The sequence below is a fragment of the Shigella sp. SIG3 genome (assembly GCF_053555855.1).
Genome location: NZ_JBQZXE010000005.1, coordinates 1 through 55,560, shown reverse-complemented (window position 1 = coordinate 55,560; position 55,560 = coordinate 1). Strand labels below are relative to the sequence as shown.

Here is a 55,560-nt window from a genome sequence, read left to right as displayed (position 1 = left end):
CAGGTAGCTACGGTTGTTGGTTTCCAGCATAGGTAACCATAGCTCAAGATAGCTTCGCGTCTGGTAGATAAAATTGTGTACTTCTGTGTGGCGGTCGAGGAACGCGGCGACAGGTTTATCAAGACCTGTCATTGGACGCAGTTTCGGATCCCAGTGCGGGTTCGGCAAGAAGCGCACGTCAAAGACGTAATCTGCATCGATAGGGATACCGTGTTTGAAGCCGAAAGACTCAAAGACCATGGTCAGTTCGCGTTCACGTTTACCCAGCAGACGGGTACGCAGCATTTCAGCCAGCTCGTGAACGGACATTTCTGAGGTATCGACAATCAGATCCGCTCGCGAACGCAGAGGCTCCAGCAAATCGCTTTCTTTGTCGATAGCACTTTCCAGCGACAGGTTTTTGCTGGAAAGCGGATGCAGTCGGCGCGTGTCACTGTAACGACGAATTAAGGTATTACGGTCGGCATCCAGGAACAGTAGTTGCGGTGAGAAAGCGTCAGGCAGGTTACTCATCGCCTGTTCGAATATTTCTGGTGACTCCGGCATATTACGAACATCAATGCTGACGGCGGCAGAAATCTCGCGATCGGCCAGAGTTCGAGCCAGATCGGGTAACAACACTACGGGAAGGTTATCCACGCAGTAAAAACCCATATCTTCCAGCGCACGCAGGGCGACAGATTTACCTGAACCTGAACGTCCGCTGACGATCATCAGTACCATGTACTGTTTCTCCTCACAACGTCTAAAAGAGACATTACCGAATAACTACGCTTCATCCGGAGTACCTTCGGTATCCGTAATGATTTGATACAGCTCTTCATCGCTCTGGGCTGCGCGTAAACGGCGGCAGATGGTTTTGTCCGCCAGACGTTTCGCCACCAGCGACAGAGTATGCAGGTGCGTTTTAGTTTGGTCTGCCGGCACCAGCAGGGCAAAAAGTAAGTCCACCGGTTGGTTGTCGATGGCATCGAAAGCTATAGGCGTTTCGAGCTGAACGAAAACGCCAACGGCACGCAGAGTATCTTCTTCAAGTTTGCCATGCGGAATGGCAATACCATTGCCGATACCGGTACTGCCCATTTTTTCCCGCGTCAGGATAGCTTCAAAAACCACCTGAGGCGGTAGGCTAAGTTGTTTCGCCGCCAGCTCGCTGATGATTTCCAGGGCGCGTTTTTTGCTCTGACAGTGGACGCGGCTTCGCGTACATTCCCTGTTAAGAACACTGCTAAGCTGTAGAGTTGTATCATTATTTGTCATAATTTCACCTAAGAACCTGCCCACTCAAACAGTGGAACAGGCTCGGAGCATTAACCGTACAAATGGCCCGTTGTGCCGCACAACAGGCCGCCATGCACATGCTAATTGCCCGGACAATTAGTGTTGTTTCAGTTTATCTTTATGTTTGGTCAACTGGCGTGCCAGCTTATCAATTAAGCCATCAATGGCAGCGTACATGTCCTGACCTTCCGCGCTGGCATGAATTTCACCACCGTTTACATGCAGTGTTGCATCTGAGGTGTGGGTGACTTTCTCCACTTTCAGAACAACATAGACCTGGTTGATTCGGTCAAAATATTGCTCAAGTTTGGCAAATTTAGCTGTAACAAATTCGCGCAGTGCCTCGGTGATCTCGACGTTATTTCCGGTAATGTTGAGCTGCATAGTGTCTTCCTTATCGGTTGGGTCAAACGAGCTGTTTACGCTGGTTTGACGGCGGAATGGATAAAGACTCTCGGTACTTCGCAACAGTGCGGCGTGCCACCATGATACCTTGTTCCGACAGCAAAGAGGTTAACTTGCTGTCGCTCAACGGTTTCGCTGGGTTTTCCGCCGCGATTAATTTCTTCACCAGTGCACGAATCGCCGTGGAGGAAGCTTCGCCGCCGCCCTCGGTATTGACGTGACTGGAAAAGAAATACTTCAGTTCAAAAATGCCTCGTGGACTATGCAGGTATTTTTGCGTGGTCACGCGAGATATCGTCGATTCATGCATTTCGACAGCCTGGGCGATATCGGCCAGTACCATCGGTTTCATATATTCTTCACCTTGCTCAAAGAAGGCTTGCTGCTGTTCAACGATACAGCGACTCACGCGCAGTAGCGTATCGTTACGGCTTTCCAGACTCTTGATCAACCATTTGGCATCCTGCAGATTGCTGCGGATAAACTGGCTGTCACCATCGTTGCGCGCGTTATTGCACATCGAGGCGTAGTGCTGGTTGATTTGCAGACGCGGAATGCTGTCACTGTTGAGTTCTACCGTCCAGTGACCGTTATGCTTACGCACCAGCACATCTGGAATGACATACTCAGGTTCGCCAGTCTGGATCGACTGCCCGGGGCGCGGATCGAGCGACTGGATCAGATTGACGGCTTCTTTCAGCACATCTTCTTTCAGACGCGTGACGCGCATTAAAGTGCGGAAGTCGTGATTGGCTAACAGATCGAGATGATCGCTAATGATCAATCTGGCCTCTTCCAGCCACGGCGTGGTCTTATCGAATTGGGAGAGTTGGATTAGCAGGCAGTCACGCAGATCTTTTGCCGCTACACCGACCGGATCAAACCGTTGGATCCGCTTAAGGACGGCTTCAACCTCGTCGATGTCGATCTCTTCATCGCCCATACTTTCGAGAATATCTTCCAGCGGGACAGTCAGATAACCGGTTTCATCAACGGCATCGACGATAGAGGTAGCAATAGCGCGGTCAGTGTCGGAAAACGGTGTCAGCTCGACCTGCCACATCAGGTAATCCTGCAAGGTCTGCGTCGTTTCGCCCTGGTAGACCGGCAGCTCGTCGTCAATGTAGTCACCGCTGGTGCCGGATGGTGTACCAGCGGTGTAAATGGTGTCCCAACTGGCATCGAGCGGCAGCTCTTCCGGCATCTCTTTTTGTTCGAGCGCGTCGGCGGTGTCCAGCGTTTCACTGTCTTGCGTTTCGCGGGTGTCGATTTCTTCATGAGTGTCGATTTGCTCAAGCAGCGGATTACTCTCCAGCGCCTGCTGTAGCTCCTGCTGAAGTTCCAGCGTCGACAACTGCAACAGACGAATTGCCTGTTGGAGCTGTGGCGTCATCGCCAGTTGTTGGCTAAGCCTGAGTTGCAAACCTTGCTTCATGTTCAGAATCGTACTCTCCTGCTAAAACGTCGCAAACTTCTACCCTATCAGAGTCTGAAGTCTTCCCCAAGGTATACACGCTTAACGTGTTCGTCTTGTAAGATTTCTGTAGGCGTGCCGTGGGCGATCAAATGCCCCTGACTGACGATATAAGCGCGTTCACAAACCGCCAGTGTTTCACGCACGTTGTGGTCAGTGATCAGCACGCCCAGGCCGCTGTCGCGCAGGTGTTCAATGATGCGTTTAATATCGATAACCGAGATCGGGTCAACCCCGGCAAACGGTTCGTCGAGCAGAATAAATTTCGGATTCGCAGCCAGTGCGCGGGCAATTTCTACACGGCGACGTTCACCCCCGGAGAGTGACTGCCCCATGCTGTCACGCAGGTGCTCAATGTGAAACTCTTCCATCAGCTCGTTCGCGCGGTCTTCACGTTGTTCAGCAGACAAGTCGTCACGAATTTGCAGTACCGCCATCAGGTTATCGTAAACGCTGAGGCGACGGAAAATGGAGGCTTCCTGTGGCAGATAGCCGATACCGCGGCGCGCGCGTGCATGCAGAGGCAGCAGACTGATATCGTCATCATCAATAATGATGTTGCCCGCATCGCGCGGCACAATGCCTACAACCATGTAGAAAGTGGTGGTCTTACCGGCACCGTTTGGCCCCAGCAGACCGACAATTTCCCCGGAGTTGACGGTCAGGCTGACGTCTTCTACCACGCGACGGCCTTTATAGGCTTTTGCAAGGTTCTTTGCAGTTAATGTTGCCATAACGAATTAATTACCCTTCTTCTGTGCCGGGGTCTGGCCTTTGTTGTTTTTGTCCTGCAGCTGCGACGGCACCAGAACGGTGGTTACGCGCTTGCCTTTGTCGCTGAAAGCCTGCATTTTCTGCTCTTTCACCAGGTAAGTGATCTTATCGCCCTTAATGTTGCTATCGACCTGCTGCAGATAAGCATTACCCGTCAGAACGACAAAATCTTTTGCCAGTTCGTAGTGCATCTGGGAAGCGTGACCTTCAACGGGTTTACCGTTGTCCTGCATCTGGTAGAACGTTGCCGGTTTACCGTATCCGTCAATCACTTCTTTACCTTGTTCGCCGCCCGGACGGGTAACGACCACTTTGTCGGCATTAATTTTGATGGTGCCCTGGGTGACGATGACATTACCGGTAAAGGTAACCACGTTGCCTTGCATATCAAGAGATTGCTGGTCCGATTCAATGTGGATCGGCTGATCAGTGTCTCCGGTTACGGCAAATGCCGGAATGCTGGCGGCCAGAAGTGAGCTGGCAAGCACAAGATTAAGGCTGAGTTTGTTTGTTTTGAATTTCATAGGATGTTCTAACCTTTTCAATCAGCTCGGCGTTCTTGCTGCGTAAGTTGCCGCGCATTTTCAGACCGCTGGAGTTAAATGTTGTTCCGTATAACGTGACGAGGTCTTCAGAGGTAACATCCTGCGTCACCAGATTGATCTGCGCGTTATCCGTCGTGATTCTGCGAAGTTGAGAGTCTGGCACAAGTGCGTTGACTTCAACGTGTCCATATAAATAGAGCATCCGGTCATTGGTCAGCTTGGCTTTATCTGCTTTTACGGACCATGTCGGGATTTTATCCTTATCAAACGTGGTAAGTACCGGCTGCGTAAACCACGAAACGGCCTGATCGGAATAATATTCAACGTGTTGAGCAATCAATCGATAGCTTAGTGCCCCTTCTGGGTTATAGACGAGCGTGTCCGTATGCTCGCTTTTATAGGTGGGATCATTGTTGTTGACGACCACCTGGGCGGTATCGTCTTTTTCGGCCATATTAATGCCGATCATCACCAGAACCGCCAGTGATAGCACAATGATAACCCAACGTCTGGCTTTACTCATATCGATTGCCCTTTGGCTTCATCCAGTTTGCCCTGCGCCAGGAGTAATAAGTCGCAAACTTCGCGCACTGCGCCACGACCGCCAGCAATGCGCGTCACGTAATCGGCGCGCGGGATCAACAGTGGATGGGCATCGGCCACGGCGACGCTTAAACCCACTTTTTCCATTACCGGGCAGTCGATGAGATCATCGCCAACATAAGCCACATTTTCCGGGGCAATCGCCAATTTTTCCAGCAAATCGCTAAAGGCGATCAGTTTGTTTGACTGCCCCTGATACAAGTGAGTGATCCCCAATGTGGCACAACGATCTTCTACCAGTTTAGCCTTTCGCCCGGTAATGATAGCGACTTCAATATCAGAGGTGAGCGCACAACGAATGCCATAACCGTCACGAACATTGAACGCTTTCAGCTCTTCGCCGTTATTGCCCATATAAATCAGGCCATCTGACAGTACGCCATCAACGTCGAGGATCAGCAGACGAATGTTCTCTGCTTTTGCCATAACGTCGGCGCTGACAGGGCCGTAACAGGTCGCAAGCGACGCACCTGCTTTGCTCATTGTTGTTTATCCTTGAATCTTTACACTACGCCTGCACGCAGTAAATCATGCATATGTAACACACCGAGTAAATGGTCGCCATCGGCAACCATCACGGAGGTGATATGGCGGGACTGCATTAAGTTCAGTGCCTCAACGGCCAGAATGCCAGGGCGCACACGTATTCCCCCCGGCGTCATCACATCGGCAATACTTAACTGACGAACATCCACGCCCATATCGAAGACACGGCGTAAATCACCGTCGGTAAAGATGCCTTCAATCATCATATTGTCATCGCAAATGACAGTCATACCAAGATTTTTGCGGGTAACTTCCAGCAATGCGTCACGCAGACTGGCCGTTTTCTTAACATGCGGGATCTCATCGCCCGTATGCATAATATCGTTTACGCGCAGCAGAAGTTTACGACCCAGTGCGCCGCCTGGGTGTGAGAGCGCAAAATCTTCAGCAGTAAAGCCGCGTGCTTTTAACAGCGCGACAGCGAGGGCATCGCCCATAACCAGCGTGGCGGTGGTGCTGCTGGTCGGTGCCAGCCCTAACGGACAGGCTTCTTTCGCTACTTTAACACACAGATGCACATCTGCGGCGCGCGCCATGCTGCTCTCCGGGCGACCGGTGATGCAGATTAACGGTACGTGAAGACGCTTAAGCACTGGAATTAAGGCCGTGATTTCGCTGGATTCACCTGAGTTAGAGATAGCAATCACCACATCCTGTGGGGTGACCATGCCTAAATCACCATGCGCGGCTTCACTAGGATGGACGAAAAATGAAGGTGTACCGGTGCTGGCAAACGTTGCGGCCATTTTGCGCCCGATGTGCCCCGATTTCCCCATCCCCATGACGACAACTTTCCCTTTACACCAGAACATCTTTTCACAGGCAAGCGTGAAATTCTGATTGATGTATTGATCAAGCTCCGCCAGGCATTCACGTTCAATCGCCAGGACTTCTTTACCTGCTTGCTGAAAGTCAAAACCCGGTTGTAACTCTACGTGCGACATAATGCGTTTCCAGTTATTCAACGAGTATTGGCGATAACCAGTACAACATCGCCAGCCATATGATAAATCCGCCAGTTAATAATACCCCTACACCACGGCCCGGTTGCGGGGAGCGCCGCCAGCACAGCAACGCAAAAATAATGCTCACCAGCAACATCACGCTGTAGTCACGACTGTACGCCAGTGGATCAATCTCTCCTGGCGTTATCAGCGCGGGTAAACCCAACACGATGACAATATTAAAAATGTTTGCGCCAATGATATTTCCGACAGCAATGTCGTTTTCACCTTTGCGAACCCCCGCTATTGCGGTTGCCAGTTCCGGCAGACTGGTTCCGATAGCAATTGCCGTCAGACCCATCGTCAACTCGCTGATGGCAAAGTAATTCGCCAGCACCGTGGCGTTATCAACCACCATCCGCGTGGCCACTGGCATGATGATAAGCGCAATGCCGAGCCATAAAAACGCGACGGGCAATCCGCCGTCACGCGGCAGCTCTGCAAGCTGCTCTCTGGTCAGGCTGTCAGTCCCCTGACGTGCAAGTTTAACAATGAACAGCAGCCATAGCACAGCCAGAAAGAGGAGAAAGATACCATCGCTTCGACTAAGTTGTCCGTCATAGAGTACGGAACCGGCCACCACGCTGACCAACAACATTAAGGGTAATTCACGGCGCAGAACATCGGAATGGACGGTAAAAGGACGAACCAGCGCAGCCAGACCGAGGATCAGCAATATATTGATAATGTTTGAGCCGAGGGCTGTACCAACGGCTAAATCGCGTTGTTCGTGCAGAGACGCGGCAAGCGAGACGATGATTTCTGGTAACGATGTACCAATACTGACCACCGTCATGCCGATGATCAGCGGCGGGATGCCAAAGGTTCGGCAAAGAATAGACGCGGCAAAAACCAGGCGGTCGGCACTGTAAACGACCAAAAGTAAACCAACAATTAACAGTGCCGTAGCTAAAAGCATCTAACGTCCTTTCTTCAGGTATACTCGCCGGTCCGCTGAAGATTTTCAGAAAGCCGTAACGGATTCTTAATTTTGACTTTATGCGGCTAAAAAGTAAAACAAATGCCAGCTTTCGCTAACCACGGCGGGTAATATTCTGTAAATATGTTGGGTTCAAGGTTAAATTGAGCGCCATGCTTAGAAAATCAACGCAAGACGAAGGGTGAATTATGGAGCAGTCTGTGGCGAATTTAGTCGATATGCGCGATGTCAGTTTTACGCGTGGCAATCGCTGCATCTTCGATAATATTTCCCTGACCGTGCCGCGAGGGAAGATCACGGCGATCATGGGGCCATCGGGCATCGGTAAAACGACGCTACTCCGTCTGATTGGCGGGCAAATCGCACCAGATCATGGTGAGATCCTTTTCGATGGTGAGAATATTCCGGCGATGTCTCGTTCGCGCCTGTATACAGTGCGTAAACGGATGAGCATGTTATTTCAGTCCGGGGCGTTGTTCACTGATATGAACGTATTTGACAACGTCGCCTATCCACTGCGCGAACATACCCAACTTCCCGCGCCATTGTTGCATAGTACGGTGATGATGAAGCTGGAGGCCGTGGGGCTGCGTGGAGCGGCTAAACTAATGCCTTCTGAACTTTCCGGTGGGATGGCGCGGCGTGCAGCGCTGGCGCGTGCGATTGCGCTGGAGCCGGATCTCATCATGTTTGATGAACCTTTTGTTGGGCAAGATCCCATCACCATGGGCGTACTGGTGAAGCTGATTTCTGAGCTGAACAGCGCGCTGGGCGTGACTTGTGTGGTGGTTTCTCACGATGTGCCGGAAGTGTTAAGTATTGCGGATCACGCCTGGATCCTGGCGGACAAAAAAATTGTCGCTCATGGCAGTGCCCAGGCGTTGCAGACGAATCCTGATCCGCGCGTACGTCAGTTTCTGGACGGGATAGCTGACGGGCCTGTTCCGTTCCGCTATCCTGCCGGCGATTATCACGCTGATCTTTTACCAGGGAGTTAAGCCACTCATGCTGTTAAATGCGCTGGCGTCGCTCGGACATAAAGGGATTAAAACCCTGAGAACGTTCGGGCGGGCCGGGTTAATGTTATTCAATGCGCTGGTCGGCAAACCGGAATTTCGCAAACATGCGCCGCTGCTGGTGCGCCAGCTCTATAATGTCGGCGTCCTGTCGATGCTGATTATTGTAGTTTCTGGCGTGTTCATCGGAATGGTGTTGGGGCTGCAAGGTTATCTGGTTCTGACCACTTATAGCGCGGAAACCAGTCTGGGTATGCTGGTGGCGTTATCGCTACTGCGTGAACTGGGGCCGGTGGTTGCCGCGCTGTTGTTTGCCGGGCGTGCTGGTTCGGCGTTAACCGCAGAAATCGGCCTGATGCGCGCTACAGAGCAACTCTCCAGTATGGAGATGATGGCGGTGGATCCGCTGCGTCGGGTTATTTCTCCCCGTTTCTGGGCTGGGGTTATTTCATTACCACTGTTGACGGTTATCTTCGTCGCCGTGGGGATCTGGGGCGGATCGCTGGTCGGCGTCAGTTGGAAAGGCATTGATAGCGGGTTCTTCTGGTCGGCAATGCAAAATGCCGTCGACTGGCGTATGGATCTGGTCAACTGTCTGATTAAGAGCGTGGTGTTCGCCATCACGGTGACGTGGATTTCGTTGTTTAACGGCTACGACGCCATCCCGACGTCTGCCGGGATTAGCCGGGCAACCACTCGCACCGTTGTCCACTCGTCTCTGGCTGTTCTGGGGCTGGATTTTGTGCTGACCGCATTGATGTTTGGGAATTGAGTTCATGCAAACGAAAAAAAATGAAATTTGGGTGGGTATCTTTTTATTAGCAGCACTGCTGGCGGCGCTGTTTGTTTGCCTGAAGGCGGCGAACGTGACGTCCATACGTACAGAATCGACCTACACGCTTTATGCGACGTTCGATAACATTGGCGGCCTGAAAGCGCGCTCTCCGGTCAGCATTGGTGGTGTTGTTGTGGGCCGGGTGGCGGATATTACGCTGGACCCGAAAACCTATCTGCCGCGCGTAACGCTGGAAATTGAACAACGTTATAACCACATTCCTGATACCAGTTCGCTGAGCATTCGTACTTCCGGCCTGCTGGGAGAACAATATCTGGCATTAAACGTCGGTTTTGAAGACCCGGAACTGGGGACTGCTATCCTGAAGGATGGCGATACAATTCAGGACACCAAGTCTGCGATGGTGCTGGAAGATCTCATTGGTCAGTTCCTTTACGGTAGTAAAGGCGATGACAATAAGAATAGTGGCGATGCGCCAGCTGCTGCGCCAGGTAATAATGAAACCACTGAACCTGTGGGTACAACGAAATAATTTCAGGAGAACCGACGCATGTTTAAACGTTTAATGATGGTCGCTTTGCTGGTGATTGCACCTCTGAGTGCGGCAACCGCGGCAGACCAGACCAATCCTTATAAGCTGATGGACGAGGCGGCGCAGAAAACGTTCGATCGCCTGAAGAATGAGCAACCGCAAATTCGGGCCAACCCGGATTATCTGCGTACCATTGTTGATCAGGAACTGCTGCCATACGTACAGGTGAAATACGCCGGTGCGCTGGTGCTGGGCCAGTATTACAAGAGTGCGACCCCTGCTCAACGTGAAGCCTACTTTGCCGCTTTCCGTGAGTACCTGAAGCAGGCTTACGGTCAGGCGCTGGCGATGTATCACGGTCAAACCTATCAGATTGCGCCAGAACAGCCGCTGGGCGATAAAACCATTGTGCCTATTCGCGTTACCATTATTGACCCGAATGGCCGTCCGCCGGTGCGTCTGGACTTCCAGTGGCGTAAAAACTCCCAGACGGGAAACTGGCAAGCTTACGACATGATTGCTGAAGGCGTCAGTATGATCACCACCAAACAAAACGAGTGGGGAACGCTGCTGCGTACCAAAGGTATCGACGGCCTGACTGCGCAACTGAAATCGATTTCTCAACAGAAAATCACTCTGGAAGAGAAAAAATAATGAGCGAGTCACTGAGCTGGATGCAGACGGGTGACACGCTGGCGTTATCCGGAGAGCTGGATCAGGACGTTCTGCTACCGCTTTGGGAAATGCGTGAGGAAGCGGTGAAGGGGATTACCTGCATCGATCTTAGCCGTGTGTCCCGCGTGGATACGGGGGGACTGGCACTGCTGCTCCATCTTATCGATCTGGCGAAAAAGCAGGGCAACAACGTGACGCTTCAGGGGGTAAACGACAAAGTGTATACCCTCGCGAAATTGTATAATTTGCCTGCTGATGTTCTGCCTCGTTAAATTTTTTCAGGCCGGATATGGCGTTAACCGCCTGTCCGGCAAACCTGCCTGCAAGTCGAGCCTTGTCTGATTTATCAGCGAGGCTTTTTGCTTATTTATGCCAGCGCAACTTTGCTCTAAGATGTTTCGCTGGTTTATTAACTGATGATTGAAGATCCCATGGAAAATAATGAAATTCAGAGCGTGTTGATGAACGCTCTCTCCCTCCAGGAAGTCCACGTTTCCGGCGATGGCAGTCACTTTCAGGTTATTGCCGTGGGTGAGTTGTTTGACGGTATGAGTCGGGTTAAAAAACAGCAGACGGTCTATGGCCCGCTGATGGAATATATTGCGGATAACCGCATTCATGCTGTGTCGATCAAAGCGTATACCCCTGCGGAGTGGGCGCGCGATCGCAAACTGAACGGCTTTTGAGCTATGGGCGATTCGCCGGTAGCGGATATGAATTGTTAACTGAGAACAAACTAAATGGATAAATTTCGTGTTCAGGGGCCAACGAAGCTCCAGGGCGAAGTCACAATTTCCGGCGCTAAAAATGCTGCTCTGCCTATTCTTTTTGCCGCACTACTGGCGGAAGAACCGGTAGAGATCCAGAACGTCCCGAAACTGAAAGACGTCGATACATCAATGAAACTGCTAAGCCAGCTGGGTGCGAAAGTAGAACGTAATGGTTCTGTGCATATTGATGCCCGCGACGTTAATGTATTCTGCGCACCTTACGATCTGGTTAAAACCATGCGTGCTTCTATCTGGGCGCTGGGGCCGCTGGTAGCGCGCTTTGGTCAGGGGCAAGTTTCACTACCTGGCGGTTGTACGATCGGTGCTCGTCCGGTTGATCTACACATTTCTGGCCTCGAACAATTAGGCGCGACCATCAAACTGGAAGAAGGTTACGTTAAAGCTTCCGTCGATGGTCGTCTGAAAGGCGCACATATCGTGATGGATAAAGTCAGCGTTGGCGCAACGGTGACCATCATGTGTGCTGCAACCCTGGCGGAAGGCACCACGATTATTGAAAACGCAGCGCGTGAACCGGAAATCGTCGATACCGCGAACTTCCTGATTACGCTGGGTGCGAAAATTAGCGGTCAGGGCACCGATCGTATCGTCATCGAAGGTGTGGAACGTTTAGGCGGCGGTGTCTATCGCGTGCTGCCGGATCGTATCGAAACCGGTACTTTCCTGGTGGCGGCGGCGATCTCTCGTGGCAAAATTATCTGCCGTAACGCGCAGCCAGATACTCTGGACGCCGTGCTGGCGAAACTGCGTGATGCTGGAGCGGACATCGAAGTCGGCGAAGACTGGATTAGCCTGGATATGCATGGCAAACGTCCGAAGGCTGTTAACGTACGTACCGCGCCGCATCCGGCATTCCCGACCGATATGCAGGCCCAGTTCACGCTGTTGAACCTGGTGGCTGAAGGGACCGGGTTCATCACCGAAACGGTCTTTGAAAACCGCTTTATGCATGTGCCAGAGCTGAGCCGTATGGGCGCGCACGCCGAAATCGAAAGCAATACCGTTATTTGTCATGGTGTTGAAAAACTTTCTGGTGCACAGGTTATGGCAACCGATCTGCGTGCATCAGCAAGCCTGGTGCTGGCTGGCTGTATTGCGGAAGGGACGACGGTGGTTGATCGTATTTATCACATCGATCGTGGCTACGAACGCATTGAAGACAAACTGCGCGCTTTAGGTGCAAATATTGAGCGTGTGAAAGGCGAGTAATCGTCTGAGAGCTGGCAGCCCCGTTCGCGGGGCTACCGCCAGACCACTCATTTTTTCGGTTTAGTGTAGCTACGCATCAACTGCGTTCTGTCGATAAACTCATGGGTCTGCGGATCATGGTAGCGTGATGGCCAGATAACCCAGGGGTCAGTTCCCAGGGCTTTCGCAATAATCATCTCTCCTTTCGGCCATGGGCGCGATAATGCGTTTGCCAGCGTTGAGGAACTCAAACCATTTCTGCGAGATTCCGCCGCCATTGACGTTCCTTTCTTGCGCAAACCTGCAATGATGTCAGCGGGATGCCAGTCAATGAAATTACTTTCCATCTTTCCTCACTCCTTAAGTTAGTCGCTTTCATTCAGAACACTTCTTCTGTCGGGCATCACTATACTCCTGATGGCCTATTGCGCTAAAAAGTTCCTGTAAAGAGTGTGAATATTCAGAATATATAAAGATTCATCGCCCTTTTTTTCAGGTGTTATAGCGCTGAATTAGTGTTTTTATGGAATTTACTGGAATCATCCCGCGCACTGCGCGGGATGAAGGGAGGGGATTAACGATCGCGTTGAACAGCGATGTGCGCGAGGCCGATGAGTGCTTCTCGCCAAGGGGTGTCCGGGAGCACCTGTAACGCTGCGATGGCTTTGTCTGCTTCTTCCTCGGCGCGCTGACGCGTCCATTCAAGAGATCCACAAGCGTTCATTGCTTCCAGAACCGGTTCCAGAAGATGGCGACCGTTACCTTGTTCGATGGCGGTACGGATCATCTGTGCCTGTTCTGGTGTGCCATGATGCATCGCATGCAGCAGCGGCAGCGTCGGTTTACCTTCGTTCAGATCGTCGCCGACGTTTTTACCTAACTGTTCGCCATCGGCATTGTAATCGAGTAAATCGTCGATCAACTGGAAAGCAGTGCCGAGATAGCGCCCATAATCCTGCAGGCCTTTCTCCTCCTCCGGCGTACAGCCAGCCAGAATCCCGGAACACTGCGCGGCAGCCTCAAACAGACGCGCGGTTTTGCTATAGATAACGCGCATGTAGTTTTCTTCAGTGATGTCCGGATCGTTAACGTTCATCAGTTGCAGAACTTCACCTTCTGCGATGACGTTTACAGCTTCTGACATGACTTCCAGCACTTTGAGTGAACCGAGGCTGGTCATCATCTGGAACGCGCGGGTATAAATAAAATCGCCTACCAGCACGCTGGCGGCATTGCCAAATGCGGCGTTGGCGGTAGCTTTACCCCTGCGCATATCTGATTCATCCACAACGTCGTCGTGTAGCAGAGTCGCCGTGTGGATAAACTCGATCAGGGCAGCAATGGTGACATGCGCATTTCCCTCATAGCCAACAGCTCGTGCAGCCAGTACAGCAATCATCGGACGAATACGTTTACCGCCGCCGCTGACGATGTAATAGCCTAACTGATTGATCAGTTGGACGTCGGAATTAAGCTGCTCAAGGATTGCCGCATTAACACCCGCCATATCTTGCGCGGTTAACTCATTGATTTTTTCTAAATTCATCGCAAAAGCCGGGCTTTTCGCCCCGATTACCTTACTGTGAACAAAGGCAACTTAGGGTTTATGGTTAGGAATATAGGGTAATTGTACTGAAAAAATGGCACAGATAAACGTTACCGTACAAGTTGTGTTTTTTTTCTTCGTGTATTGACTGTAGCACTTGTCAAAGGCGTGCGTTTTGCGTAATATTCGCGCCCTATTGTGAATATTTATAGCGCACTTTGAATCATTGAAAAGGTGTGCGCGGAAGCGGAGTTTTATATGTACGCGGTTTTCCAAAGTGGTGGTAAACAACACCGAGTAAGCGAAGGTCAGACCGTTCGCCTGGAAAAGCTGGACATCGCAACTGGCGAAACTGTTGAGTTCGCTGAAGTGCTGATGATCGCAAACGGTGAAGAAGTCAAAATCGGCGTTCCTTTCGTTGATGGCGGCGTAATCAAAGCTGAAGTTGTTGCTCACGGTCGTGGCGAGAAAGTTAAAATCGTTAAGTTTCGTCGTCGTAAACACTATCGTAAGCAGCAGGGCCATCGTCAGTGGTTCACTGATGTGAAAATTACTGGCATCAGCGCCTAAGACCTGAGGAGAGATTTCAAATGGCACATAAAAAGGCTGGCGGCTCCACACGTAACGGTCGCGATTCAGAAGCTAAACGCCTGGGCGTTAAGCGTTTCGGTGGCGAATCCGTTCTGGCGGGTAGCATCATCGTTCGTCAACGTGGTACCAAATTCCACGCTGGCGCTAACGTAGGTTGCGGTCGTGACCACACTCTGTTTGCTAAAGCAGACGGTAAAGTGAAATTCGAAGTTAAAGGCCCGAAAAACCGTAAATTTATCAGCATCGAAGCTGAATAAGTTTTTCGCGTCCCGGTAACGGATGAAAGCCCCGCAACACGTTGCGGGGCTTTTTACATTCGATAACCGGTAAAAATGCGCATGGTGCGACGTTAATCCGCAAATGCGCTTTGCAGGGAATACGGTATGAAGCAGCAGGCAGGCATTGGCATTCTTTTGGCGCTTACCACAGCAATTTGCTGGGGGGCGTTGCCAATCGCAATGAAGCAGGTGCTGGAGGTGATGGAACCTCCGACAATCGTGTTTTACCGTTTCTTGATGGCGAGTATTGGCCTTGGTGCCATTCTTGCGGTGAAGAAGAGGTTGCCGCCATTACGCGTGTTTCGTAAGCCACGCTGGTTGATTTTGTTGGCAGTGGCGACCGCCGGGCTGTTTGGGAACTTCATCCTGTTCAGCTCATCCTTGCAATACCTGAGTCCGACCGCTTCGCAGGTGATTGGGCAACTCTCGCCAGTTGGCATGATGGTTGCCAGCGTATTTATCCTGAAAGAGAAAATGCGCAGCACTCAGGTTGTAGGGGCATTGATGCTCCTGAGCGGTCTGGTGATGTTTTTTAACACCAGTCTGGTCGAGATATTTACAAAGCTCACCGATTACACCTGGGGAGTTATCTTTGGGGTCGGTGCGGCGACGGTTTGGGTGAGTTATGGCGTGGCGCAAAAGGTTTTATTGCGTCGGCTGGCCTCACCGCAGATCCTGTTTTTACTGTACACTTTATGTACAATCGCGCTCTTCCCTCTGGCAAAGCCTGGAGTGATAGCGCAGCTTAGCCACTGGCAGCTCGCATGTTTAATTTTTTGCGGACTGAATACCTTGGTAGGATATGGCGCCTTGGCGGAAGCGATGGCTCGCTGGCAGGCAGCTCAGGTGAGCGCGATCATCACGCTCACCCCACTGTTTACGCTGTTTTTTTCAGATCTTTTATCACTGGCCTGGCCCGATTTCTTCGCCAGACCGATGTTAAACCTTTTAGGTTATCTCGGTGCGTTTGTCGTGGTTGCGGGCGCGATGTATTCCGCCATTGGTCATCGTATTTGGGGCGGATTACGTAAGCATACAACGGTGGTATCGCAACCCCGCGCAGGCGAATGATTTACGGAGAATAAAATGAAGTTTGTTGATGAAGCATCGATTCTGGTCGTTGCAGGTGATGGCGGTAATGGTTGCGTGAGCTTCCGCCGCGAAAAGTATATTCCGAAAGGCGGCCCGGATGGCGGCGACGGCGGTGATGGTGGTGACGTATGGATGGAAGCCGACGAGAACCTGAACACGCTTATCGATTATCGTTTTGAAAAATCTTTCCGTGCAGAGCGCGGTCAGAACGGCGCAAGCCGCGATTGTACCGGTAAGCGCGGTAAAGACGTGACGATTAAAGTGCCGGTAGGTACGCGTGTAATCGACCAGGGTACTGGTGAAACCATGGGTGATATGACTAAACACGGTCAGCGTCTGCTGGTTGCTAAGGGCGGCTGGCACGGTCTGGGCAATACCCGTTTCAAATCGTCAGTTAACCGTACACCACGGCAGAAAACTAACGGTACGCCGGGCGATAAGCGTGAGCTGCTGCTGGAGCTGATGCTGCTGGCTGACGTCGGTATGTTGGGGATGCCAAACGCGGGTAAATCGACCTTTATTCGTGCGGTATCGGCGGCTAAACCGAAAGTGGCGGATTATCCGTTTACCACTCTGGTGCCAAGTCTGGGTGTGGTACGAATGGACAACGAAAAGAGCTTCGTTGTTGCCGATATTCCAGGACTGATTGAAGGCGCTGCGGAAGGCGCAGGTCTGGGCATTCGCTTCCTGAAGCACCTGGAACGTTGCCGCGTCCTGTTGCACCTCATCGATATCGATCCGATTGACGGCACCGATCCGGTTGAAAACGCGCGTATTATTATCAGCGAGCTGGAAAAATACAGCCAGGATCTGGCGGCGAAACCGCGTTGGTTAGTCTTCAACAAGATCGATCTGCTGGATAAGGCAGAAGCCGAAGAGAAAGCGAAAGCGATCGCTGAAGCGCTGGGCTGGGAAGATAAATATTATCTGATCTCTGCGGCGAGCGGACTGGGCGTGAAAGATCTCTGCTGGGATGTGATGACCTTTATCATTGAAAACCCGGTCGTGCAGGCTGAAGAAGCGAAACAGCCAGAGAAAGTCGAATTCATGTGGGATGATTATCACCGTCAGCAGCTTGAAGAGATTGCTGAAGAGGATGATGAAGACTGGGATGACGACTGGGACGAAGACGACGAAGAAGGCGTTGAGTTCATTTACAAGCGTTAATCACTAATGACCAATGCCAAATAAGCCTGATGCGCTACACTTATCAGGCCTACAAGATGATTGCAATATATTGAATTTGCACGATTTTGTAGGCCGGATAAGGCGTTCACGCCGCATCCGGCATAAACAAAGCGCACTTTGTCAATAATCTGAAACCCCGGCCATGCGCCGGGGTTTCTTTTTGACTAATTGTTCTGATAAATATCTTTGTACAAACGGCTTTCAAAACGCACTAACGGAATACGGCGATTACGCTGATCCGCGGGTTTTACTGCATAGCCAGAAAGATATTGTACAAATGCCATTCGTTGCCCGCTCGCTGTGGTAATGAATCCCGCCAGGTTATATACCCCCTGCAACGAACCGGTTTTCGCTGAGACTTTGCCATCCACGCCCGCCTGATGCAGACCTGCACGGTACTGCAAAGAGCCGTCATAGCCCGCAAGCGGCAGCATGGAGATAAAGTTAAGTTCATTGTCGTGTTGGGCAATGTATTGCAGCACCTGCATCATGGTGGCGGGGGCAATCAGGTTATGCCGCGAAAGCCCTGAACCATCGGCAATAATGGTGTTACCAATATCGACACCGGCTTGCTGGCGCAGGATCTGACGCACGGCGTCCGACCCAGCCCGCCATGTTCCAGGCACATTGAAGCGCGCATGGCCGATCATGCGGAAAACCGTATCGGCGATCATGTTGTCCGACTTTTTCAGCATAATCTTAAGCAGATCGTGCAGCGGGGCCGACTGTTTACTGGCAACTACCGTTCCAGGTTCGTTAACCTGAGTCTGGCGCAGCAGTGTTCCGCTCCAGGTGATACCCGCCTGTTTTAACTCATCTTTCAGAATTGCACCGGCATAGCTGGCTCCATCCTGCACGCCAAAAGCCAACGGGAGCGGCTCAGAACGTTGTGGCAGGCATCCCGTCAGCGTAAAGCGGTTCAGGTCGCCTGGCACCACATCCAGTTCGCAGTATTGCGCTTCGGCAGAACCACGGGGGAGGGTGCGTACCTGGCTGAACATCGTAACGGGGTAATAAGATGCCACGCGTATAAAAGCCATATCACCAGGCTTTGGGGCACTGTAGAGCGAGACGGAGAAACAGTTGCGGTCAACTATGGCGGCAGCAGGCGGAGCGCTAAAGCATTGTGTCATGTCATTCCATGGCCAGCCGGGGGCTTTATCGTGGCTGGCGAAAATGGAGGTATCTATCAACACATTGCCATCGATTTGGTTGACGCCAGATTTTTTCAAAGTCGCGACCATATTGCGAATATCCTGACGTTTTAACGTCGGATCGGCACCAAATCGCGCCACTAAGTCACCCTTAAGTACGCCGTTTTCCACATTGCCTTTGGTTTCAAGCGTCGTGGTGAAACGAAAATCGGGGCCGAGTTGAATCAACGCCGCCAGCGCAGTAATCACTTTCTGGGTACTGGCGGGCAGCGCCATCTGCTGACTGTGGTAATCAATAGCGGGGGCCGACGCACCGACTTTTTGCACCATCAGGGCAAGGTTGGCACCTGCGGGGAGTTGAGTAACGTACTCATCAACATTCGCGGCCTGAACACTGAACGCTATACAGCTGGTCAATCCGATGATAAATCTGGAAAATCGCATAATCTCGCGCTAACAACCTGGAATCGAGCCGTCATACTACGGCGCAACGCCCTATAAAGTAAACGATGACCCTTCGGGAACTTCAGGGTAAAATGACCATCAAAATGTGAATTGTAGCTGACCTGGGACTTGTACCCGGGTCGGTATTTTTTTGCTTCTGGTCCCGGTGAGGAGTTATGCCGGGCAGGCCGAACAGCCGGGGTGGGTGAAGACTTGCCCCATCAGGAATATTCAAGAGGTATAACAAATGCAAGCTATTCCGATGACCTTACGCGGCGCTGAAAAATTACGCGAAGAGCTGGATTTTCTGAAATCTGTGCGCCGTCCTGAAATCATTGCTGCTATCGCGGAAGCGCGTGAGCATGGCGACCTGAAAGAAAACGCCGAATACCACGCAGCTCGTGAACAGCAGGGCTTCTGCGAAGGCCGTATCAAAGACATCGAAGCCAAGCTGTCAAACGCGCAGGTGATTGATGTCACCAAAATGCCCAACAATGGGCGCGTTATTTTTGGTGCTACCGTAACGGTGCTGAATCTGGATTCTGACGAAGAACAGACTTATCGCATCGTTGGCGATGACGAAGCTGACTTTAAACAAAACCTGATTTCTGTAAACTCGCCTATTGCTCGTGGCCTGATCGGCAAAGAAGAAGATGATGTTGTGGTCATCAAAACGCCGGGCGGCGAAGTAGAATTTGAAGTAATTAAGGTGGAATACCTGTAAGAATTACCCAATACTCAAGATGTTGATGTATTGTAAAGAAAGGAAAAAGGCCGCTCTGCGGCCTTTTATCAACGAACAGAGCGTGGCATTTTGCTCTCCTGCCTGCGGAAAACCCCTCGTTTTACACAGCAAATGTGTGTAACTTTAGGATAATCTTAGCGTGGCAGCGAGATTTTACGTTTTTTAGTTGGGCGATAAAGCACCAGCGTTTTACCGATGACCTGTACATTACAGGCGCCGGTTTCGCGCACGATAGCTTCCACGATCAAGGTTTTTGTTTCGCGATCTTCGGTGGCGATTTTCACCTTGATGAGTTCATGGTGCTCTAACGCTTGTTCAATCTCGGCCAGCACCCCTTCGGTCAAACCATTACTGCCAAGCAGAACAACTGGCTTGAGCGGATGTGCCAGACCTTTCAGGTGCTGTTTTTGTTTAGTACTCAGATTCATCGTATTTTTTGCTTACGTTGGGATTGAAAACGGGTCATTCTACCGCCATCTCCCATATATCACCAAATAGGCGCGTAAAAATTTACGCAATTGGTTACGATGAGTTATCCCCATGGGAAAGTTAAATGACAGGTAAGAAGCGTTCTGCCAGCTCCAGCCGCTGGCTTCAGGAACACTTTAGCGATAAATATGTTCAACAGGCACAGAAAAAGGGATTACGTTCCCGTGCCTGGTTTAAACTTGATGAAATACAGCAAAGTGACAAACTCTTTAAACCGGGAATGACGGTTGTCGACCTTGGTGCTGCTCCGGGTGGTTGGTCACAATATGTGGTCACCCAAATTGGCGGCAAAGGCCGCATCATCGCTTGCGATCTTTTACCTATGGATCCTATCGTTGGTGTGGACTTTCTTCAGGGCGATTTTCGTGATGAACTGGTGATGAAAGCACTGCTGGAGCGCGTTGGCGACAGCAAAGTCCAGGTTGTCATGTCCGATATGGCACCAAACATGAGCGGAACACCGGCGGTGGATATCCCCCGTGCCATGTATCTGGTGGAACTGGCGCTAGAAATGTGTCGTGATGTATTAGCGCCAGGTGGCAGTTTTGTAGTGAAGGTGTTCCAGGGCGAAGGTTTCGATGAGTATCTAAGGGAAATTCGCTCCCTGTTTACGAAGGTCAAAGTTCGTAAGCCGGACTCTTCTCGTGCACGTTCGCGAGAAGTGTATATTGTAGCGACCGGGCGTAAACCCTAACCGGGAGATTTCAGACGAAAGTTTGAAAGATGCTGGATATAGAGTATCCTGACGCTGTTTTTAACACAGTTGTAATAAGAGGTTAATCCCTTGAGTGACATGGCGAAAAACCTAATACTCTGGCTGGTCATTGCCGTTGTGCTGATGTCAGTATTCCAGAGCTTTGGGCCCAGCGAGTCTAATGGCCGTAAGGTGGATTACTCTACCTTCCTACAAGAGGTCAATAACGACCAGGTTCGTGAAGCGCGTATCAACGGACGTGAAATCAACGTTACCAAGAAAGATAGTAACCGTTATACCACTTACATTCCGGTTCAGGATCCGAAATTACTGGATAACCTGTTGACCAAGAACGTCAAGGTTGTCGGTGAACCGCCTGAAGAACCAAGCCTGCTGGCTTCTATCTTCATCTCCTGGTTCCCGATGCTGTTGCTGATTGGTGTCTGGATCTTCTTCATGCGTCAAATGCAGGGCGGCGGTGGCAAAGGTGCCATGTCGTTTGGTAAGAGCAAAGCGCGCATGCTGACGGAAGATCAGATCAAAACGACCTTTGCTGACGTTGCGGGCTGCGACGAAGCAAAAGAAGAAGTTGCTGAACTGGTAGAGTATCTGCGCGAGCCGAGCCGCTTCCAGAAACTCGGCGGTAAGATCCCGAAAGGCGTCCTGATGGTCGGTCCTCCGGGTACCGGTAAAACGTTGCTGGCGAAAGCGATTGCAGGCGAAGCGAAAGTTCCGTTCTTTACTATCTCCGGTTCTGACTTCGTAGAAATGTTCGTCGGTGTGGGTGCATCCCGTGTTCGTGACATGTTCGAACAGGCGAAGAAAGCGGCACCGTGCATCATCTTTATCGATGAAATCGACGCCGTAGGCCGCCAGCGTGGCGCTGGTCTGGGCGGTGGTCACGATGAACGTGAACAGACTCTGAACCAGATGCTGGTTGAGATGGATGGCTTCGAAGGTAACGAAGGTATCATCGTTATCGCCGCGACTAACCGTCCGGACGTTCTCGACCCGGCCCTGTTGCGTCCTGGCCGTTTCGACCGCCAGGTTGTGGTCGGCTTGCCAGATGTTCGCGGTCGTGAGCAGATCCTGAAAGTTCACATGCGTCGCGTACCATTGGCACCCGATATCGACGCGGCAATCATTGCCCGTGGTACTCCTGGTTTCTCCGGTGCTGACCTGGCGAACCTGGTGAACGAAGCGGCACTGTTCGCTGCTCGTGGCAACAAACGCGTTGTGTCGATGGTTGAGTTCGAGAAAGCGAAAGACAAAATCATGATGGGTGCGGAACGTCGCTCCATGGTGATGACGGAAGCGCAGAAAGAATCAACGGCTTACCACGAAGCGGGTCATGCGATTATCGGTCGCCTGGTGCCGGAACACGATCCGGTGCATAAAGTGACGATTATCCCACGCGGTCGTGCGCTGGGTGTGACTTTCTTCTTGCCTGAGGGCGACGCAATCAGCGCCAGCCGTCAGAAACTGGAAAGCCAGATTTCTACGCTGTACGGTGGTCGTCTGGCAGAAGAGATCATCTACGGGCCGGAACATGTTTCTACCGGTGCGTCCAACGATATTAAAGTTGCGACCAACCTGGCACGTAACATGGTGACTCAGTGGGGCTTCTCTGAGAAATTGGGTCCACTGCTGTACGCGGAAGAAGAAGGTGAAGTATTCCTCGGCCGTAGCGTAGCGAAAGCGAAACATATGTCCGATGAAACTGCACGTATCATCGACCAGGAAGTGAAAGCACTGATTGAGCGTAACTATAATCGTGCGCGTCAGCTTCTGACCGACAATATGGATATTCTGCATGCGATGAAAGATGCTCTCATGAAATATGAGACTATCGACGCACCGCAGATTGATGACCTGATGGCACGTCGCGATGTACGTCCGCCAGCGGGCTGGGAAGAACCAGGCGCTTCTAACAATTCTGGCGACAATGGTAGTCCAAAGGCTCCTCGTCCGGTTGATGAACCGCGTACGCCGAACCCGGGTAACACCATGTCAGAGCAGTTAGGCGACAAGTAAGTTCCCGCATCAGATGACTGTATTTGTACCGAAAACCCCGGGGCGTGCTCCGGGGTTTTTTCTTATCAATTCATACCAGGGATAACATCATGAAACTCTTTGCCCAGGGTACTTCACTGGACCTTAGCCATCCTCACGTAATGGGGATCCTCAACGTCACGCCTGATTCCTTTTCGGATGGTGGCACGCATAACTCGCTGATAGATGCGGTGAAACATGCGAATCTGATGATCAATGCTGGCGCGACGATCATTGACGTTGGTGGCGAGTCCACGCGCCCAGGGGCGGCGGAAGTTAGCGTTGAAGAAGAGTTGCAACGTGTTATTCCTGTGGTTGAGGCAATTGCTCAACGCTTCGAAGTCTGGATCTCGGTCGATACATCCAAACCAGAAGTCATCCGTGAGTCAGCGAAAGTTGGCGCTCACATTATTAATGATATCCGCTCCCTTTCCGAACCTGGCGCTCTGGAGGCGGCTGCAGAAACCGGTTTACCGGTTTGTCTGATGCATATGCAGGGAAATCCAAAAACCATGCAGGAAGCTCCGAAGTATGACGATGTCTTTGCAGAAGTGAATCGCTACTTTATTGAGCAAATAGCACGTTGCGAGCAGGCGGGTATCGCAAAAGAGAAATTGTTGCTCGACCCCGGATTCGGTTTCGGTAAAAATCTCTCCCATAACTATTCATTACTGGCGCGCCTGGCTGAATTTCACCATTTCAACCTGCCGCTGTTGGTGGGTATGTCACGAAAATCGATGATTGGGCAGCTGCTGAACGTGGGGCCGTCCGAGCGCCTGAGCGGTAGTCTGGCCTGTGCGGTCATTGCCGCAATGCAAGGCGCGCACATCATTCGTGTTCATGACGTCAAAGAAACCGTAGAAGCGATGCGGGTGGTGGAAGCCACTCTGTCTGCAAAGGAAAACAAACGCTATGAGTAATCGTAAATATTTCGGTACCGATGGGATTCGTGGTCGTGTAGGGGATGCGCCGATCACACCTGATTTTGTGCTTAAGCTGGGTTGGGCCGCGGGTAAAGTGCTGGCGCGCCACGGCTCCCGTAAGATTATTATTGGTAAAGACACGCGTATTTCTGGCTATATGCTGGAGTCAGCACTGGAAGCGGGTCTGGCGGCAGCGGGCCTTTCCGCACTCTTCACTGGCCCGATGCCAACACCGGCCGTGGCTTATCTGACGCGTACCTTCCGCGCAGAGGCCGGAATTGTGATATCTGCATCGCATAACCCGTTCTACGATAATGGGATTAAATTCTTCTCTATCGACGGCACTAAACTGCCGGATGCGGTAGAAGAGGCCATCGAAGCGGAAATGGAAAAGGAGATCAGCTGCGTTGATTCGGCAGAACTGGGTAAAGCCAGCCGTATCGTTGATGCCGCGGGTCGCTATATCGAGTTTTGCAAAGCCACGTTCCCGAACGAACTTAGCCTCAGTGAACTGAAGATTGTGGTGGATTGTGCAAACGGTGCGACTTATCACATCGCGCCGAACGTGCTGCGCGAACTGGGGGCGAACGTTATCGCTATCGGTTGTGAGCCAAACGGTGTAAACATCAATGCCGAAGTGGGGGCTACCGACGTTCGCGTGCTCCAGGCTCGTGTGCTGGCTGAAAAAGCGGATCTCGGTATTGCCTTCGACGGCGACGGCGATCGCGTGATTATGGTTGACCATGAAGGCAATAAAGTCGATGGCGATCAGATCATGTATATCATCGCGCGTGAAGGTCTTCGTCAGGGCCAGCTGCGTGGTGGCGCTGTGGGTACATTGATGAGCAACATGGGGCTTGAACTGGCGCTGAAACAGTTAGGAATTCCATTTGCGCGCGCGAAAGTGGGTGACCGCTACGTACTGGAAAAAATGCAGGAGAAAGGCTGGCGTATCGGTGCAGAGAATTCCGGTCATGTGATCCTGCTGGATAAAACCACTACCGGTGACGGCATCGTTGCTGGCTTGCAGGTGCTGGCGGCGATGGCACGTAACCATATGAGCCTGCACGACCTTTGCAGCGGCATGAAAATGTTCCCGCAGATTCTGGTTAACGTACGTTACACCGCAGGTAGCGGCGATCCGCTTGAGCATGAGTCAGTTAAAGCCGTGACCGCAGAGGTTGAAGCTGCGCTGGGCAACCGTGGACGCGTGTTGCTGCGTAAATCCGGCACCGAACCGTTAATTCGCGTGATGGTGGAAGGCGAAGACGAAGCGCAGGTGACTGAATTTGCACACCGCATCGCCGATGCAGTAAAAGCCGTTTAAAGCGTTAGATAACTGGCTAAAAAGGCGGCGATTGTCGCCTTTTTTCTCGGCGAACACATCGGTTTTGCTGTTTTTTTCCGCAGTTGATACAATGCGATAAAATTGCCCTTGCGAAGGTCATTCGCTTTGGTTAGTATTCACACCCGCTTCAGTGGGAAAGATTAAAAACTCCCGCTTTATTGGTTGAAGCATTGGTACGCGGCAACTCCGCAAGGAACAGGTTGATTATGTACGAAGCTCTTTTAGTAGTTTTCCTTATTGTGGCAATTGGCCTTGTTGGTCTGATCATGCTGCAGCAAGGTAAAGGCGCTGATATGGGAGCCTCCTTCGGAGCAGGCGCTTCCGCTACGCTGTTTGGTTCAAGTGGTTCTGGTAACTTCATGACCCGCATGACGGCGCTGCTGGCAACGTTATTCTTCATCATCAGTCTGGTGCTGGGTAACATCAATAGCAACAAAACCAATAGAGGTAGCGAATGGGAAAATCTGAGTGCACCGGCGAAAACCGAACAAACTCAGCCAGCTGCTCCGGCTAAGCCGACCAGCGATATCCCGAACTAAAAAGTAGTATCCGTGCCGAGGTGGTGGAATTGGTAGACACGCTACCTTGAGGTGGTAGTGCCCAATAGGGCTTACGGGTTCAAGTCCCGTCCTCGGTACCAAATTCCAGAAAAGAGACGCTGAAAAGCGTCTCTTTTCGTTTTGGTCCTGGTCTGATGAATGGTTGTCAGGTATCTGTATCTCGTCCAGTTGCTTTACTCGTAGCTGGTACCTTGAAACGATGGTGCCGGTACGCCTTAGTTATAAACTTTTCCCTACTGCTGACATAATTGGCACTTTATTGTGTCAACTCCAGTTCCGGTACGAATACGGATATGTTTACTTCTCGATAAACCATCCTGCTCCTGTCAGTATAACTACTGATGGCTACGTTCTGCGTAATGTTTAGAGACGCATTGATAATGTTATTTAATTACTGAGAACGCAATGGTCGCATCATTTAAAAAGAAAAAACTAACAGTGTTTCGGTCTGATATGGTTCAGAGTTGAAAAACATGTCTGATATAAAATTGAACATTGTTGATAATTGTTTATATTGGTTGTGAACTTGGATTTCTGGATGACAGTATTCAACAAATTTGCTAGAAGATTTTAAATCTCATTGGTTGTTGTATCTTTGTGTTATTGTTTTTGGTATTACGAACTTAGTCGCCTCTTCCGGAGCGCATATGGTTCAGCGATTGCTGTTCTTCGTCCTGACCATCCTGGTTGTTAAACGTATATCATCCCTTCCGCTTCGCCTGCTTGTTGCCGCACCATTTGTGTTACTGACTGCGGCAGACATGAGTATTAGCCTCTATTCATGGTGTACCTTTGGTACAACTTTCAATGATGGATTTGCGATTAGTGTGCTGCAGAGTGATCCGGATGAAGTTGTGAAAATGCTGGGGATGTATATCCCTTATCTATGTGCTTTTGCTTTTTTATCCCTTTTTTTTTTGGCAGTAATAATAAAATATGATGTTTCCTTGCCGACAAAAAAAGTGACAGGAATATTATTGCTGATTGTCATTTCGGGCAGTTTATTTTCCGCTTGTCAATTTGCTTATAAAGATGCAAAAAATAAAAAAGCGTTCAGTCCATATATACTAGCGTCGTGATTTGCTACCTATACGCCGTTTTTCAATCTCAACTATTTTGCTTTAGCAGCGAAAGAGCATCAAAGATTACTCTCAATTGCAAACACGGTGCCGTATTTTCAATTATCAGTCAGGGATACAAGTATTGATACCTACGTGTTGATTGTGGGGGAGTCTGTACGTGTCGACAATATGTCTTTGTATGGATATACACGCTCTACGACACCGCAAGTTGAAGCACAAAGAAAACAGATCAAACTGTTTAATCAAGCAATAAGCGGCGCACCTTACACTGCGCTGTCGGTTCCCCTTTCTTTAACTGCTGATTCTGTTTTGAGTCATGACATTCATAATTACCCCGACAACATTATTAATATGGCTAATCAAGCAGGATTTCAGACTTTCTGGCTAAGCTCGCAATCCGCTTTTCGGCAGAATGGTACAGCAGTTACCAGTATCGCCATGCGCGCCATGGAAACAGTTTATGTCAGAGGATTTGATGAATTGTTGTTGCCGCATTTATCGCAAGCATTACAGCAAAATACGCAGCAAAAGAAACTGATTGTTCTTCATTTAAATGGAAGCCATGAACCGGCTTGTAGCGCCTATCCGCAATCCAGCGCGTGTTTCAACCGCAGGACGATCAGGATGCCTGCTATGACAACTCCATTCATTACACAGATAGTTTGCTAGGTCAGTTTTTTGAATTATTAAAAGATCGCCGCGCCTCGGTCATGTATTTTGCCGACCACGGCCTGGAACGTGACCCTACGAAGAAGAACGTCTATTTTCATGGAGGCAGGGAGGCTAGCCAGCAGGCATATCATGTCCCGATGTTTATCTGTTATAGCCCCGTTCTTGGGGATGGCGTGGATCGCACAACGGAAAACAATATCTTTTCGACAGCTTACAATAATTACCTTATTAATGCGTGGATGGGGGTAACAAAGCCGGAACAGCCGCAAACGCTTGAGGAAGTGATTGCACACTATAAAGGAGACTCACGGGTTGTGGATGCAAACCATGATGTTTTCGATTATGTGATGCTCAGAAAGGAGTTTACAGAGGATAAGCAAGGTAACCCCACCCCTGAAGGGCAGGGTTGATGTCGAATTACTGGCCTTTGTTTTCCATATTCTCCACCTGCGGCAGGCCTGAAGTGGCAGAGGAGGAAAGCAGGCCAGTTTTGGCATAACCAAAAAGTTTCTCTCGGGTATCAGTGATATCCAGATTACGCATGGTCAATTGACCAATACGATCATCTGGCGAGAACACCGAGTCGCCTTTTTCCATCGTCAGACGCTCTGGCTTGTAGGTCAGGTTCTCTGAGACGGTATTCAGGATTGAATAATCGTTCCCACGGCGCAGCTCCAGGGTAACTTCACCAGTGATCTGGCTGGCAACCCAGCGTTGCAGAGAGTCACGCAGCATCAGCGCCTGGGAGTCAAACCAACGCCCCTGGTACAGCAGACGGCCCAACTGACGACCATGCGCGTGATACTGCTCAATGGTGTCTTCGTTGTGAATACCGGTCAACAGACGTTCATACGCAATGTGCAGCAGTGCCATCCCCGGAGCTTCGTAAATACCACGGCTTTTCGCTTCGATGATACGGTTCTCAATCTGGTCGCTCATGCCCAGGCCGTGACGACCGCCGATGCGGTTAGCTTCCAGCATCATTTCTACGTCGTCGCTAAAGGTTTTACCGTTCAGCGCAACCGGATGACCTTGCTCAAAGCGTACTGTGACTTCTTCTGCCGGGATCTTCACGCTCTCATCCCAGAATTTCACGCCCATAATCGGGTTGACGATTTTGACGCTGGAGTTGAGGTATTCCAGATCCTTCGCTTCATGCGTTGCACCAAGCATGTTGGAGTCTGTGGAGTAGGCTTTTTCGACAGACATTTTGTAGTCGAAACCGCAGGCAATCATAAATTCAGACATCTCATGACGGCCGCCCAGTTCATCAATAAAGTCAGTATCAAGCCACGGTTTGTAAATCTGCAGTTCAGCATTGGTCAGCAGACCATAACGATAGAAACGTTCGATATCGTTTCCTTTATAGGTGCTACCGTCACCCCAGATATTCACGCCATCTTCTTTCATCGCAGCAACCAGCATGGTACCAGTCACGGCGCGGCCCAGCGGCGTCGTGTTGAAATAGGTCAGGCCGCCGGTGGTGTTATGAAATGCGCCACACTGAATAGCGGCAATACCTTCGGCCACCAGTTGTTTGCGGCAGTCGATCAGACGTGCGTTCTCCGCGCCGTATTCCATGGCACGACGAGGGATCGCATCATAATCCTCTTCGTCTGGCTGGCCTAGGTTTGCAGTATATGCATAAGGAACCGCTCCCTTTTGTCGCATCCACAGCAGTGCGGCACTGGTGTCCAGACCGCCGGAAAAAGCGATACCAATACGTTGACCTACCGGGAGATGCTTGAGAATCGTCGTCATAAAATAACACCCTGCTTAATTAACTGATGATGAGCCTGGATTTCCGCTCTCACTGAATTTTTATGCAAAATAAATGAGTTTTCATTTAATCATCTTTTATCGGAGACAGGAAGAGTTTAGTGTGTTTTTTGTAAAATAATGCGCTTAAGGGAGAGCAGGGGAAGGCAAAAGTATTCAACAAATGAAAGTGAACTGGATATTCATTCACGTGATTAGCAATAAACGTTGACAAAATGTGGCATGGATCACTATAATGCCTGCAGATTTTACGTCCCGTCTCGGTACACCAAATCCCAGCAGTATTTGCATTTTTTACCCAAAACGAGTAGAATTTGCCACGTTTCAGGCGCGGGGTGGAGCAGTCTGGTAGCTCGTCGGGCTCATAACCCGAAGGTCGTCGGTTCAAATCCGGCCCCCGCAACCACTTTCCCTTAGAGTCCTTTTTCAAATATACTGTGAAGACTTCGGCCTTCGTAGTGGGATTTGAAAAAATCCTTCTGGAAAGTGCTCCAGACCGCAGTTGCGGTTATAGGGTTCAGTTATATAAAGCCCCGATTTATCGGGGTTTTTTGTTATCTGACTACAGAATAACTGGGCTTTAGGCCCTTTTTTTATGTCTTGGGGGTGGGCTTGTCCACATTAGAGCAAAAATTAACAGAGATGATTACTGCGCCAGTTGAGGCCCTGGGTTTTGAACTGGTAGGCATCGAATTTATTCGCGGTCGCACATCCACACTGCGCATCTATATTGATAGTGAAGATGGCATCAATGTTGATGATTGTGCTGATGTGAGCCACCAGGTAAGTGCTGTGCTGGATGTTGAAGATCCCATCACCGTTGCTTATAACCTGGAAGTCTCCTCACCGGGTCTCGATCGCCCACTGTTCACGGCTGAACACTACGCCCGTTTTGTCGGAGAAGAGGTGACTCTGGTTCTCCGTATGGCGGTACAAAACCGTCGTAAATGGCAGGGCGTTATCAAAGCGGTAGACGGTGAAATGATCACAGTTACCGTCGAAGGTAAAGATGAAGTGTTCGCGCTGAGTAATATCCAGAAGGCGAACCTGGTTCCCCACTTTTAATAGTCTGGATGAGGTGAAAAGCCCGCGATGAACAAAGAAATTTTGGCTGTAGTTGAAGCCGTATCCAATGAAAAGGCGCTACCTCGCGAGAAGATTTTCGAAGCATTGGAAAGCGCGCTGGCGACAGCAACAAAGAAAAAATATGAGCAAGAGATCGACGTCCGTGTACAGATCGATCGCAAAAGCGGTGATTTTGACACCTTCCGTCGCTGGTTAGTTGTTGATGAAGTCACCCAGCCGACCAAGGAAATCACCCTTGAAGCCGCACGTTATGAAGATGAAAGCCTGAACTTGGGCGATTACGTTGAAGATCAGATTGAGTCTGTTACCTTTGACCGTATCACCACCCAGACGGCAAAACAGGTTATCGTGCAGAAAGTGCGTGAAGCCGAACGTGCGATGGTGGTTGATCAGTTCCGTGAACACGAAGGTGAAATCATCACCGGCGTGGTGAAAAAAGTAAACCGCGACAACATCTCTCTGGATCTGGGCAACAATGCTGAAGCCGTGATCCTGCGCGAAGATATGCTGCCGCGTGAAAACTTCCGCCCTGGCGACCGCGTTCGTGGCGTGCTTTATTCCGTTCGCCCGGAAGCGCGTGGCGCGCAACTGTTCGTCACTCGTTCCAAGCCGGAAATGCTGATCGAACTGTTCCGTATTGAAGTGCCGGAAATCGGCGAAGAAGTGATTGAAATTAAAGCAGCGGCTCGCGACCCGGGTTCTCGTGCGAAAATCGCGGTGAAAACCAACGATAAACGTATCGATCCGGTAGGTGCTTGCGTAGGTATGCGTGGCGCGCGTGTTCAGGCGGTTTCTACTGAACTGGGCGGCGAGCGTATCGATATCGTCCTGTGGGATGATAACCCGGCGCAGTTTGTGATTAACGCAATGGCACCGGCAGACGTTGCTTCTATCGTGGTGGATGAAGATAAACACACCATGGATATCGCCGTTGAAGCCGGTAACCTGGCGCAGGCGATTGGCCGTAACGGTCAGAACGTGCGTCTGGCTTCGCAGCTGAGCGGTTGGGAACTCAACGTAATGACCGTTGACGACCTGCAGGCTAAGCATCAGGCGGAAGCGCACGCAGCGATCGACACCTTCACCAAATATCTCGACATCGACGAAGACTTCGCGACTGTTCTGGTAGAAGAAGGTTTCTCGACGCTGGAAGAACTGGCCTATGTGCCGATGAAAGAGCTGTTGGAAATCGAAGGCCTTGATGAGCCGACCGTTGAAGCACTGCGCGAGCGTGCTAAAAATGCACTGGCCACCATTGCACAGGCCCAGGAAGAAAGCCTCGGTGATAACAAACCGGCTGACGATCTGCTGAACCTTGAAGGGGTAGATCGTGATTTGGCATTCAAACTGGCCGCCCGTGGCGTTTGTACGCTGGAAGATCTCGCCGAACAGGGCATTGATGATCTGGCTGATATCGAAGGGTTGACCGACGAAAAAGCCGGAGCACTGATTATGGCTGCCCGTAATATTTGCTGGTTCGGTGACGAAGCGTAATAAACTGTAGCAGGAAGGAACAGCATGACAGATGTAACGATTAAAACGCTGGCCGCAGAGCGACAGACCTCCGTGGAACGCCTGGTACAGCAATTTGCTGATGCAGGTATCCGGAAGTCTGCTGACGACTCTGTGTCTGCACAAGAGAAACAGACTTTGATTGACCACCTGAATCAGAAAAATTCAGGCCCGGACAAATTGACGCTGCAACGTAAAACACGCAGCACCCTTAACATTCCTGGTACCGGTGGAAAAAGCAAATCGGTACAAATCGAAGTCCGCAAGAAACGCACCTTTGTGAAACGCGATCCGCAAGAGGCTGAACGCCTTGCAGCGGAAGAGCAAGCCCGTCGTGAGGCAGAAGAATCGGCTAAACGCGAGGCGCAACAAAAAGCTGAACGTGAGGCCGCAGAACAAGCTAAGCGTGAAGCTGCTGAACAAGCGAAACGTGAAGCTGCGGAAAAAGACAAAGTGAGCAATCAACAAGACGATATGACTAAAAACGCCCAGGCTGAAAAAGCCCGCCGTGAGCAGGAAGCTGCAGAGCTCAAGCGTAAAGCTGAAGAAGAAGCGCGTCGTAAACTCGAAGAAGAAGCACGTCGCGTTGCTGAAGAAGCACGTCGTATGGCGGAAGAAAACAAATGGACTGATAACGCGGAACCGACTGAAGATTCCAGCGATTATCACGTCACTACTTCTCAACATGCTCGCCAGGCAGAAGACGAAAGCGATCGTGAAGTCGAAGGCGGCCGTGGCCGTGGTCGTAACGCGAAAGCAGCGCGTCCGAAGAAAGGCAACAAACACGCTGAATCAAAAGCTGATCGTGAAGAAGCACGCGCAGCAGTACGTGGCGGTAAAGGCGGAAAACGTAAAGGTTCTTCGCTGCAGCAAGGCTTCCAGAAGCCTGCTCAGGCCGTTAACCGTGACGTTGTGATCGGCGAAACTATCACCGTTGGCGAACTGGCGAACAAGATGGCGGTTAAAGGCTCTCAGGTCATCAAAGCGATGATGAAACTGGGCGCAATGGCAACCATCAACCAGGTTATCGATCAGGAAACCGCACAGCTGGTTGCTGAAGAGATGGGCCATAAAGTTATCCTGCGTCGTGAAAACGAGCTGGAAGAGGCGGTAATGAGCGACCGTGACACGGGTGCTGCGGCTGAACCGCGCGCGCCGGTTGTGACCATCATGGGTCACGTTGACCACGGTAAAACCTCTCTGCTGGACTACATTCGTTCAACGAAAGTGGCCTCTGGCGAAGCGGGCGGCATTACTCAGCACATTGGTGCATACCACGTTGAAACTGAAAACGGCATGATCACCTTCCTGGACACCCCGGGGCACGCCGCGTTTACTTCAATGCGTGCTCGTGGTGCGCAGGCAACGGACATCGTAGTCCTGGTTGTTGCTGCCGACGACGGCGTAATGCCGCAGACGATCGAAGCAATCCAGCACGCGAAAGCGGCGCAGGTTCCGGTGGTCGTTGCAGTGAACAAGATCGATAAACCAGAAGCCGATCCGGATCGCGTTAAGAACGAACTCTCCCAGTACGGCATCCTGCCGGAAGAGTGGGGCGGTGAAAGCCAGTTCGTACATGTGTCTGCGAAAGCGGGTACTGGTATCGATGAACTGCTGGACGCTATCCTGCTGCAGGCGGAAGTTCTGGAGCTGAAAGCGGTACGTAAAGGTATGGCGAGCGGTGCGGTTATCGAATCCTTCCTCGATAAAGGTCGTGGTCCGGTTGCTACCGTTCTGGTACGTGAAGGTACTCTGCACAAGGGCGATATCGTTCTGTGTGGCTTCGAATACGGTCGTGTTCGTGCGATGCGTAACGAACTGGGTCAGGAAGTGCTGGAAGCGGGTCCGTCCATTCCGGTGGAAATCCTCGGCCTGTCCGGCGTACCGGCTGCGGGTGATGAAGTTACCGTTGTACGTGACGAGAAGAAAGCGCGTGAAGTTGCACTGTATCGTCAGGGTAAATTCCGCGAAGTTAAACTGGCGCGTCAGCAGAAATCTAAACTCGAGAACATGTTCGCCAACATGACCGAAGGCGAAGTTCACGAAGTGAACATCGTCCTGAAGGCAGACGTACAGGGTTCTGTGGAAGCGATCTCCGACTCCTTGCTGAAACTGTCTACTGACGAAGTTAAAGTGAAGATCATCGGTTCTGGCGTAGGTGGTATCACCGAAACCGACGCCACCCTGGCTGCGGCGTCCAACGCCATCCTGGTTGGCTTCAACGTACGTGCTGATGCCTCTGCACGTAAAGTGATTGAAGCGGAAAGCCTGGATCTGCGTTACTACTCCGTCATCTATAACCTGATTGACGAAGTGAAAGCGGCGATGAGCGGTATGCTGTCTCCGGAACTGAAACAGCAGATTATCGGTCTGGCGGAAGTTCGTGACGTGTTCAAATCGCCGAAATTTGGTGCCATCGCAGGCTGTATGGTTACCGAAGGTGTGGTTAAACGTCACAACCCGATCCGCGTTCTGCGTGACAACGTGGTTATCTACGAAGGCGAGCTGGAGTCCCTGCGCCGCTTCAAAGATGACGTTAACGAAGTCCGTAACGGTATGGAATGTGGTATCGGCGTTAAGAACTACAACGACGTCCGCACTGGCGATGTGATCGAAGTATTCGAAATCATCGAGATCCAACGTACCATCGCTTAAGGTTTTTAGGGTTCCATGCGGGATAAGGCGTTTACGCCGCATCCGGCATGGATTGCCTGATGTGACGCTGGCGCGTCTTATCAGGCCAACGTGAACAGCCCTTCCACCTGAAATTAATTTTAAAAAGGGGCTAACAGCCCCTTTTTTGTCAGGAGAATTTATTATGGCGAAAGAATTTGGTCGCCCGCAGCGCGTAGCGCAGGAAATGCAAAAAGAGATCGCTCTCATCCTGCAGCGTGAAATTAAAGATCCTCGCCTGGGCATGATGACCACCGTTTCCGGTGTCGAAATGTCTCGCGACCTGGCGTATGCCAAAGTATATGTGACGTTCCTCAACGACAAAGATGAAGACGCGGTTAAAGCGGGCATCAAAGCGTTGCAAGAAGCTTCTGGTTTCATCCGCAGCCTGCTGGGGAAAGCGATGCGCCTGCGTATCGTGCCGGAACTGACCTTCTTCTACGACAACTCTCTGGTTGAAGGGATGCGCATGTCAAACCTGGTGACCAGCGTGGTCAAACATGACGAAGAACGTCGTGTTAACCCGGACGACAGCAAGGAGGACTAATGAGTCGTCCTCGTCGTCGCGGTCGCGACATTAACGGCGTTTTGTTGCTGGATAAACCGCAGGGTATGTCCAGCAATGATGCGCTGCAAAAAGTGAAACGGATTTATAACGCCAACCGTGCCGGGCATACCGGTGCGCTGGACCCGCTGGCAACTGGCATGTTGCCAATTTGCCTCGGGGAAGCGACGAAGTTTTCCCAGTATCTGCTGGACTCCGACAAACGCTATCGGGTCATTGCGCGTCTTGGACAGCGTACCGATACTTCTGATGCCGACGGACAAATCGTTGAAGAACGTCCGGTAACCTTTAGCGCAGAGCAACTGGCGGCGGCGCTGGATACTTTCCGTGGCGATATCGAACAGATCCCTTCGATGTATTCAGCACTGAAATATCAGGGTAAAAAACTGTACGAATATGCGCGTCAGGGCATTGAAGTACCGCGTGAAGCGCGCCCGATTACCGTTTATGAATTGCTGTTTATTCGCCACGAAGGCAATGAGCTGGAGCTGGAAATTCACTGCTCAAAAGGCACTTATATCCGCACCATCATTGATGACCTGGGTGAAAAACTCGGTTGTGGCGCGCATGTTATTTACCTGCGTCGTCTGGCGGTAAGTAAATATCCGGTTGAACGGATTGTGACCCTGGAACATCTGCGTGAACTGGTCGAACAAGCCGAACAGCAGGATATTCCGGCTGCGGAGTTACTTGATCCATTACTGATGCCAATGGACAGTCCAGCTTCGGACTACCCGGTGGTGAATCTTCCGTTAACGTCTTCTGTTTACTTCAAAAATGGTAACCCAGTTCGTACATCCGGTGCGCCGCTGGAAGGACTGGTTCGCGTTACAGAAGGTGAGAACGGCAAATTTATCGGTATGGGTGAAATTGACGATGAAGGCCGCGTTGCGCCTCGTCGCCTGGTGGTTGAATACCCGGCGTAATGTTAACCGTCTTGCGATAACAGGTCGCTACGAGTAGAATACTGCCGCTTAACGTCGCGTAAATTGTTTAACACTTTGCGTAACGTACACTGGGATCGCTGAATTAGAGATCGGCGTCCTTTCATTCTATATACTTTGGAGTTTTAAAATGTCTCTAAGTACTGAAGCAACAGCTAAAATCGTTTCTGAGTTTGGTCGTGACGCAAACGACACCGGTTCTACTGAAGTTCAGGTAGCACTGCTGACTGCACAGATCAACCACCTGCAGGGCCACTTTGCAGAGCACAAAAAAGATCACCACAGCCGTCGTGGTCTGCTGCGCATGGTTTCTCAGCGTCGTAAACTGCTCGACTACCTGAAACGTAAAGACGTAGCACGTTACACCCAGCTCATCGAGCGCCTGGGTCTGCGTCGCTAATTCTTGCGAGTTTCAGAAAAAGGGGCCTGAGTGGCCCCTTTTTTCAAGCTGACGGCAGCAATTCACTGGAAACTAATGTATTGTTGCTATGAATGATCTTCCGTTGCAGAGGTTCGCGCGGCTAATGAGAGGCTTTACCCACATAGAGCTGGGTTAGGGTTGTCATTAGTCGCGAGGATGCGCAGAAGATCGGGTATTAACACCAGTGCCGTAAGGTACTGTCTAAGAAAGAGAAAGGATATTACATTGCTTAATCCGATCGTTCGTAAATTCCAGTACGGCCAACACACCGTGACTCTGGAAACCGGCATGATGGCTCGTCAGGCTACTGCCGCTGTTATGGTTAGCATGGATGACACCGCGGTATTTGTTACCGTTGTTGGCCAGAAAAAAGCCAAACCAGGTCAGGACTTCTTCCCACTGACCGTTAACTATCAGGAGCGTACCTACGCTGCTGGTCGTATCCCGGGTAGCTTCTTCCGTCGTGAAGGCCGCCCAAGCGAAGGCGAAACCCTGATCGCGCGTCTGATTGACCGCCCGATTCGCCCGCTGTTCCCGGAAGGCTTCGTCAACGAAGTTCAGGTTATCGCCACCGTGGTTTCTGTTAACCCGCAAGTTAACCCGGATATCGTCGCGATGATTGGTGCTTCCGCAGCACTGTCTCTGTCTGGTATTCCGTTCAATGGTCCGATTGGTGCTGCTCGCGTAGGTTACATCAATGACCAGTACGTACTGAACCCGACTCAGGACGAGTTGAAAGAGAGCAAACTGGATCTGGTTGTTGCCGGTACTGAAGCCGCTGTACTGATGGTTGAATCTGAAGCTGAACTGCTGAGCGAAGACCAGATGCTGGGCGCAGTAGTGTTCGGTCATGAACAACAGCAGGTTGTTATTCAGAACATCAATGAACTGGTGAAAGAAGCCGGTAAACCACGTTGGGACTGGCAGCCGGAGCCGGTAAACGAAGCGCTGAACGCGCGCGTTGCTGCACTGGCTGAAGCTCGCCTGAACGATGCTTACCGCATCACCGACAAACAAGAGCGTTATGCGCAGGTTGATGTCATCAAATCTGAAACCATCGCGACGCTGCTTGCTGAAGACGAAACCCTGGACGAAAACGAACTGGGTGAAATTCTGCACGCGATCGAGAAAAACGTTGTTCGTAGCCGCGTACTGGCAGGCGAACCGCGTATCGACGGTCGTGAAAAAGATATGATCCGTGGTCTGGATGTGCGTACTGGCGTGCTGCCGCGTACTCACGGTTCTGCGCTGTTCACCCGTGGTGAAACGCAGGCGCTGGTTACCGCAACGCTGGGTACTGCTCGTGACGCGCAGGTTCTTGATGAACTGATGGGCGAACGTACCGATACCTTCCTGTTCCACTACAACTTCCCTCCGTACTCCGTAGGCGAAACCGGCATGGTCGGTTCTCCGAAGCGTCGTGAAATTGGTCACGGTCGTCTGGCGAAGCGCGGCGTGCTGGCAGTCATGCCGGATATGGACAAATTCCCGTACACCGTACGTGTTGTGTCTGAAATCACTGAATCCAACGGTTCCTCTTCTATGGCTTCCGTGTGCGGCGCGTCTCTGGCGCTGATGGACGCAGGTGTGCCGATCAAAGCTGCCGTTGCGGGTATCGCAATGGGTCTGGTGAAAGAAGGCGACAACTACGTTGTACTGTCTGACATTTTGGGCGACGAAGATCACCTGGGCGATATGGACTTCAAAGTTGCGGGTTCCCGCGAGGGTATCTCTGCATTGCAGATGGATATCAAAATTGAAGGTATCACCAAAGAGATCATGCAGGTTGCGCTGAACCAGGCTAAAGGTGCGCGTCTGCATATCCTGGGCGTAATGGAACAGGCGATCAACGCGCCGCGTGGCGATATCTCTGAGTTCGCACCGCGTATCCATACCATCAAGATCAACCCGGACAAGATCAAAGACGTTATCGGTAAAGGCGGCTCTGTTATCCGTGCCCTGACCGAAGAAACTGGCACCACCATCGAAATCGAAGATGACGGTACTGTGAAGATTGCAGCGACCGACGGCGAGAAAGCGAAACATGCTATTCGTCGTATCGAAGAGATCACTGCAGAAATCGAAGTGGGCCGCGTCTACACTGGTAAAGTGACCCGTATCGTTGACTTTGGCGCATTTGTTGCCATCGGCGGCGGTAAAGAAGGTCTGGTACACATCTCTCAAATCGCTGACAAACGCGTTGAGAAAGTGACCGATTACCTGCAGATGGGTCAGGAAGTACCGGTGAAAGTTCTGGAAGTTGATCGCCAGGGCCGTATCCGTCTGAGCATTAAAGAAGCGACTGAGCAGTCTCAACCTGCTGCAGCACCGGAAGCTCCGGCTGCTGAACAGGGCGAGTAAGGTTGCCATTTGCCCTCCGCTGCGGCGGGGGGCTTTTAACCGGGCAGGACGCCTTGTTAGCAACCGGGAACAGGACGTTCATTCAACCGTGGTCTTCGGGAGTGGGAAATGAAGCCTTTTTTGCGCTGGTGTTTCGTTGCGACAGCACTTACGCTTGCAGGATGCAGTAATACTTCCTGGCGTAAAAGTGAAGTCCTCGCGGTACCATTGCAACCGACTTTACAGCAGGAAGTGATTCTGGCACGTATGGAACAAATCCTTGCCAGTCGGGCTTTAACCGATGACGAACGCGCACAGCTTTTATATGAGCGCGGAGTGTTGTATGATAGTCTCGGTCTGAGGGCATTAGCGCGTAACGATTTTTCGCAAGCGCTGGCAATCCGACCGGATATGCCTGAAGTATTCAATTACTTAGGCATATATTTAACGCAGGCAGGCAATTTTGATGCTGCCTATGAAGCGTTTGATTCTGTACTTGAGCTTGATCCAACTTACAACTACGCGCACTTGAATCGCGGGATTGCATTATATTACGGCGGTCGTGACAAGTTAGCGCAAGATGATCTGCTGGCGTTTTATCAAGACGATCCCAATGATCCTTTCCGTAGTCTGTGGCTTTATCTCGCCGAGCAGAAGCTCGATGAGAAGCAGGCTAAAGAAGTGTTGAAACAGCACTTCGAAAAATCGGATAAGGAACAGTGGGGATGGAACATTGTCGAGTTCTACCTGGGCAACATTAGCGAACACACGTTAATGGAAAGGCTCAAGGCGGACGCAACCGATAACACCTCGCTCGCTGAGCATCTCAGTGAAACCAACTTCTATTTAGGTAAGTACTACCTAAGTCTGGGGGATTTGGACAGCGCCACGGCACTGTTCAAACTGGCGGTTGCCAACAACGTTCATAACTTTGTTGAGCACCGATACGCATTGTTGGAATTATCGCTCCTGGGCCAGGACCAAGATGACCTGGCAGAATCGGACCAGCAATAGCTGACGTACACATCAGCCCGTAATCTTTTTTGATTGCCATCACCTTAACGGGTGAGGGCGTTGTTGTTCGTTAATACACCTACTTTGAGCCGGTTCACACTTTTCAATGAAAATTGCTGATCAATTTCATGATGAGTTATGTAGACTGGCCGCCATTAATTTTGAGGCACACGTACTACATGGCTGAATTCGAAACCACTTTTGCAGATCTGGGCCTGAAGGCTCCTATCCTTGAAGCCCTTAACGATCTGGGTTACGAAAAACCATCTCCAATTCAGGCAGAGTGTATTCCACATCTGCTGAATGGCCGCGACGTTCTGGGTATGGCCCAGACGGGGAGCGGAAAAACTGCAGCATTCTCTTTACCTCTGCTGCAGAATCTTGATCCTGAGCTGAAAGCACCACAGATTCTGGTGCTGGCACCGACCCGCGAACTGGCGGTACAGGTTGCTGAAGCAATGACGGATTTCTCTAAACACATGCGCGGCGTAAATGTGGTTGCCCTGTACGGCGGCCAGCGTTATGACGTGCAATTACGCGCCCTGCGTCAGGGGCCGCAGATCGTTGTCGGTACTCCGGGCCGTCTGCTGGACCACCTGAAACGTGGCACTCTGGACCTCTCTAAACTGAGCGGTCTGGTTCTGGATGAAGCTGACGAAATGCTGCGCATGGGCTTCATCGAAGACGTTGAAACCATTATGGCGCAGATCCCGGAAGGTCATCAGACCGCTCTGTTCTCTGCAACCATGCCGGAAGCGATTCGTCGCATTACCCGCCGCTTTATGAAAGAGCCGCAGGAAGTGCGTATTCAGTCCAGCGTGACTACCCGTCCTGACATCAGCCAGAGCTACTGGACTGTGTGGGGTATGCGTAAAAACGAAGCACTGGTACGTTTCCTGGAAGCGGAAGATTTTGATGCGGCGATTATCTTCGTTCGTACCAAAAACGCGACTCTGGAAGTGGCTGAAGCTCTTGAGCGTAACGGCTACAATAGCGCCGCGCTGAACGGTGACATGAACCAGGCGCTGCGTGAGCAGACACTGGAACGCCTTAAAGACGGTCGTCTGGACATCCTGATTGCGACCGACGTTGCGGCCCGTGGCCTGGACGTTGAGCGTATCAGCCTGGTGGTTAACTACGATATCCCGATGGATTCTGAGTCTTACGTTCACCGTATCGGTCGTACCGGTCGTGCGGGTCGTGCTGGCCGCGCGCTGCTGTTCGTTGAGAACCGCGAGCGTCGTCTGCTGCGCAACATTGAACGTACTATGAAGCTGACTATTCCGGAAGTAGAACTGCCGAACGCAGAACTGCTGGGCAAACGCCGTCTGGAAAAATTCGCCGCTAAAGTACAGCAGCAGCTGGAAAGCAGCGATCTGGATCAATACCGCGCACTGCTGAGCAAAATTCAGCCGACTGCAGAAGGTGAAGAGCTGGATCTCGAAACTCTGGCTGCGGCACTGCTGAAAATGGCACAGGGTGAACGTACTCTGATTGTTCCGCCAGATGCGCCGATGCGTCCGAAACGTGAATTCCGTGACCGTGATGACCGTGGTCCGCGCGATCGTAACGACCGTGGCCCGCGTGGCGACCGTGAAGATCGTCCGCGTCGTGAACGTCGTGATGTTGGCGATATGCAGCTGTACCGCATTGAAGTGGGCCGCGATGATGGTGTTGAAGTTCGTCATATCGTTGGCGCGATTGCTAACGAAGGCGACATCAGCAGCCGTTACATCGGTAACATCAAGCTGTTTGCTTCTCACTCCACCATCGAACTGCCGAAAGGTATGCCGGGTGAAGTGCTGCAACACTTTACGCGCACTCGCATTCTCAACAAGCCGATGAACATGCAGTTACTGGGCGATGCACAGCCGCATACTGGCGGTGAGCTTCGTGGCGGTGGTCGTGGTTTCGGTGGCGAGCGTCGTGAAGGCGGTCGTAACTTCAGCGGTGAACGCCGTGAAGGTGGTCGTGGTGATGGTCGTCGTTTTAGCGGCGAACGTCGTGAAGGCCGCGCACCGCGTCGTGATGACTCTACCGGTCGTCGTCGTTTCGGTGGTGATGCGTAATCATCGCTGAACAGCGAACACAATCTGTAAAATAATATATACAGCCCCGATTTTAACCATCGGGGCTTTTTTTCTGTCTTTTGTACTCATGTACTGGTACAGTGCAATGCATAACAACGCAGTCGCACTATTTTTCACTGGAGAGAAGCCCTCATGGCAACACTAACCACCACCCAAACGTCACCGTCGCTGCTTGGCGGCGTGGTGATTATCGGCGGCACCATTATTGGCGCAGGGATGTTTTCTCTGCCAGTGGTCATGTCCGGGGCGTGGTTTTTCTGGTCAATGGCAGCGCTGATCTTTACCTGGTTCTGTATGCTGCATTCCGGCTTGATGATTCTGGAAGCTAACCTGAATTACCGAATCGGTTCGAGTTTTGACACCATCACCAAAGATTTGCTGGGCAAAGGCTGGAACGTGGTCAACGGCATTTCCATTGCCTTTGTGCTCTATATCCTGACCTATGCCTATATTTCTGCCAGTGGTTCGATTCTGCATCACACCTTCGCAGAGATGTCGCTAAACGTCCCGGCACGGGCGGCGGGTTTTGGTTTTGCACTGCTGGTAGCGTTTGTGGTGTGGTTGAGTACTAAAGCCGTCAGCCGCATGACGGCGATTGTGCTGGGGGCGAAAGTCATTACCTTCTTCCTCACCTTCGGTAGCCTGCTGGGGCATGTGCAGCCTGCGACATTGTTCAACGTTGCCGAAAGCAATGCATCTTATGCGCCGTATTTGCTGATGACCCTGCCGTTCTGCTTGGCGTCGTTTGGTTATCACGGTAACGTGCCAAGCCTGATGAAGTATTACGGCAAAGATCCGAAAACCATCGTGAAATGCCTGGTGTACGGTACGCTGATGGCACTGGCGCTGTATACCATCTGGTTGCTGGCGACAATGGGCAACATCCCTCGTCCGGAGTTTATCGGCATCGCCGAGAAGGGCGGTAATATTGATGTGCTGGTACAAGCATTAAGCGGCGTGCTGAACAGCCGTAGCCTGGACCTTCTGCTGGTCGTGTTCTCAAACTTTGCGGTAGCGAGTTCGTTCCTTGGCGTAACGCTGGGTTTGTTTGACTATCTGGCAGATCTGTTTGGTTTCGACGACTCGGCTGTGGGCCGCTTGAAAACGGCATTGCTGACCTTTGCCCCGCCTGTTGTGGGTGGTCTGCTGTTCCCGAACGGATTCCTGTATGCCATTGGTTATGCTGGTTTAGCGGCTACCATCTGGGCGGCAATTGTTCCGGCACTGCTGGCCCGCGCATCGCGTAAACGCTTTGGCAGCCCGAAATTCCGCGTCTGGGGTGGCAAGCCGATGATTGCGCTGATTCTGGTGTTTGGCGTCGGCAACGCACTGGTGCATATTTTATCGAGCTTTAATTTACTGCCGGTGTATCAGTAATCAGCGGTGCCTTATCCGACATTTCTGCTGCCTACACAATGCCTGATGCGCTTCGCTTATCAGGCCTACGTAGGACAGCGTTGCCAGCTCGGATAAGGCTTCCCGCGTTAAGACACACTATCCCAACAACTCTTCCTTAACATCCATCGCCAGCTCAAACGAATGCAGGCGCGCCTGGTGGTCGAAAATCTGCCCGTTAACCATAATCTCATCAGCGTCGGTTTCGCGCAGGATCGACTGCAAACCATGACGCACTTTCGCTTTATCGCCTACCAACGACATACTCAGCGCCTGCTGCACGTCATACTGCTCAGACGGTGACCAGAACTGATCCATATTTTGAATCGGCGGCGGCAGTTGCCCGGTTTCGCCACGGCGCAGCTTCACAAAGGCTTGCTGCATTGAGGTAAACAGAAATTCAGCGTCGCGGTTGCTGTCGGCGGCGATAATATTGATGCACACCATCGCGTATGGTTTTTCCAGCCGAGCCGACGGTTTGAAGTTACTGCGATAAAGATGCAGCGCCTGGAACAACATATCCGGCGCGAAGTGTGAGGCAAACGCAAATGGCAGACCAAGCTGCGCCGCCAGTTGTGCACTGTAAAGGCTGGAGCCTAACAACCACACGGGGATTTTCTCGCCATAGCCTGGTACCGGGCGCACATGCGGATTGGGATCGCGGGCGTCAAACCAGTCCACCAGCTCCGCGACATCGCGGGGGAAATTATCAATATCGCCGCTCATATGACGACGTAGCGCCATCATTGTCCGTTGGTCACTACCCGGAGCACGACCCAGCCCCAAATCGATTCGCCCCGGATAGAGCGTATTGAGTGTGCCGAACTGTTCGGCAATGACCAACGGTGAGTGGTTAGGCAACATCACGCCGCCAGACCCCAGATGCAGCGTGGTGGTATTCGCCGCCAGATAGCCAATCAATACCGATGTTGCAGCACTGGCAATGCCGGTCATATTGTGGTGTTCTGCCAGCCAGTAGCGATGATAGCCGCGCTTTTCAGCCAGACGGGCGAGATCGAGAGAGTGGGAGAACGCTTCCCGCGCTGAAGAGCCTTCGGGTATGGGGGCCAGATCGAGTAGCGAAAACGCAATGGTTTTATCAGTCATAACAGCTCACTTTGTTACCGATTAATCTTTAATACTGCATTAAAGAATAGTTAAAGTTGTTAACAAAGTGAGCTATTTACTTAGGCTTGCAGCTCCAGTCCTGCCAGCCGCCGCCAGTAGCCGTTACAGTCGCTGTTTGCCGTCAACGGCAGTGGCACAGCGCCATTTTCATTAGCGCGGAAGGCGTCGAGCATCGCGAAAGTGTCAGTGCCCTGCGGTGACAGGCGGACTACATCAACCAATCCCTGCATGGATGCCAGCTCGTTACCGAGGTTGTAAACGTAGCCGCTCATGGTCTGAATGCCATTGAGTACAAACACTTGTTGGTTTTCCTGCGACAGCACGTTGCGCCCGTTCGGATACTTAATGCAGCAGGTTTCACACTCATCTTTCGGGCGGTCTTCCGAACGCGCGGTAAAGCAGCGGGCGGAGTAGGCCAGCGGTAGATGACCGTAGCTCAGGACTTCCACTTCAAACTGGTTGCGAATGCCCAGCTCATCGCACTGATTAAGCAGATTCACCAGCCAGTCGCGGGAAAGCTCCACCGGCATACACCAGCGCATCATGCCCTGTTTGAGCAATATTTTCAGCGTCACCGCGTTGTAGCAGTTCAGCGCGTGCCCGGCGACGAACGGCAGTTTGCGTTCAGCGCACATATTCACCACGCCGAGATCGCTGGCTTCAATCAGAAACTCACCGTTCTCAACATAGCGTTTCAGTTCGCCCAGTTCAGAGGATGCCTGCACCAGCGCCAGCGTGGAGAGCACAATCTGCTTGCCACTTCCGGCGAGCGATTTTGCCATCTCCAGACAGTCGCCAACTTTGGTTGCCCGGCGCTTGCTGCATACCGCTTCACCAAGATAAATCACGTCGGCGCTGCTGGCGGCGGCTTGCTGATAAAAATCTTCCAGCGTCTCTTTTGGCCAGTACCACAGCACTGGCCCTAAGGAATATTTCATTGCTCTTCTCACTGCCATTTACGGTGATACGCGCCAAGGGTGGTTTGCGTGCCTTCGGACATCGACCCGAGCGTCTCCATCCACGCGCTTTGCGGTACGAAGTTTTGCGGATCGGCCTTACAACGGTCGATAGCCTGACGCCAGACTTTCGCCACCTGGCTGACATACGCCGGGCTACGCTGGCGGCCTTCAATTTTCACCGAAGCAATATTCGCAGCCATTAACTCCGGCAGCAGTTCCAGGGTATTGAGACTGGTTGGTTCTTCCAGCGCGTGATAGCGCTCGCCGTCCACCAGATAACGCCCTTTACACAGCGTCGGATAACCTGCGTTTTCGCCGTCCTGATAACGGTCGATCAGCACTTCGTTCAGGCGGGATTCCAGCCCCTGCGGCGTTTGTTGCCAGCGCACGAAACGGGCCGGAGAACACGCACCCACAGTGTTGGGCGACTCACCCGTCAGATACGACGACAGATAGCAACGGCCTTCCGACATAATGCACAGGCTGCCGAAAGCAAACACTTCCAGCGGGACAGGAGTAACCCGTGCCAGCTGTTTCACCTGATGAATCGACAACACGCGCGGCAGCACCACGCGGGCAACGTCAAAATGGCGATGATAAAAGTTAATCGCCTCTTCATTGGTCGCCGAAGCCTGCACTGACACATGACGTTCAATATGCGGGTAACGCTCGGCGGCGTACTCCAGCATGGCGAGGTCGGCGAGGATCAGCGCGTCGGCACCCAGCTGCGCCGCCATATCCACGGCACGCTGCCAACGGGCGTAACCGTCCGGATGCGCAAAAGTGTTAATCGAGATGTGAAGTTTGCGGCGATGTTGATGGACAAAACTCACCGCTTCCTGCAATTTTTTCTCGGTAAAGTTAAGGCCGGCGAAGTGACGGGCATTGGTATCATCTTTTAGCCCGATATAAACAGCATCTGCGCCGTTTTCGATGGCCGCCTTAAGCGCCGGGAGATTTCCGGCAGGGCAGAGCAGCTCCATAATTTTTCCTGAAGGTTGCGCTATCAAAACGCAAAAATGTTAACGAACTGGGATTTTAGTTAACCTTGCTGCGACAATTTTTGATTTAAGGCAGTTAAAGTTGTATTGGTGGTAGCAGCAATTTCATATGGAATTGTTGATTTATACCGCTATGTTATTTTTCTGATATGGCAAAATAGGATGATTGTTGAAACAGGGAGTAAAACTCGTGTTGGATAAACTGCGTTCCCGTATTGTGCATTTGGGGCCATCTCTGTTGAGTGTACCGGTAAAACTGACGCCATTTGCGCTAAAACGCCAGGTTCTTGAGCAGGTCTTAAGCTGGCAATTCCGTCAGGCGCTGGATGATGGCGAGCTGGAGTTTCTTGAAGGCCGCTGGTTAAGTATTCATGTGTGTGATATTGACCTGCAATGGTTTACCTCGGTGGTGAATGGCAAACTGGTGGTCAGCCAGAACGCGCAAGCTGATGTGAGTTTTAGTGCCGACGCCAGCGATCTGCTGATGATTGCGGCGCGTAAACAAGATCCGGATACGCTCTTCTTCCAGCGTCGGCTGGTGATTGAAGGCGATACGGAGCTGGGGGTGTATGTGAAAAACCTGATGGACGCCATTGAACTGGAGCAAATGCCGAAAGCCTTACGCATGATGCTGCTGCAACTGGCGGATTTTGTTGAGGCGGGAATGAAAACCGCGCCTGAAACCAAACAGACATCGGTAGGTGAACCATGCTAATTCGAGTAGAAATTCCCATTGATGCGCCGGGTATTGATGCCCTGCTGCGTCGCTCATTCGAAAGTGATGCGGAAGCGAAGCTGGTTCACGATCTGCGTGAAGATGGCTTTCTGACGCTGGGGCTGGTGGCGACAGATGACGAAGGTCAGGTCATTGGCTATGTGGCATTTAGTCCGGTTGATGTGCAGGGCGAAGACCTGCAATGGGTCGGCATGGCACCGTTGGCGGTTGATGAAAAATACCGTGGACAGGGGCTGGCACGCCAACTGGTCTATGAAGGACTCGATTCGCTTAATGAGTTCGGCTATGCCGCAGTGGTGACGCTGGGCGATCCGGCGCTGTACAGTCGTTTCGGCTTTGAACTGGCGGCGCATCACGATCTGCGTTGCCGCTGGCCGGGCACTGAAAGCGCCTTCCAGGTACATCGTTTAGCGGATGACGCGCTGAATGGCGTAACCGGTCTGGTTGAGTATCACGAGCATTTCAATCGCTTTTAATCTCCGGGGTTTGCAGGCTGCTCAACAGTTCTGCAAACCCTGCGCCTTCCGCTACCAGACGCTCTTTTTGCCGTTTGGTCAGTTGCTTAACGCGATATTCCGCCCGTAGTGCCAGCGAACGGTCGCCCACTGGCGCAGAAAACGCCAGCGTCAGTTCTCCTTTCCCGCGCAGTGCTTTCGCCCCTTTGCCGCTTTGGTGCTGCTGATAGCGGCGTTCGACATCCGTGGTGATCCCGGTATAAAGCTTATTGTCGGCGGTACGGATCAAGTAAAGAAACCAGGGGGTCATCGTCTGCATCGCATGTTAAGGTCAGGCCCACAGTATAAAAGAGAACAGCAATGGAAACACTCATCGCCATCAGCCGTTGGCTGGCAAAACAACATGTTGTCACCTGGTGTGTGCAGCAGGAAGGGGAACTCTGGTGCGCTAATGCCTTTTATCTTTTTGATGCGCAGAAAGTCGCCTTCTACATTTTGACGGAAGAAAAAACGCGCCACGCGCAGATGAGTGGGCCGCAGGCTGCGGTTGCCGGAACGGTAAACGGTCAGCCGAAAACGGTAGCGTTAATTCGCGGTGTGCAGTTTAAAGGTGAGATCCGCAGGCTGGAAGGTGAGGAAAGCGACCTCGCGCGCAAGGCGTACAATCGTCGCTTTCCGGTTGCCAGAATGCTGTCGGCCCCGGTGTGGGAAATCCGGCTCGATGAAATCAAATTCACCGACAACACGCTGGGCTTTGGTAAAAAAATGATTTGGCTACGCGACTCAGGCACCGAGCAGGCGTAACGCCTCGCGGTTAAACGCTGGCAGATCGTCCGGTGTCCGGCTGGTAACCAGCTGATCTTTATCAACCACGACTTCCTGATCGTAAAATTCCACGCCCGCATTTTTAACATCAATAATGATCGGTTTAACTGCGGTCAGTTTGCGCCCCCGAATCACATCGGCGCTGATCAGCAGCTGCGGACCGTGACAGATGGCGAAAACAGGTTTGCCGCTATTCACAAAATCACGGGTAAAGGTGACAAAACGGTTGTCGCCACGCAGATAATCCGGTGAATGACCACCCGGTAGCAACAGGGCATCAAACTCCGCTGGCGTCACTTCATCGATGGATTTATCGATGGTCACGCTGGCTTCTCCTTTTTTGCCTTTCACCGTTTTACCCGCTTGTTTTTCAATAGTAATCACTTCGTGTCCGGCTTTACGGAACTCGTCTGCGGGTGAAGTAAATTCTGAATCTTCAAATTCATCAGTGATTAAAACGGCAATTTTCTTACTCATGCTTCCTCCGCGTTGTTGCATTGGATGAGGCGAATTTTCCACAATCGGGGATAATTACCTCATGGTCTATTAAGACTGGTGCATGAGCCGGGGAGCGCAAGGCAGACAATTCTGTAAAGGAGCGAAGATGAGTCAGGTACTGATTACAGGCGCAACGGGGCTGGTGGGCGGTCACCTGCTGCGGATGTTGATTAATGAACCGAAAGTTAACGCCATTGCTGCGCCGACGCGACGTCCGTTGGGCGATATGCCCGGGGTGTTTAATCCCCATGATCCGCAACTGAGTGACGCGTTGGCGCAGGTCACCGAACCCATCGACATTGTATTTTGTTGTCTCGGCACCACGCGGCGAGAAGCGGGGAGCAAAGAGGCGTTTATTCATGCCGATTACACGCTGGTAGTGGATACCGCATTAACCGGGCGGCGACTGGGCGCGCAGCATATGCTGGTGGTCAGTGCTATGGGTGCCAATGCCCACTCGCCGTTTTTCTATAACCGCGTCAAAGGGGAGATGGAAGAAGCATTAATTGCCCAGAACTGGCCGAAATTGACCATTGCTCGCCCGTCGATGTTACTGGGCGATCGTAGCAAACAGCGGATGAACGAAACGCTTTTTGCGCCGCTGTTCCGTTTGTTACCAGGTAACTGGAAATCCATTGATGCGAGAGACGTGGCGCGGGTCATGCTGGCAGAGGCGATGCGGCCTGAGCATGAAGGCGTGACGATTTTAAGCTCTTCAGAATTACGCAAAAGAGCTGAATAATTATTCCCAAGAATTGATAGTGAGCGTAATATTCACGCGCTCAATTATCATAACTTATTCCTGGGGAATGCTATGACTGGTCAGTCTTCATCTCAGGCGGCAACGCCCATTCAGTGGTGGAAACCCGCGCTTTTCTTTCTCGTTGTCATTGCCGGTCTCTGGTATGTGAAATGGCAACCTTACTACGGCAAAGCGTTTACTGCAGCCGAAACCCACAGTATCGGTAAATCTATCCTTGCGCAGGCGGATGCTAATCCGTGGCAAGCGGCGTTGGATTACGCGATGATCTATTTCCTCGCAGTATGGAAAGCGGCGGTGCTGGGGGTGATCCTCGGTTCGTTGATTCAGGTGCTGATCCCGCGTGACTGGTTGTTGCGTACGCTTGGGCAATCGCGCTTTCGCGGCACGCTGCCGGGAACGCTGTTTTCGCTGCCGGGCATGATGTGTACCTGCTGTGCGGCTCCGGTCGCGGCGGGAATGCGTCGCCAACAGGTATCGATGGGCGGTGCGCTGGCATTCTGGATGGGCAATCCGGTGTTAAACCCGGCGACGCTGGTGTTTATGGGGTTTGTCCTCGGCTGGGGTTTTGCGGCGATTCGTCTGGTGGCCGGGCTGGTGATGGTGTTGCTGATTGCGACGCTGGTGCAAAAATGGGTGCGTGAAACACCGCAAACGCAGGCACCGGTCGAAATTGACATACCGGAAGCACAGAGCGGTTTTTTTAGCCGCTGGGGCAGGGCGCTATGGACACTTTTCTGGAGTACGATCCCGGTTTACATCCTTGCAGTACTGGTGTTGGGTGCCGCACGCGTCTGGTTATTCCCCCATGCCGATGGTGCTGTCGATAACAGCCTGATGTGGGTGGTGGCGATGGCGGTAGCAGGATGCTTGTTTGTCATTCCCACGGCAGCAGAAATTCCGATTGTACAAACGATGATGCTGGCAGGTATGGGAACCGCTCCGGCGCTGGCATTGTTGATGACGCTCCCGGCAGTGAGTTTGCCGTCACTGATTATGCTGCGCAAAGCGTTCCCGGCGAAAGCCTTATGGCTGACAGGGGCGATGGTGGCAGTGTCTGGTGTGATTGTCGGCGGGCTGGCGCTGTTGTTCTGATTTGAGGGAAAACATGTCGGATGCGGCGTAAACGCCTTATCCGACCTACGGTTTGCATCGTTGTAGGCCTGATAAGACGCGGCAAGCGTCGCATCAGGCATTACAAGGGGCTGCTATTTAATAAACGTAAACGCTGTGGTTACCCGCTTTACGCCGCTCACCCGGCTGGCAATATCTGCCGCCGCTTTCGCTTCACGTTCAGTTACCAGCCCCATCAGGAACACTTCACCGTTTTCGGTGGTCACTTTCACGTTGGACGATTTCACCAGGTCGCTGGTTAAGAGCTGCGAACGCACTTTGGTGGTGATCCACGTATCGTTAGATGCTTCGCCCAGACCAATCGGCTGGCCCTGACGAATCTCGTTATACACTTCGTTGGCACCGTCTACGCCCATAGCAATCTGTTTGGCGCGAGCCGAAAGTTCAGCATTTGGTGACTGCCCAACCAGCAGCACTTTGCCCTGATAGGCCGTGACATTAATACGGGTTTCTTTCTTAATCTGTTCGTCTTTCGACAATGCGCTGTTCACGCGCACTTCCAGGGTACCATCGTCCACCTGGGTGCCGACACTGCGTGGGTCAGTTGCGGCTTTGGTACCCACAGCAGCGGTACCCACTACGGCAGCGGCAACACAACCTTGCAACAGCAGCGCGGAAATAAGGACTGCGATTGGCGATAATGCCTTCATGTATTCTCCTTAATCATCCTGGTGAGGGAAAAGCGTGTTATCGATCAGATCGCACAGGCAATTTACCGTCAGCATATGCATTTCCTGAATGCGAGCACTACGATGCGAAGGAATGCGGATCTCCACATCCTGTGGCCCTAACAAACCTGCAAGTTCGCCGCCGTCATAGCCGGTCAATGCCACAATGGTCATATCACGCGTAACGGCGGCTTCAACTGCTTTAACAATATCGCGGCTGTTGCCACGGGTGGAAATGGCTAACAATACATCTCCCGCATGACCCAGCGCCCGCACCTGTTTTGCATACACTTCATCATGTAAGCGATCGTTGGCAATCGCCGTTAAGACAACATTATCAGTATTTAGTGCAATGGCAGGTAAGCTGGGCCGCTCCGTTTCGAAACGGTTGATCATGCTGGCAGCAAAATGCTGTGCATTGGCAGCGGAAGTTCCATTACCACAACAGAGGATTTTGTTGCCATTGAGCAGAGACTGAACCAGCGTCATGGCTGCACGGGAGATGGCATCCGGAAGCGCCTCTGCCGCCGCAATTTGAGTTTGAATGCTTTCAGTGAAGCAAGCTTTAATTCTTTCTTGCACGCTAATCCTTAAACCTTAATTATGAGTGGTCATTAAAGGCATCCTTAATCCACTCAACCTCATTCCCGGTGAAGGCTACCACATCGAACCGGCAATCCACAGTATCAAAACTCCCATTATGACGCGCGAGCCACAAGCGGGCAGTCTGTAATAATTTGTGTTGTTTGCTGCGGGTCACACTGGCTGCCGCGCCGCCATAAAGCGCAGAGCGGCGATAGCGTACCTCGACAAAAACGGTGGTCAGGCCTTCACGCATTATCAGATCGATCTCGCCGCCACGCTCGTTCACGTTAGCGGCGATAAACCGCAGTCCTTTGCCTTCCAGCCAGCGACGCGCTTGTGCTTCCCACGCATCGCCGGTCTGTTTGGTGGTTAACTGGCGGGGACTACCTGACCTTGTTGGTACTGTAGCCATGATAACTTCCTGTTAATCACGCAATCCGGGTTAGCCGTCAGACTTCCGGTATTACCGTTGATTTCAAAACCCTGAACCTGGCGCATTTGTGAGAAATGATTTGCCAACGACCAGGCATCAACGCCCATCGCATACATGCGAGCCAGCGAATAATCGTTGTTCACCGCGCTGAGCGCCTGCTGCATTAACGGCAGATTACCGCCTGCCAGCATCGGGATTTCGCTGTACTGCAAGCCTTCCATCTCCAGTCGGAAATCCGGGCCTGCGGTGCCTTGTGCGCTGCGGGAACTGGCGTACAGCGTTGCACCGCTCTGGCTACCGTTACGCATGGCGATCATCGGTTTGATAAAAGCGATTTCACCCGGCGTTGCCACAATGTAGACCGCATCGACACGACCGCCATTATTGGTGAACTGGTCATCGGTTGGCGTGGTTTGCAGCGTTGGATTGTTGGTCGTCATGCCGGAGTCGGTTGTCGCTCTGGGAGTAATCGGGCTACCCGTTAAAGCAATACCAGAACCGCCGTTAACACCCGCGCGTAATTCGCTGGTGGAACCAAATTTTTGTTGCAGAACGGTGCCGCCGCCCAGTTTCTGCCACTCTTGCGCAAACGCATTGGCTACGCGATCGCCCAATGCACTGCGTGGGATCAGCACCAGCGGCGCTTGTTTACCCTGGTCACGAATATGACGCGCTGCATCGCGCGCTTCGTCTTCCGGTGAAAGCGCGAAGTAACAAATATTGACGCGGTTTTCGATATTCTCCGGCTGGTTCAGTGCCAGTACGCTCAGCGGGGTGTTGCTCTTCAGCAACTCTTCAACGTTATTTTTCAGCAACGGACCAACCACAATACTCGCGCCATCCTGCTGAACCTGGCTTAAGATCTGGCTAAGTGGTTGTGATGAGGTATCGTAGATTTTCAGCTCTGCGGATGGATTTGCGGGTGCGCTTACCGCTGCGGTGCTTGTCGCCGGGGCGCTTACAGGCACCGGCTGGGCCGCAGGCTGATCACCGGTCAGATCGCTAACCGAGGCTTGTGCCGGGCTGGCAACGCCATCCGCAGTTTGCGGCTGAGGTTGTTCTGCTACGTCTGCGGCAGGTGCGGCAGCTACCTGAGCCGCCACTGGCTGAGTGCCGATATTTTTCGCGGCTTCAAAGCCTTGCTGAATAGTGCGACCAAATACCGCTGCCTGGCCATTCAGCGGCAACAGCAGGGCGATTTTGTTGGTCGAGGCTGGTTTAAACGCTTTTACGTTAACCAACTGCGTTGGCAGCATTTTCGCGCCCGGATTGTTCGGATAACGTTTCTGCCAGTCGGCGATCCCGGCTTTCATCATGTCGGGATCGTTACGGTTATCAAACCAGACGCGCTGCAGAGCCAGCCAGCCTTGCAGAATATTTTCGTCGGCGTTGATCACCAGCGTATTCGCCTGTTCCTGAGTCATGGAGGAGAGCGCCTGCCAGGTGGCATCAATATTCTGCTGTTTTTCTTTCGCGCCAAGCAGCGGTTCCTGAGCAATTAACGCGCGCAGTAAATCAATGGAAGGACGCCCCTGGCTGGCATCGATTTTTGCCTGCCAGTAACGCGCTTGCTGGTTTTGTTCTAAATCGGCAGGTGTGATTTTCGCCAGCAAGTTTTGCGCGCCAGCAAAATCTTTCTGCGCCAGTTTAATCTCTGCCGCCAGCAGTGTTTTCTCGCGACGCTGAGAATCGTTCAGTTCTTGCGGTAGTTGGTTAAACAACTCAACCGCCTGCCCGGTTTTACCTTCTTTCACCAGTGCACGAATGGCGAGTAATTGCCAGTTGATCCTGGTATCATCAGAGCTTTGCTGCATCTGCTGAAGATAAAAGGCAGAATCAGCCTGCGCCGTGCCCTGCATATAAGCAGTGGACTGATCGGGAGTATGGGTGCCACAACCGGCGAAAATCAGGGCTGCCAGAACAACAGGCAGACAACGCGCGGCTTTCAAACGAGAAAATGTTGAGGGTACCATAATGTATCCAGTGATATTTTTTTTACGCAATGCTCAATATTAAATCGGCAATACGGACGACACAATGAAACAACACCAATCGGCGGATAATTCTCAGGGCCAGCTTTACATTGTACCGACGCCAATCGGCAATCTGGCGGATATCACCCAGCGTACGTTAGAGGTATTACAGGCCGTTGATCTGATTGCCGCCGAGGATACTCGTCACACCGGTTTATTGCTGCAACATTTTGGGATTAATGCCCGGTTGTTTGCGCTGCACGACCATAACGAACAACAAAAAGCCGAAACGCTGCTGGCGAAGCTGCAAGAGGGGCAAAACATTGCGCTGGTTTCCGATGCCGGAACGCCGCTAATTAACGATCCTGGCTACCATCTGGTGCGTACCTGCCGTGAAGCGGGGATTCGTGTGGTGCCGCTACCCGGACCGTGTGCTGCTATCACTGCGTTAAGCGCCGCGGGTTTACCATCTGACCGTTTCTGTTACGAAGGCTTTTTACCTGCCAAATCAAAAGGCCGCCGTGATGCGCTAAAAGCCATTGAAGCGGAGCCGCGCACGCTGATTTTTTATGAATCTACCCACCGTCTGTTAGATAGCCTGGAAGATATCGTTGCGGTATTAGGCGAATCCCGCTACGTGGTTCTGGCGCGTGAGCTGACCAAAACCTGGGAAACCATTCACGGCGCGCCCGTTGGCGAGCTGCTGGCGTGGGTAAAGGAAGATGAAAACCGTCGCAAAGGCGAAATGGTGCTGATTGTCGAAGGTCATAAAGCACAGGAAGAAGACTTACCCGCCGATGCCCTGCGCACGCTGGCGCTGCTACAGGCAGAACTGCCGCTGAAAAAAGCGGCGGCGCTGGCCGCAGAAATTCATGGCGTGAAGAAAAATGCGCTGTATAAGTATGCGCTGGAGCAGCAGGGGTAACAGTGCCGAAGCGTTGCGTTAATCAAAACGCAACGTCTTCTTTTACCGCACCATGACGGTAATGGTGGCTGTGCCCTGAAATTTTCCTGTTTCCAGCTCACCACCGACCAGATTAACTGGCCAGGCGCGCATATTGACGGTGCCATGCCCGGAAGGATCAACGGGAAGGATACCGTTCTGAAAAGGAATATTTGCAACTCCGCCGCCGAGATTTTCAATACGAATACCGACAT

Annotated in this window: 59 protein-coding genes, 2 tRNA genes and 1 pseudogene (1 of these 62 only partly in view); 37 read left to right on the top strand and 25 right to left on the bottom strand. The window is 51.8% G+C overall.

All coding sequences use genetic code 11. The annotated features are described in order from the left end of the window. From rapZ to ACUU1I_RS02520, 10 genes are all read right to left on the bottom strand, one after another. Positions 1-723, bottom strand: the 5' portion of a protein-coding gene (gene rapZ, locus ACUU1I_RS02565; RefSeq protein WP_000243741.1) for an RNase adapter RapZ. The gene continues 132 nt to the left of window position 1, outside the view; the window shows 723 of its 855 coding nt (coding positions 1-723); the start codon lies at positions 721-723; its stop codon lies off the left edge, out of view. A gap of 45 nt (positions 724-768) precedes the next feature. Further along, on the bottom strand, positions 769-1,260 hold the full coding sequence (gene ptsN / locus ACUU1I_RS02560; protein WP_000183676.1) for a PTS IIA-like nitrogen regulatory protein PtsN: 492 nt from the start codon (positions 1,258-1,260) through the stop codon (positions 769-771). A gap of 117 nt (positions 1,261-1,377) precedes the next feature. Continuing rightward, positions 1,378-1,665 (bottom strand): ribosome hibernation promoting factor, encoded by a 288-nt coding sequence (hpf, locus tag ACUU1I_RS02555; protein ID WP_001176599.1) that lies wholly within the window; start codon positions 1,663-1,665, stop codon positions 1,378-1,380. A 22-nt stretch (positions 1,666-1,687) separates the two neighbouring features. After that, the gene (gene rpoN / locus ACUU1I_RS02550; RefSeq protein ID WP_000809059.1) at positions 1,688-3,121 is read right to left on the bottom strand and encodes an RNA polymerase factor sigma-54; all 1,434 of its coding nucleotides are present in this window, start codon (positions 3,119-3,121) and stop codon (positions 1,688-1,690) included. Between the two features lie 47 nt (positions 3,122-3,168). Beyond that, positions 3,169-3,894 carry an LPS export ABC transporter ATP-binding protein gene (lptB, locus tag ACUU1I_RS02545; protein ID WP_000224099.1) on the bottom strand — a complete coding sequence of 242 codons (726 nt, stop codon included), beginning with the start codon at positions 3,892-3,894 and terminating at the stop codon, positions 3,169-3,171. A 6-nt stretch (positions 3,895-3,900) separates the two neighbouring features. Beyond that, positions 3,901-4,458 (bottom strand): lipopolysaccharide ABC transporter substrate-binding protein LptA, encoded by a 558-nt coding sequence (lptA, locus tag ACUU1I_RS02540; RefSeq protein ID WP_000669785.1) that lies wholly within the window; start codon positions 4,456-4,458, stop codon positions 3,901-3,903. After that, a complete protein-coding gene (gene lptC / locus ACUU1I_RS02535; RefSeq protein WP_000030537.1) occupies positions 4,427-5,002 on the bottom strand; it encodes an LPS export ABC transporter periplasmic protein LptC in 576 nt (191 codons plus the stop codon). Before lptC ends, lptA begins: the two co-directional genes overlap by 32 nt. Then, positions 4,999-5,565 (bottom strand): 3-deoxy-manno-octulosonate-8-phosphatase KdsC, encoded by a 567-nt coding sequence (gene kdsC / locus ACUU1I_RS02530; protein WP_000030013.1) that lies wholly within the window; start codon positions 5,563-5,565, stop codon positions 4,999-5,001. Before kdsC ends, lptC begins: the two co-directional genes overlap by 4 nt. Before the next feature lie 20 nt (positions 5,566-5,585). Continuing rightward, a complete protein-coding gene (gene kdsD / locus ACUU1I_RS02525; RefSeq protein WP_005050755.1) occupies positions 5,586-6,572 on the bottom strand; it encodes an arabinose-5-phosphate isomerase KdsD in 987 nt (328 codons plus the stop codon). A gap of 13 nt (positions 6,573-6,585) precedes the next feature. Then, a complete protein-coding gene (locus ACUU1I_RS02520) occupies positions 6,586-7,551 on the bottom strand; it encodes a calcium/sodium antiporter (protein ID WP_000922889.1) in 966 nt (321 codons plus the stop codon). Between the two features lie 209 nt (positions 7,552-7,760). On the opposite strand from ACUU1I_RS02520, the gene mlaF reads away from it, so the two are divergent. The 7 genes from mlaF to murA all read left to right on the top strand — a co-directional run bounded on the left by mlaF (position 7,761) and on the right by murA (position 12,591). Next, a complete protein-coding gene (mlaF, locus tag ACUU1I_RS02515) occupies positions 7,761-8,570 on the top strand; it encodes a phospholipid ABC transporter ATP-binding protein MlaF (RefSeq protein ID WP_000438248.1) in 810 nt (269 codons plus the stop codon). Between the two features lie 7 nt (positions 8,571-8,577). Then, positions 8,578-9,360: a lipid asymmetry maintenance ABC transporter permease subunit MlaE gene (gene mlaE, locus ACUU1I_RS02510; protein WP_000925795.1), complete on the top strand. Its 783-nt coding sequence runs from the start codon at positions 8,578-8,580 to the stop codon at positions 9,358-9,360. A 4-nt stretch (positions 9,361-9,364) separates the two neighbouring features. After that, positions 9,365-9,916, top strand: a complete 552-nt coding sequence (mlaD, locus tag ACUU1I_RS02505) for an outer membrane lipid asymmetry maintenance protein MlaD (RefSeq protein WP_005050758.1) — start codon at positions 9,365-9,367, stop codon at positions 9,914-9,916. A gap of 18 nt (positions 9,917-9,934) precedes the next feature. Next, on the top strand, positions 9,935-10,570 hold the full coding sequence (mlaC, locus tag ACUU1I_RS02500; protein ID WP_000476487.1) for a phospholipid-binding protein MlaC: 636 nt from the start codon (positions 9,935-9,937) through the stop codon (positions 10,568-10,570). Next, entirely contained in the window at positions 10,570-10,863 is a 294-nt protein-coding gene (gene mlaB, locus ACUU1I_RS02495) for a lipid asymmetry maintenance protein MlaB (protein WP_000004488.1), read from the top strand. Before mlaC ends, mlaB begins: the two co-directional genes overlap by 1 nt. Before the next feature lie 159 nt (positions 10,864-11,022). Next, positions 11,023-11,277: a BolA family iron metabolism protein IbaG gene (gene ibaG / locus ACUU1I_RS02490; RefSeq protein WP_000429656.1), complete on the top strand. Its 255-nt coding sequence runs from the start codon at positions 11,023-11,025 to the stop codon at positions 11,275-11,277. A gap of 54 nt (positions 11,278-11,331) precedes the next feature. Beyond that, positions 11,332-12,591 carry a UDP-N-acetylglucosamine 1-carboxyvinyltransferase gene (murA, locus tag ACUU1I_RS02485; RefSeq protein WP_000357259.1) on the top strand — a complete coding sequence of 420 codons (1,260 nt, stop codon included), beginning with the start codon at positions 11,332-11,334 and terminating at the stop codon, positions 12,589-12,591. A gap of 47 nt (positions 12,592-12,638) precedes the next feature. On the opposite strand, the gene sfsB is transcribed toward murA, so the two are convergent. Together sfsB and ispB are read right to left on the bottom strand one after the other, a co-directional pair. Continuing rightward, positions 12,639-12,917 carry a DNA-binding transcriptional regulator SfsB gene (gene sfsB / locus ACUU1I_RS02480; protein ID WP_000445413.1) on the bottom strand — a complete coding sequence of 93 codons (279 nt, stop codon included), beginning with the start codon at positions 12,915-12,917 and terminating at the stop codon, positions 12,639-12,641. A 227-nt stretch (positions 12,918-13,144) separates the two neighbouring features. Then, complete coding sequence (gene ispB, locus ACUU1I_RS02475) at positions 13,145-14,116, bottom strand: octaprenyl diphosphate synthase (RefSeq protein ID WP_001047336.1); 972 nt, start codon at positions 14,114-14,116, stop codon at positions 13,145-13,147. A 258-nt stretch (positions 14,117-14,374) separates the two neighbouring features. Between ispB and rplU the strand changes: the two genes are divergently transcribed. The 4 genes from rplU (at position 14,375) to cgtA (ending at position 17,244) form a co-directional block, all read left to right on the top strand. Beyond that, positions 14,375-14,686 (top strand): 50S ribosomal protein L21, encoded by a 312-nt coding sequence (gene rplU / locus ACUU1I_RS02470; RefSeq protein WP_000271401.1) that lies wholly within the window; start codon positions 14,375-14,377, stop codon positions 14,684-14,686. Positions 14,687-14,706: 20 nt separating this feature from the next. Beyond that, positions 14,707-14,964, top strand: a complete 258-nt coding sequence (gene rpmA, locus ACUU1I_RS02465; RefSeq protein ID WP_000940595.1) for a 50S ribosomal protein L27 — start codon at positions 14,707-14,709, stop codon at positions 14,962-14,964. 126 nt (positions 14,965-15,090) lie between these two features. Next, on the top strand, positions 15,091-16,056 hold the full coding sequence (locus ACUU1I_RS02460; protein ID WP_000813037.1) for a DMT family transporter: 966 nt from the start codon (positions 15,091-15,093) through the stop codon (positions 16,054-16,056). A 15-nt stretch (positions 16,057-16,071) separates the two neighbouring features. After that, positions 16,072-17,244 carry an Obg family GTPase CgtA gene (cgtA, locus tag ACUU1I_RS02455; RefSeq protein ID WP_000673561.1) on the top strand — a complete coding sequence of 391 codons (1,173 nt, stop codon included), beginning with the start codon at positions 16,072-16,074 and terminating at the stop codon, positions 17,242-17,244. Between the two features lie 185 nt (positions 17,245-17,429). Here cgtA and dacB read toward each other — a convergent pair whose 3' ends face one another. Next, positions 17,430-18,863 (bottom strand): serine-type D-Ala-D-Ala carboxypeptidase, encoded by a 1,434-nt coding sequence (gene dacB / locus ACUU1I_RS02450; protein WP_001212659.1) that lies wholly within the window; start codon positions 18,861-18,863, stop codon positions 17,430-17,432. A 247-nt stretch (positions 18,864-19,110) separates the two neighbouring features. On the opposite strand from dacB, the gene greA reads away from it, so the two are divergent. Then, entirely contained in the window at positions 19,111-19,587 is a 477-nt protein-coding gene (gene greA, locus ACUU1I_RS02445) for a transcription elongation factor GreA (protein WP_001148001.1), read from the top strand. Between the two features lie 155 nt (positions 19,588-19,742). Here the strand turns inward: greA and yhbY are convergent, their stop codons facing one another. After that, positions 19,743-20,036, bottom strand: a complete 294-nt coding sequence (yhbY, locus tag ACUU1I_RS02440; RefSeq protein WP_001054421.1) for a ribosome assembly RNA-binding protein YhbY — start codon at positions 20,034-20,036, stop codon at positions 19,743-19,745. Between the two features lie 125 nt (positions 20,037-20,161). On the opposite strand from yhbY, the gene rlmE reads away from it, so the two are divergent. The 7 genes and pseudogenes from rlmE to ACUU1I_RS02405 all read left to right on the top strand — a co-directional run bounded on the left by rlmE (position 20,162) and on the right by ACUU1I_RS02405 (position 27,838). After that, positions 20,162-20,791 carry a 23S rRNA (uridine(2552)-2'-O)-methyltransferase RlmE gene (gene rlmE / locus ACUU1I_RS02435; protein ID WP_000145975.1) on the top strand — a complete coding sequence of 210 codons (630 nt, stop codon included), beginning with the start codon at positions 20,162-20,164 and terminating at the stop codon, positions 20,789-20,791. A 99-nt stretch (positions 20,792-20,890) separates the two neighbouring features. Continuing rightward, on the top strand, positions 20,891-22,825 hold the full coding sequence (ftsH, locus tag ACUU1I_RS02430) for an ATP-dependent zinc metalloprotease FtsH (RefSeq protein ID WP_001107467.1): 1,935 nt from the start codon (positions 20,891-20,893) through the stop codon (positions 22,823-22,825). Between the two features lie 89 nt (positions 22,826-22,914). After that, on the top strand, positions 22,915-23,763 hold the full coding sequence (gene folP / locus ACUU1I_RS02425) for a dihydropteroate synthase (protein ID WP_000764731.1): 849 nt from the start codon (positions 22,915-22,917) through the stop codon (positions 23,761-23,763). After that, complete coding sequence (gene glmM, locus ACUU1I_RS02420) at positions 23,756-25,093, top strand: phosphoglucosamine mutase (protein ID WP_000071151.1); 1,338 nt, start codon at positions 23,756-23,758, stop codon at positions 25,091-25,093. Before folP ends, glmM begins: the two co-directional genes overlap by 8 nt. 227 nt (positions 25,094-25,320) lie before the next feature. Beyond that, entirely contained in the window at positions 25,321-25,653 is a 333-nt protein-coding gene (gene secG / locus ACUU1I_RS02415; RefSeq protein ID WP_005050778.1) for a preprotein translocase subunit SecG, read from the top strand. Positions 25,654-25,667: 14 nt separating this feature from the next. Next, positions 25,668-25,754, top strand: a tRNA-Leu gene (locus ACUU1I_RS02410). A gap of 458 nt (positions 25,755-26,212) precedes the next feature. Beyond that, a pseudogene (locus ACUU1I_RS02405) lies at positions 26,213-27,838 on the top strand (sulfatase-like hydrolase/transferase). Between the two features lie 7 nt (positions 27,839-27,845). Here ACUU1I_RS02405 and argG read toward each other — a convergent pair. After that, complete coding sequence (gene argG, locus ACUU1I_RS02400) at positions 27,846-29,189, bottom strand: argininosuccinate synthase (protein ID WP_000207682.1); 1,344 nt, start codon at positions 29,187-29,189, stop codon at positions 27,846-27,848. A gap of 347 nt (positions 29,190-29,536) precedes the next feature. On the opposite strand from argG, the gene ACUU1I_RS02395 reads away from it, so the two are divergent. The 12 genes from ACUU1I_RS02395 to mtr all read left to right on the top strand — a co-directional run bounded on the left by ACUU1I_RS02395 (position 29,537) and on the right by mtr (position 43,229). Next, positions 29,537-29,613 (top strand) — tRNA-Met (locus ACUU1I_RS02395). Positions 29,614-29,819: 206 nt separating this feature from the next. Beyond that, positions 29,820-30,272, top strand: coding sequence for a ribosome maturation factor RimP (gene rimP / locus ACUU1I_RS02390; RefSeq protein ID WP_001300397.1), 453 nt, complete (start codon positions 29,820-29,822; stop codon positions 30,270-30,272). Positions 30,273-30,299: 27 nt separating this feature from the next. Next, positions 30,300-31,787 (top strand): transcription termination factor NusA, encoded by a 1,488-nt coding sequence (nusA, locus tag ACUU1I_RS02385; protein WP_001031057.1) that lies wholly within the window; start codon positions 30,300-30,302, stop codon positions 31,785-31,787. 24 nt (positions 31,788-31,811) lie between these two features. Then, positions 31,812-34,460, top strand: coding sequence for a translation initiation factor IF-2 (gene infB / locus ACUU1I_RS02380; protein ID WP_000133055.1), 2,649 nt, complete (start codon positions 31,812-31,814; stop codon positions 34,458-34,460). Between the two features lie 163 nt (positions 34,461-34,623). After that, entirely contained in the window at positions 34,624-35,025 is a 402-nt protein-coding gene (gene rbfA, locus ACUU1I_RS02375; RefSeq protein WP_001040205.1) for a 30S ribosome-binding factor RbfA, read from the top strand. Continuing rightward, on the top strand, positions 35,025-35,969 hold the full coding sequence (gene truB / locus ACUU1I_RS02370; RefSeq protein ID WP_000089695.1) for a tRNA pseudouridine(55) synthase TruB: 945 nt from the start codon (positions 35,025-35,027) through the stop codon (positions 35,967-35,969). Before rbfA ends, truB begins: the two co-directional genes overlap by 1 nt. Positions 35,970-36,117: 148 nt before the next feature. After that, positions 36,118-36,387 carry a 30S ribosomal protein S15 gene (gene rpsO / locus ACUU1I_RS02365; protein WP_000059466.1) on the top strand — a complete coding sequence of 90 codons (270 nt, stop codon included), beginning with the start codon at positions 36,118-36,120 and terminating at the stop codon, positions 36,385-36,387. Positions 36,388-36,633: 246 nt separating this feature from the next. Continuing rightward, positions 36,634-38,769: a polyribonucleotide nucleotidyltransferase gene (gene pnp / locus ACUU1I_RS02360; RefSeq protein ID WP_449144807.1), complete on the top strand. Its 2,136-nt coding sequence runs from the start codon at positions 36,634-36,636 to the stop codon at positions 38,767-38,769. Positions 38,770-38,877: 108 nt separating this feature from the next. Next, positions 38,878-39,762 (top strand): lipoprotein NlpI, encoded by an 885-nt coding sequence (gene nlpI / locus ACUU1I_RS02355; protein ID WP_000802078.1) that lies wholly within the window; start codon positions 38,878-38,880, stop codon positions 39,760-39,762. A gap of 106 nt (positions 39,763-39,868) precedes the next feature. After that, a complete protein-coding gene (yrbN, locus tag ACUU1I_RS02350; protein WP_010723222.1) occupies positions 39,869-39,949 on the top strand; it encodes a protein YrbN in 81 nt (26 codons plus the stop codon). Then, entirely contained in the window at positions 39,942-41,831 is a 1,890-nt protein-coding gene (gene deaD / locus ACUU1I_RS02345) for an ATP-dependent RNA helicase DeaD (RefSeq protein WP_005071184.1), read from the top strand. The genes yrbN and deaD overlap by 8 nt, the downstream gene beginning before the upstream one ends. Positions 41,832-41,984: 153 nt before the next feature. Then, positions 41,985-43,229 carry a tryptophan permease gene (mtr, locus tag ACUU1I_RS02340; RefSeq protein WP_000224351.1) on the top strand — a complete coding sequence of 415 codons (1,245 nt, stop codon included), beginning with the start codon at positions 41,985-41,987 and terminating at the stop codon, positions 43,227-43,229. Between the two features lie 117 nt (positions 43,230-43,346). On the opposite strand, the gene ACUU1I_RS02335 is transcribed toward mtr, so the two are convergent. The 3 genes from ACUU1I_RS02335 to ubiU all read right to left on the bottom strand — a co-directional run bounded on the left by ACUU1I_RS02335 (position 43,347) and on the right by ubiU (position 46,317). Further along, positions 43,347-44,354 carry a luciferase-like monooxygenase gene (locus ACUU1I_RS02335; protein WP_000130375.1) on the bottom strand — a complete coding sequence of 336 codons (1,008 nt, stop codon included), beginning with the start codon at positions 44,352-44,354 and terminating at the stop codon, positions 43,347-43,349. A gap of 80 nt (positions 44,355-44,434) precedes the next feature. Then, positions 44,435-45,313 carry a U32 family peptidase gene (locus tag ACUU1I_RS02330; RefSeq protein ID WP_005050801.1) on the bottom strand — a complete coding sequence of 293 codons (879 nt, stop codon included), beginning with the start codon at positions 45,311-45,313 and terminating at the stop codon, positions 44,435-44,437. An 8-nt stretch (positions 45,314-45,321) separates the two neighbouring features. Further along, positions 45,322-46,317: a ubiquinone anaerobic biosynthesis protein UbiU gene (gene ubiU, locus ACUU1I_RS02325; protein WP_005071179.1), complete on the bottom strand. Its 996-nt coding sequence runs from the start codon at positions 46,315-46,317 to the stop codon at positions 45,322-45,324. A gap of 208 nt (positions 46,318-46,525) precedes the next feature. On the opposite strand from ubiU, the gene ubiT reads away from it, so the two are divergent. Both ubiT and ACUU1I_RS02315 read left to right on the top strand, forming a co-directional pair. Next, a complete protein-coding gene (ubiT, locus tag ACUU1I_RS02320; protein ID WP_005115905.1) occupies positions 46,526-47,050 on the top strand; it encodes a ubiquinone anaerobic biosynthesis accessory factor UbiT in 525 nt (174 codons plus the stop codon). Further along, a complete protein-coding gene (locus tag ACUU1I_RS02315; protein ID WP_000908554.1) occupies positions 47,044-47,547 on the top strand; it encodes a GNAT family N-acetyltransferase in 504 nt (167 codons plus the stop codon). The genes ubiT and ACUU1I_RS02315 overlap by 7 nt, the downstream gene beginning before the upstream one ends. Here the strand turns inward: ACUU1I_RS02315 and yhbQ are convergent. Continuing rightward, a complete protein-coding gene (yhbQ, locus tag ACUU1I_RS02310; protein WP_000189314.1) occupies positions 47,534-47,836 on the bottom strand; it encodes a DNA damage response exodeoxyribonuclease YhbQ in 303 nt (100 codons plus the stop codon). The genes ACUU1I_RS02315 and yhbQ overlap by 14 nt on opposite strands. Before the next feature lie 50 nt (positions 47,837-47,886). Between yhbQ and ACUU1I_RS02305 the strand changes: the two genes are divergently transcribed. Next, positions 47,887-48,330, top strand: coding sequence for a YhbP family protein (locus ACUU1I_RS02305; RefSeq protein ID WP_000449030.1), 444 nt, complete (start codon positions 47,887-47,889; stop codon positions 48,328-48,330). Here ACUU1I_RS02305 and yhbO read toward each other — a convergent pair. Next, entirely contained in the window at positions 48,310-48,828 is a 519-nt protein-coding gene (yhbO, locus tag ACUU1I_RS02300) for a protein/nucleic acid deglycase (RefSeq protein WP_005050810.1), read from the bottom strand. The two genes, ACUU1I_RS02305 and yhbO, sit on opposite strands and share 21 nt — an antisense overlap. Before the next feature lie 127 nt (positions 48,829-48,955). Between yhbO and ACUU1I_RS02295 the strand changes: the two genes are divergently transcribed. Beyond that, on the top strand, positions 48,956-49,591 hold the full coding sequence (locus ACUU1I_RS02295) for an NAD(P)H-binding protein (RefSeq protein ID WP_001343556.1): 636 nt from the start codon (positions 48,956-48,958) through the stop codon (positions 49,589-49,591). A 72-nt stretch (positions 49,592-49,663) separates the two neighbouring features. Further along, positions 49,664-50,704, top strand: coding sequence for a permease (locus ACUU1I_RS02290; RefSeq protein WP_000147629.1), 1,041 nt, complete (start codon positions 49,664-49,666; stop codon positions 50,702-50,704). Positions 50,705-50,817: 113 nt separating this feature from the next. Here ACUU1I_RS02290 and dolP read toward each other — a convergent pair whose 3' ends face one another. From dolP to lpoA, 4 genes are read right to left on the bottom strand one after another with little or no spacing between them, the layout of a single operon-like run. Then, on the bottom strand, positions 50,818-51,393 hold the full coding sequence (dolP, locus tag ACUU1I_RS02285) for a division/outer membrane stress-associated lipid-binding lipoprotein (RefSeq protein ID WP_000646043.1): 576 nt from the start codon (positions 51,391-51,393) through the stop codon (positions 50,818-50,820). Between the two features lie 9 nt (positions 51,394-51,402). Continuing rightward, the gene (gene diaA / locus ACUU1I_RS02280) at positions 51,403-51,993 is read right to left on the bottom strand and encodes a DnaA initiator-associating protein DiaA (RefSeq protein WP_001158034.1); all 591 of its coding nucleotides are present in this window, start codon (positions 51,991-51,993) and stop codon (positions 51,403-51,405) included. Between the two features lie 19 nt (positions 51,994-52,012). Beyond that, positions 52,013-52,408 (bottom strand): YraN family protein, encoded by a 396-nt coding sequence (locus ACUU1I_RS02275; protein ID WP_000246827.1) that lies wholly within the window; start codon positions 52,406-52,408, stop codon positions 52,013-52,015. Continuing rightward, positions 52,366-54,402, bottom strand: a complete 2,037-nt coding sequence (lpoA, locus tag ACUU1I_RS02270) for a penicillin-binding protein activator LpoA (protein ID WP_000249116.1) — start codon at positions 54,400-54,402, stop codon at positions 52,366-52,368. Before lpoA ends, ACUU1I_RS02275 begins: the two co-directional genes overlap by 43 nt. A 64-nt stretch (positions 54,403-54,466) precedes the next feature. Here lpoA and rsmI point away from each other — a divergent pair, with 64 nt between their 5' ends. Then, positions 54,467-55,327: a 16S rRNA (cytidine(1402)-2'-O)-methyltransferase gene (rsmI, locus tag ACUU1I_RS02265; protein ID WP_000809275.1), complete on the top strand. Its 861-nt coding sequence runs from the start codon at positions 54,467-54,469 to the stop codon at positions 55,325-55,327. Positions 55,328-55,369: 42 nt separating this feature from the next. On the opposite strand, the gene ACUU1I_RS02260 is transcribed toward rsmI, so the two are convergent. Next, on the bottom strand, positions 55,370-55,560 hold a 191-nt coding region (locus ACUU1I_RS02260; RefSeq protein WP_449144806.1), incomplete at its 5' end, for a fimbrial protein.

Excerpts from the sequence above, each read along its gene's own strand:
- ptsN (WP_000183676.1), bottom strand. The coding sequence starts at position 1,260 with ATGACAAATAATGATACAACTCTACAGCTTAGCAGTGTTCTTAACAGG.
- hpf (WP_001176599.1), bottom strand. The coding sequence starts at position 1,665 with ATGCAGCTCAACATTACCGGAAATAACGTCGAGATCACCGAGGCACTG.
- rpoN (WP_000809059.1), bottom strand. The coding sequence starts at position 3,121 with ATGAAGCAAGGTTTGCAACTCAGGCTTAGCCAACAACTGGCGATGACG.
- lptB (WP_000224099.1), bottom strand. The coding sequence starts at position 3,894 with ATGGCAACATTAACTGCAAAGAACCTTGCAAAAGCCTATAAAGGCCGT.
- lptA (WP_000669785.1), bottom strand. The coding sequence starts at position 4,458 with ATGAAATTCAAAACAAACAAACTCAGCCTTAATCTTGTGCTTGCCAGC.
- lptC (WP_000030537.1), bottom strand. The coding sequence starts at position 5,002 with ATGAGTAAAGCCAGACGTTGGGTTATCATTGTGCTATCACTGGCGGTT.
- kdsC (WP_000030013.1), bottom strand. The coding sequence starts at position 5,565 with ATGAGCAAAGCAGGTGCGTCGCTTGCGACCTGTTACGGCCCTGTCAGC.
- kdsD (WP_005050755.1), bottom strand. The coding sequence starts at position 6,572 with ATGTCGCACGTAGAGTTACAACCGGGTTTTGACTTTCAGCAAGCAGGT.
- ACUU1I_RS02520 (WP_000922889.1), bottom strand. The coding sequence starts at position 7,551 with ATGCTTTTAGCTACGGCACTGTTAATTGTTGGTTTACTTTTGGTCGTT.
- mlaF (WP_000438248.1), top strand. The coding sequence starts at position 7,761 with ATGGAGCAGTCTGTGGCGAATTTAGTCGATATGCGCGATGTCAGTTTT.
- mlaE (WP_000925795.1), top strand. The coding sequence starts at position 8,578 with ATGCTGTTAAATGCGCTGGCGTCGCTCGGACATAAAGGGATTAAAACC.
- mlaD (WP_005050758.1), top strand. The coding sequence starts at position 9,365 with ATGCAAACGAAAAAAAATGAAATTTGGGTGGGTATCTTTTTATTAGCA.
- mlaC (WP_000476487.1), top strand. The coding sequence starts at position 9,935 with ATGTTTAAACGTTTAATGATGGTCGCTTTGCTGGTGATTGCACCTCTG.
- mlaB (WP_000004488.1), top strand. The coding sequence starts at position 10,570 with ATGAGCGAGTCACTGAGCTGGATGCAGACGGGTGACACGCTGGCGTTA.
- ibaG (WP_000429656.1), top strand. The coding sequence starts at position 11,023 with ATGGAAAATAATGAAATTCAGAGCGTGTTGATGAACGCTCTCTCCCTC.
- murA (WP_000357259.1), top strand. The coding sequence starts at position 11,332 with ATGGATAAATTTCGTGTTCAGGGGCCAACGAAGCTCCAGGGCGAAGTC.
- sfsB (WP_000445413.1), bottom strand. The coding sequence starts at position 12,917 with ATGGAAAGTAATTTCATTGACTGGCATCCCGCTGACATCATTGCAGGT.
- ispB (WP_001047336.1), bottom strand. The coding sequence starts at position 14,116 with ATGAATTTAGAAAAAATCAATGAGTTAACCGCGCAAGATATGGCGGGT.
- rplU (WP_000271401.1), top strand. The coding sequence starts at position 14,375 with ATGTACGCGGTTTTCCAAAGTGGTGGTAAACAACACCGAGTAAGCGAA.
- rpmA (WP_000940595.1), top strand. The coding sequence starts at position 14,707 with ATGGCACATAAAAAGGCTGGCGGCTCCACACGTAACGGTCGCGATTCA.
- ACUU1I_RS02460 (WP_000813037.1), top strand. The coding sequence starts at position 15,091 with ATGAAGCAGCAGGCAGGCATTGGCATTCTTTTGGCGCTTACCACAGCA.
- cgtA (WP_000673561.1), top strand. The coding sequence starts at position 16,072 with ATGAAGTTTGTTGATGAAGCATCGATTCTGGTCGTTGCAGGTGATGGC.
- dacB (WP_001212659.1), bottom strand. The coding sequence starts at position 18,863 with ATGCGATTTTCCAGATTTATCATCGGATTGACCAGCTGTATAGCGTTC.
- greA (WP_001148001.1), top strand. The coding sequence starts at position 19,111 with ATGCAAGCTATTCCGATGACCTTACGCGGCGCTGAAAAATTACGCGAA.
- yhbY (WP_001054421.1), bottom strand. The coding sequence starts at position 20,036 with ATGAATCTGAGTACTAAACAAAAACAGCACCTGAAAGGTCTGGCACAT.
- rlmE (WP_000145975.1), top strand. The coding sequence starts at position 20,162 with ATGACAGGTAAGAAGCGTTCTGCCAGCTCCAGCCGCTGGCTTCAGGAA.
- ftsH (WP_001107467.1), top strand. The coding sequence starts at position 20,891 with ATGGCGAAAAACCTAATACTCTGGCTGGTCATTGCCGTTGTGCTGATG.
- folP (WP_000764731.1), top strand. The coding sequence starts at position 22,915 with ATGAAACTCTTTGCCCAGGGTACTTCACTGGACCTTAGCCATCCTCAC.
- glmM (WP_000071151.1), top strand. The coding sequence starts at position 23,756 with ATGAGTAATCGTAAATATTTCGGTACCGATGGGATTCGTGGTCGTGTA.
- secG (WP_005050778.1), top strand. The coding sequence starts at position 25,321 with ATGTACGAAGCTCTTTTAGTAGTTTTCCTTATTGTGGCAATTGGCCTT.
- argG (WP_000207682.1), bottom strand. The coding sequence starts at position 29,189 with ATGACGACGATTCTCAAGCATCTCCCGGTAGGTCAACGTATTGGTATC.
- nusA (WP_001031057.1), top strand. The coding sequence starts at position 30,300 with ATGAACAAAGAAATTTTGGCTGTAGTTGAAGCCGTATCCAATGAAAAG.
- infB (WP_000133055.1), top strand. The coding sequence starts at position 31,812 with ATGACAGATGTAACGATTAAAACGCTGGCCGCAGAGCGACAGACCTCC.
- rbfA (WP_001040205.1), top strand. The coding sequence starts at position 34,624 with ATGGCGAAAGAATTTGGTCGCCCGCAGCGCGTAGCGCAGGAAATGCAA.
- truB (WP_000089695.1), top strand. The coding sequence starts at position 35,025 with ATGAGTCGTCCTCGTCGTCGCGGTCGCGACATTAACGGCGTTTTGTTG.
- rpsO (WP_000059466.1), top strand. The coding sequence starts at position 36,118 with ATGTCTCTAAGTACTGAAGCAACAGCTAAAATCGTTTCTGAGTTTGGT.
- nlpI (WP_000802078.1), top strand. The coding sequence starts at position 38,878 with ATGAAGCCTTTTTTGCGCTGGTGTTTCGTTGCGACAGCACTTACGCTT.
- yrbN (WP_010723222.1), top strand. The coding sequence starts at position 39,869 with ATGAAAATTGCTGATCAATTTCATGATGAGTTATGTAGACTGGCCGCC.
- deaD (WP_005071184.1), top strand. The coding sequence starts at position 39,942 with ATGGCTGAATTCGAAACCACTTTTGCAGATCTGGGCCTGAAGGCTCCT.
- mtr (WP_000224351.1), top strand. The coding sequence starts at position 41,985 with ATGGCAACACTAACCACCACCCAAACGTCACCGTCGCTGCTTGGCGGC.
- ACUU1I_RS02335 (WP_000130375.1), bottom strand. The coding sequence starts at position 44,354 with ATGACTGATAAAACCATTGCGTTTTCGCTACTCGATCTGGCCCCCATA.
- ACUU1I_RS02330 (WP_005050801.1), bottom strand. The coding sequence starts at position 45,313 with ATGAAATATTCCTTAGGGCCAGTGCTGTGGTACTGGCCAAAAGAGACG.
- ubiU (WP_005071179.1), bottom strand. The coding sequence starts at position 46,317 with ATGGAGCTGCTCTGCCCTGCCGGAAATCTCCCGGCGCTTAAGGCGGCC.
- ACUU1I_RS02315 (WP_000908554.1), top strand. The coding sequence starts at position 47,044 with ATGCTAATTCGAGTAGAAATTCCCATTGATGCGCCGGGTATTGATGCC.
- yhbQ (WP_000189314.1), bottom strand. The coding sequence starts at position 47,836 with ATGACCCCCTGGTTTCTTTACTTGATCCGTACCGCCGACAATAAGCTT.
- ACUU1I_RS02305 (WP_000449030.1), top strand. The coding sequence starts at position 47,887 with ATGGAAACACTCATCGCCATCAGCCGTTGGCTGGCAAAACAACATGTT.
- yhbO (WP_005050810.1), bottom strand. The coding sequence starts at position 48,828 with ATGAGTAAGAAAATTGCCGTTTTAATCACTGATGAATTTGAAGATTCA.
- ACUU1I_RS02295 (WP_001343556.1), top strand. The coding sequence starts at position 48,956 with ATGAGTCAGGTACTGATTACAGGCGCAACGGGGCTGGTGGGCGGTCAC.
- ACUU1I_RS02290 (WP_000147629.1), top strand. The coding sequence starts at position 49,664 with ATGACTGGTCAGTCTTCATCTCAGGCGGCAACGCCCATTCAGTGGTGG.
- dolP (WP_000646043.1), bottom strand. The coding sequence starts at position 51,393 with ATGAAGGCATTATCGCCAATCGCAGTCCTTATTTCCGCGCTGCTGTTG.
- ACUU1I_RS02275 (WP_000246827.1), bottom strand. The coding sequence starts at position 52,408 with ATGGCTACAGTACCAACAAGGTCAGGTAGTCCCCGCCAGTTAACCACC.
- lpoA (WP_000249116.1), bottom strand. The coding sequence starts at position 54,402 with ATGGTACCCTCAACATTTTCTCGTTTGAAAGCCGCGCGTTGTCTGCCT.
- rsmI (WP_000809275.1), top strand. The coding sequence starts at position 54,467 with ATGAAACAACACCAATCGGCGGATAATTCTCAGGGCCAGCTTTACATT.